This window comes from Stenotrophomonas maltophilia group sp. msm4, assembly GCF_032025605.1.
Lineage (GTDB): Bacteria > Pseudomonadota > Gammaproteobacteria > Xanthomonadales > Xanthomonadaceae > Stenotrophomonas > Stenotrophomonas sepilia.
The window spans coordinates 1,251,085-1,305,178 of the sequence record NZ_JAVSKK010000001.1 but is presented as its reverse complement, the minus strand read 5'-3'; the positions used below and the strand labels follow the sequence as shown (position 1 = coordinate 1,305,178).

Sequence of the window (54,094 nt, the reverse complement as noted above, 5' to 3'; positions counted from 1 at the left end):
TCGCGCCTGTGCCGGGTCACTGATGTCGCAGGGTACCAGCACGGCTTTGCGCCCGGCCTGTTCGATCTGCTGCTGCACATGGCGGGCGTCGTCCTGCTCGCCATCGAGGAATGCGATGGCAACGTCGGCGCCTTCGCGCGCGAAAGCGATCGCCACCGCCGCGCCGATACCGCTGTCACCGCCGGTGATCAATGCCTTCTTGCCCTGCAGCAGGCCATGCCCGCGATAACTGTCCTCGCCGTGGTCCGGCCGGGGCTGCATCTGCGCAGTCTTGCCGGGGAAGGATTGCTGCTGGGCCGGGAAGGGCGGGCGTGGGTAGTCGGGCAGGGCCATCGTCACTCTCCGAAAAGAAACCGGCGCCAGTCTGCCTCCAGACGGGTAAACGGGTGGAGGGCGCAGTGTCGTTGCAGCGTGGACGCCTGCGCGCGCGGCTTCACACTGGATGCGCGATGGTGGTCATGATGCTGTTGGCCGGTTGCCGTGAATCCAGCCGCGTGTGCTGCACGATGATCGGCTGGTCGGATTCGACGAGGGTGGCGAAGCCCGTACCGAGCGGCACAGGTGCCGGATCCTGCAGGTCGTTGAAGCGCAGATGGCAGGTGCGCCGCGCCGGCACTGTAATCCGGTAGGGACCCACCGGATCGCGGTCCTCGAAGTAGAGGGTCAGCGTGACATGCGCGTCCTCGCTGCCGGCATTGAGGACACAGCAGGTTTCGTGACTCTGCATCTCCGGTGACGGGCCGTTGCTCCAGGCTGGAATGTAGCCCTCGGCGATAGCCCAGCGTCGATGCCCGATGCAGGGAGTGTTCGTTTCCATGACGCCGTTTTAGCTGGAGGGGTGTTGCCATCGTGTCCAGTCCCCGCACGGAATCCGTGATGACCATCGGCTACCACGCATCGCATGAGCAGTTCCCGCCCGCCACCTTGCTGGGCCTGGCGCTGCGCGCCGAACAGGCGGGATTCGAGGCCCTGATGTGCTCGGACCATTTCCACCCGTGGACGACCGCACAAGGGCAGTCGGGCCACAGCTGGGTGTGGGCCGGCGCGCTGGCGGTGCAGAGCGCGTTGACCCTGGGCATGGTGACCTGCCCGATGCTGCGCCAGCACCCGGCCTTGGTGGCACAGGCAGCGGCGACGCTGGAGCAGCTGGCGCCGGGCCGGATCTGGCTGGCGCTGGGTACCGGCGAGGCGCTGAATGAGCGCGTTACTGGACAGCCGTGGCCAGCCAAGCGCGAGCGGCAGAAGGCACTGCGCGCTGCGGCCGAGGTGATGCGGCGGCTGTGGGGAGGCGAGCGGGTCGACCACAGCGGTGGCTTCCAGGTGCGCCAGGCGCGACTGTACAGCCGACCGGCCCTTCCCCTGCCGCTGCTGGGTGCAGCCGTCACCGAGGAAACCGCACGCTGGATGGGGGGCTGGGCCGATGGCCTGATCACCATCAGCCAGCCACTGGCGCAGTTGCGGCGTGTGGTGGCGGCGTTCGAACAGGGCGGTGGCAGGGGCAAGCCGATGTACCTGCAGGCCAAGCTCTCCTACGCGCGTGCCGAACAGGCGGCACTGGAAGGCGCGATGGAGCAGTGGAGCGCCAATGTGCTGCCACCGGAACTGGCCGAAGGCCTGGACCAGCCCGAGCAGTTCGAGGCACAGGCCCGGTCGGTCAGTGCCGAGGAGCTGCGCCAGCACGTGCATGTCTCGGCGGATCTTGGCCAGCACCGGGCCTGGCTGCAGGAACTGCAGTCACTGGGCTTCGATCGCATCTACCTGCACAACGTGAACCGCGAGCAGGACCGCTTCATCGATGATTTCGCCGAACACGTGCTGCCCGCGCTGCGCACTCAGGCACCCTCGGCGGCCAGCCACGCGTAGCCGTGGCCCTGCAGGATGCAGCGGTTATCCTGCATGGTGGTGCCGTGGCCCACCAGCATACGCAGCGGGCCGTGCAGTGGCACCTCTACCTCAACCGGGTTGTCGCCGAAGTTGATCAGTGCAAGCGCCTGGTGGGGGGCCTCGCCGTAGCGGAGCATCAGCAGCGCAGGTGAAGGTGGGTCGAGCGTGTGTGGCCCCTGCTGCAGCACGGGATGGGCATTGCGTTGCTGCAGCAGCTCGCGCACACGCCGCAGCAGCGAGCCGGGCGTCGCGCGTTGCGCCTCGACATTCACTGTCCGGTAACCGTAAGCGCCGTCTGCCGGAGGCGCGCGCCACGCATGCCGTGGCTGATCGGTAAACCCCGCCCCTGGGCGGTCGTGCCAGTGCATCGGCATCCGCACGGCGTTGCGCTCGGGCAGTTCCAGGCAGTCGCCGAGGCCGATTTCCTCGCCATACCGGATCACCGGCACCTGACCCAGCGACAGCAGTGCGGCCCAGGCCATGGCCTGCCACGCGGTGTCGCCGTCCAGCATGGGCGCCAGCCGGCGGCGGATGCCGCGGCCATAGATGCGCATGCCAGGTTCGGGCGCGAAGCGCTCCATCACCGCTTCGCGTTCGTCGGGCCGCAGCTGCTCCAGGTCAAGCTCATCATTGTTGCGCAGCCAGGCGATGCGCGTGTGCGGCGGCGCCTGCGGTCCGTATTCGGCCATGACCCGGGCCACTTCACTGGCGTCGCCGCGCGCCAGGGCCAGGAAGAAATGATTGTTCAGATGGAAGTCGAGCAGGTGCGAAAGCCGCCGCCCCTGGCACAGGAAGTCACCGTAGCGGGACGCGCGGACATCCGCTTCGCCGATCAACGGCAGCCCTGGCTGCTGTGCGTCTGCCGTGGCGCGCATTTCCTCCAGCAGCCACAGCCCGTCGTCGCGCGGGTCCGCGTGGCGGGCGCGCTCGACCATGTACGGGACCGCATCCACGCGGAAGCCGGCCACGCCGCGCTGCATCCAGAACGTCATCACCCGCAGCAGTTCGTCGCGTACTGGCGCATGGGCCAGCTCCAGGTCTGGCTCGTGCCGGTAGAACATGTGCCGGTTGAACGCGCCGGCCTCGGCGTCCCATGTCCAGGCAGACGCCTCGATCGGCGGGAACATCGGCTGCAGGCCGTCGTCGGGCACGTGGTCGCTCCACAGGTACCAGCGGCGCCAGGCCGGGTCGCCGCGCTGCGCGGCGACGAACCATGGGTGGGCGCTGGCAGTGTGCTGCATCACCAGCTCGACGATGATGCCCATACCGCGTGCGTCGGCAGCATCGACCAGGCGCTGGAACGCGGTCTGGTCGCCCAGGCGTGGATCGATGCGGTAGTGATCGGTGACATCGTAGCCACCGTCACGGCCGGCATTGCAGTAGAACGGCAGCAGCCACACATGGCTGATGCCGAGCCACTGCAGGTAGTCCAGCTTTTCGGTGATGCCATCCAGGGTGCCCCAGCCGCGCCCATTGCTGTCGCGGAACAGGTAGGGGTCGACCTGGTAGATCGCGCGCAGCGGGCGCACCGCCATGGGGCTTCTCCGTCACTGGCCACGGGTGACCAGCCTGCTGTCGCCCGTGGCAGCGGTTGGTGAAACGGATGGCACCCTGTCGTGACATGGCATCCACGGATTCTGCATGCGCGGGCGCGCACAGTGAACGCTCATTCCCGGCGCCGAGGAGACTTCCTGCATGGCCCGACGCAAGACGCTTCGCATTGCCACGTTCAACGTCAACGGCATCGGCACACGCTTGCCGCAGCTGTTGGACTGGCTGCACAGGGAATCGCCGGATGTGGTTGCCCTGCAGGAACTGAAGGCGACCGACGCCGCGTTTCCGGCTGCGGCATTGGAAGAGGCGGGCTACGGCGCGCTCTGGCAGGGCGAGGCGCGGTGGAACGGCGTGGCGCTGCTGGCACGAGGGACCACGCCGGTCGAGAGCCGCCGCCGATTGCCGGGCGAGCCCAAGGACACCCAGAGCCGCTACCTGGAGGCGGCGGCGCACGGGGTCATCGTGGGTGCCCTCTACCTGCCCAACGGCAACCCGCAGCCCGGTCCCAGGTTCGACTACAAGCTGCGCTGGATGGAGCGCCTGATCCGGCATGCGCGCAGCCTGGTCGAGCTGCCGCATCCGGCGCTGCTGCTGGGTGATTTCAACGTGATTCCCACCGAAGCCGACGTCTACGACCCCAAGGCCTGGCGCCGCGATGCGCTGTTCCAGCCGGAGGTGCGCGAGGCCTTCGAACGACTGCTGGCGCAGGGCTGGACCGATGCGGTGCGGAAGGTGCACGGCGACGCCACGATCTATACCTTCTGGGATTATTTCCGCCAGCATGCCGAGCGCGACCGTGGGTTGCGCATCGATCATCTGCTGTTGAACCCCGTACTGGCGTCGCGACTGAAGGGCGCTGGCGTCGACCGCTGGGTACGCCTACAGGAAAAGGCCAGCGACCACGCGCCGGCGTGGGTGACGGTAAGCGCGTGATCAACGCGCGGCAGGGCCCGCATCCGGCATCTGCAATGGAGTAATCAAAGCAGGGTGGTCCATTCTGTGATGGATAAAGCGGAATTTGATAATGCGATTTGACATCGAAAACCCGCTGAGATTATAAGTGGCGCGCGGTGCAGCTATATTGAGCAAAATACTGATCTGCTGCACCGTATTCAGCAGTGTTCATCTCCATTAAATAAGGAAGTGACGAATGAACAATGTACTTGCCCTGCAGACCCTTGAAATCGAGTGCCTCGATGTCTCTGAAACCTGCACTGCCTGCCTGTCTCTGATCAGTTCGGATGCAGGCATCGAAGATGGCATGGATCAAGCCTGATCGATCCCGCGTCCTGTTGCCGGCGAGCGCTTTTTGACGGCACCGGGCAGCTGATCCAACGTGCGCCGCCGGCATCCCGTTGGCGGCGCATTTGTACCTGGCCAGCCGGATGTTTCCGGATCAACCCAGCTTGGGCCGGGATGACAGGGAGGTTGTTGGTGGTCGACACGACGGCACGGATGTATACGTTGTTAGACGATGTTCATTTCGAGAACATCGAACGCTATAGGCCGACGGATGAATATTCTTCCGTTGCTCGCAACCTGCTCCCTGCCGACTGGCAGTTGCAGCCACGTGGGTTCTGGACACACTGCCGGCCGCCGGGATGGAAGAGCCGCTCCCACGGCTGGAAGATCCACATATCGAGCATCCCGGAGAACGCCGAAGAGACCATCGCGGTAGCGTGCGAAGAGATCGCGGCCGCGGGTGCCATGTTCAAGTTCTGCTCCGATCCGCGCATGCTGGCAATGTCGCTGGGAAAGGGATGGTCGCGGTTCCAGCTTGGAAAGTTCATCACGCTCTATCCGGCAGGCGAGGCCCAGTTTCTCAGCCTGCTGGAACGGCTGCACGTACGTACGCAGCACCTCGGTGGACCACACATTCTTACTGATCGCCCGTACAAGGGGAGCAGTGTTGTCTACTATCGCTACGGTGCCCACTCGGAGGGCTTCCGACCCGACATCTATGGCAACAGGCAGCAGGGATTCCGGCTGGAGGATGGCTCTTGGCACGACGACGTGCGAGGTGCCCACTTCCGGCTCCCTCCAGGCTGCACGGACCCGGTGGTTCCGTTGGAGCGTCCTGCGGTCGATCCGCCGCCGGCGGAGATACTGCTCAACCAGCGCTACAGGGTGCTGGGCGCGCTCAAATTCAATGGTACAGGCGGCGTCTACCACGGCGTGGATATGGATACAGGCCAGCGAATCGTGATCCGCGAGGTGCGCGGCTTCGCCGGCTCAATGCAGGCACTTGCTCCGCATGTGCTCGTGGGCGGTATCCAGCGTGAGGCCCGGATTCTGCAGAAGCTGTCGGGCACTGGCTTGGTACCCGAGTTCGTGGCGCTGTTCAAGGAGTGGAACAATTGGTTTCTCGTCGAGGAACAGCTGGAGGCTTCGACGCTGTGGGACAGCGCAATGGACTTCTACTTCTCGGAGGAGCTGCAGACGGCCGCCGATGGCTTCAGGCGCATCCGGGAGAAGATTGTCAGCATTGCAGAGGCGCTCTCCGTCGTGCATTCACGTGGTGTCGTACTTCGCGACCTGACACGTAGTAACGTAATGTTCACCGCCGCCGGGAAGGTGAAGTTCATCGATCTCGAATTCGCGCATGAAATCGGTGTTGACGACCGCTGGGTGAAGGGGTGGACACCCGGATATGCATCGGCGGAACAGCGTGCGTCGCGGCGACCGACCGTGCAAGAGGATCACTATGCGCTGGGTGTGCTGATCCTGGATATGCTCACCTTCTGTGCCTCCGGTCTCGACCTGGCCCGTGGGCAGATCGTCGACGGAAAGTTGCCTCAGGTTCTGGCCGACCTAGGCCTGCCCGAGGCGCTGCGGGATATCGTGGTCGGGTTGACCGATCAGGATGCAGGCAGGCGCTGGGACATCGCCAAGACGTTGAAAGCGCTGGGCAACATTGAAGTGCCATCGCTACGGCGGGTGATGTTTCCGTCCCGCCAGGAGCTGCTGACCGCGCCGGTGCCGGCGCCCTCCGAGTGCCGGGCGCTCCAGGACATCCTTTCAGGGCTCGCGGCCTATCTGCACTCCGCTGTCGACACCGGGCGTGATGATCGTCTCTGGCCAGCCGGACCGCAGCTGTTCTTCACCAACCCGGTTTCGCTTCAGTTTGGCGCGACGGGAACCGCATGGTTCCTGCTACGGCATGAGGGGCACCTCGACCCGGCAATTCTTGACTGGATCCAGGACAGGGCGGTCAGTGAGCGGTGCCCGCCAGGGTTGTACTCCGGACTAGCCGGGGTCAGCCTGCTGCTGTTGCAGGCCGGGAGACGGGAAGCGGCGATGCGGGTGCGCGCGGGCGTCGCGCAGTCGGGCGACGCACTGGCAACTCCTAGCCTGTACTTTGGTGCGGCCGGACAGGGCCTGATGGACCTGCACTTCTGGCAGGCCACCGGTGATGGCGCTTACCTGTCATCGGCGATCAGCATCGGCGAAGGCCTGCTGGAAAGCTCCCGGCGTAGCCCGCAAGGTCGATTCTGGTCATCGCAGGGCAAGGTCTTCCTTGGGTTGGGTGATGGTCAATCCGGGATTGCACTGTTCCTTAGCTACCTTGGCGTGGCCAGCGGCGATGCCCGGTTCCTGGAGGCGGCGTCGCAGGCGCTGGATTACGATATTTCCCATGGCATCCGTGTGGCCGGACGGCTGTTCTGGAAGAATCTGGCGGATGCGCCCGCCAATGCGAGCAACTCACCGCACACACGGTTTGGTGCAGCGGGCATCGGTACCGCCTGCCTTCGCCACTTTGCTGCGACGGGTGAGGTGCGTTTCCGCGAGATTGCCCTGGAGTGTGCCTATTCGGTCCGATCAAGGGTGACCAACAAGTTGTGGCAGGAGAGCGGCAATGCCGGATTCGGTGAGTACATGCTGGACCTGGCTTGCGTCTTGGGGGATGAGCGTTACGCGAATGTGGCCTTCCATCACGCCGAGGCGATCGTACAGCACGCAGTTCCCATGCCCGTCGGGGTGGCGTTCGCGGGCCCGGCACATCACCGGGTCTGCAATGAGTACAGCGTTGGGGGCGCCGGCATCGGCATCTTCCTGGACCGGCTGCTGAAGCGCTCTCCACGATTGCTGATGCTGGATGGCCTGCTCGACCGACGGTCCGGTGCAGCGAGGCGACTTGCGTGAGCAGCGCGCGGTAGCGATCCGCGGGCGGTCCTAATCCTTCTGCGCGCGTGGCTCCCGACGCACGCGCGCGCGGGTTCGATACAGGCGGCTGTCCGCTTTCTGGATGGTGTCGGCCACCGGCTCGCCGGGCGTGTTGATGGCCGCACCCATCGAGAACGCGCTGGGCGAGAGCGCGGCGTGGTCCTGGTACCAATGCTCCAGTTCGCTCAACCGGCCGTCCGCAGGCGCGACCAGTACCACCATGAATTCGTCGCCGCCCAGACGCACCACCGTCTCCTCCTTGCCCAGCGGCGAGCGCAGGAAGGTGGCGAACTCGACCAGCACGGCGTCGCCACGCCGGTGGCCTTGGGTGTCGTTGATGTGCTTGAAGTGGTCCAGGTCGAACATCACGCAGGCCCAGCGCTCGTCAATCAGTTCATCCAGCCGGTGCAGGTAGCGCCGGTTGTAGCACTGGGTGAGCGGATCCTTGAAGGACATTTCGCGCAGCTGCTGCTCCTGCATCCGCAGCGCGGTGACGTCCTGTGCATGTCCCAGCACGTAGGGCGGGCTGGCCTCGCTGTCGAGCACGTTGTGGTACGCCCAGTAGTGGCGCGTACCGTCGGCGGCAATCAGCTCGATCACGCCAGCGTCGGTGTGGTTTGCCTGGATCCGAGCGAGGTAGGCCTTGAAGCCCTCGCGTTTTTCCGGCGGCATCAGGTCACACAGGCTGCGCCCGATCATCTGGCTTTCCTCGAAGCCCAGCGACTGCACCGCCGCGGGATTCACCGAGGTCAATGTGCCGTCCAGCGTGTGGGTGCAGATCAGGCCCAGGCTGTAGTGGAACAGTCGCCGGTAGCGGGTTTCGCTCGCTTCCAGCGCGTCCAGCGCGGCTCGTTCGTCCGTGATGTCCTGGATCGCCCCGACCAGGCGCGGATGGCCGTCGACCTGTTGCCGGCTGCCGACCACCCGGGTCCAGATCGCGCGCCCGTCGGCGGTGGTCATTGGCAGCTGCACCTCCCAGGACGTGCCTTCGTCGATGCAACGCTGCACTGCTGCCCGGATGATGTTGCGGCTGTCTTCGCGATAGAACGACAGCGCGGTGTCGAGCGTCGGTTCAAAGTTGCTGCGCACGCCGTGCAACTGCTTGGTCTCGCGGGTCCAGCGCACTTCGTTGGTGACCAGGTCCATCTCCCAGCCGCCCACCCGGGCGGCGCGGTTGGTGCGCTCCAGGAAGTCCTCACTGCGTTTGAGCTCACGATGCAGCGCCTTGGCCTGGCCCACCTGCGCCATCAGCGTGCTGCGCTGCTCCAGCACCTGGGTGGTGACCCGGGCAAGGTGCACCATCAGCTCGCGCTGGGACGGAGACAGCACGCCGGGCATCGGATCGAGCAGGCACAGTGTTCCGATACGCGCGCCGTGCGCCGAGCCCAGGGGGATGCCAGCGTAGTGGCGGATACGCGGCCCACCCGTCACCAGGGGGTTGGTGGAGAAACGTGGGTCCTGACGCGCATCGGGTATCTCGAACAGCTCGTCCTGGCGTATGGCATGGGTGCAGAAGGAAATTTCGCGGGCCGTTTCGCTGACGCTTTCAAGGCCGATGTGGCCTTGAACCACTGGCGGTCTTCGGCCACCACGCTGATCAGGCCCATGGTCATGCCGGTTGCGGCGCGGGCGGCGGCGACGATGGCATCGAACACCGGCTCCGGGGGCGTATCCAACAGGTGCAGTCGTTCGATCTCAAGCAGTCGTTCGGCTTCGTCCATGGTGCTTTTCAGGGCAGGGTGGCGAGGGCGCTTGCGGCGGCTGTCTGGGACTACGGTAGTCGGTACAGTGTTATGTATCGCTGTGACGGGGTGATGCCGGCGTGAGGTGGGTGCGTCGGTTCAGTGCTCGCGCAGCGATGCCTGCAATGCGGTCGCCAGCGCCGCGTCCCCGGACACCAGATCCTGCCAGCGCAACGCAATGCCCTTGCGTCGCCCCTTCTCCGCCAGCTTCAGGCCTTCAGGGTCCACAGTCAGGGTGTAGGGCTGGCCATCGATCTCCAGTTCGCGTCGCAACGGCTTGTCGAGAGGTGTCATCAACGTTTCCTTGCGGGGGCGGAGATGCGGCGTCGCCGCACCGATACGTGACGGTGGTCACGGACGTGCCATCGCCACGGGAAATCCACGGCTCGGGTGATGCCGATGCGAGGACCAACTTCCGGGTCGGACGGAGGCGGGGTGCCATCGCTGGCGATCACGATGCCATGGCTGCCGGTCACCAGATCGGCGCCGTCGAAGCTGCGGTCCAACCCGAAGGCCTGCGAGAGCTTGCCGGGGCCACTGGCCAGATCGTGGTCGCGGCGCGCGGCGGAACGCAGCTCGTGCATGCGCTCCAGGCCCGCCAGCGGCTCGACGGCCCGCAGCAGCACCGCCACGCCTTCACCGACCTCTCCGCAGACCACGTTGCTGCCCCAGTGCATGCCGTACGTGAAGTAGACATAGAGGTGGCCGGCCTCACCGAACATGCTGGCCGTGCGCGGCGTTGGCCCGCGATAGGAGTGCGCGGCGGGGTCGTCGCTGCCGGCATAGGCTTCAACCTCGACGATGCGGCCAGCGCGACCATCGTCGCGCACCAGCAGCTTGTTGAGCAGCTCCGGCGCAACGTCGGTCGATGGACGCCGGTAGAAGCGGCGCGGCAGGATCTGCAGGGAGGCGGGCAACCAATCCGGCACGGTGGTGGCAGGCTCGGGAGAAAGACCGTGGCACTGTGGCATCGATCAGGTGAAACGGGCGCAGACGCCGCGTCATTCCGGCGCAGGCGGTGCGGCCAATGCAGCGCGCCGGGCGGCATACACCTCCGGCGTCTGCGGCTTGATGAACAGTGCCACCAGCTCCGGATACTCGCGCTTCACCGCCGTTTCGATGCGGGTGATGCAGGCTTCGATCTGCGGGGTCCGCCGGTCATCCTCGAACTCGGCGCTGAGCATGGCCACCACCTGTTCCGGGCCCATCTGCATGGTGGTCACCCCGTTGGCGCGGCGCAGATCCGGATCGGTTTCGGCCACCGCCATGATCCGCTCGGCCACTGCGGGATGGGCAGGCTCTCCGACCAGCAGGCCCTTGGTCTCACGGGCCAGGAGGAAGGCGGTGGCGGCCAGCACGCCAGCGATGCACAGCGACGCAACGCCATCAAGCACCGGCATGTCCAGCACCTGCGCGGCCACCAGGCCGATCAGTGCGAAGCCCAGGCCCAGCAGGGCCGCGCTATCCTCCAGCAGCACGGTAAAGGTGGAAGGATCCTTGCTGCGGCGGAACGCTTCGAAGTAGCCAAGTCTGCCCTTGGTGCGCCGGAACTCACGCAGCGCCACCCACCAGGAAGCCCCCTCGAACAGGATGGAGATGCCCAGCACGCTGTAGCTCAACGCGTGGTTGGTGGCCGGCTCCGGCTGGCGGATGTGCTGGATACCTTCGTAGGCCGAAACGCCGGCGCCGGCAGCGAACACCAGCAGGGCGACGATGAAGCTCCAGAAGTACAGTTCGCGGCCATAGCCGAACGGATGCAGGGAATCCGGCGCCTTGCTGGCACGGCGCAGCCCGTACAGCAGCAGAAGTTCATTCAATGTGTCGACCAGCGAATGCACGCCTTCGCTGAGCATGGCCGAGCTGCCGGAGATGCCGGCTGCGATGAACTTGGCCACGGCAATGGCCAGATTGCCTGCAAGGGCCGCATAGATGACGAGACGGGAGCCAGTGGGAGCGGACATTTCGGTGGCGGGGTGGGGCGGATGCCTGATCTTCCCGATCAGCGCGTGCCCACTGCGTGCACGGTGCGATCAGCGCCCCTTGGGATTGAGATACAAGCGCGCACCATCCGATTCACGGTACCCCGTCCAGCGTCCGCCGCCCGACGCGCGGAAGCGCCCGAATACGGTGTTGCTGGTGTCAGTCAGCAGCAGCTGGTTGCCCGACAGCACCCAGCGGTTGGCCGAGAAGAAGCCATCCGGGCAGCTGGCAGGCACATAGGCACTGTAGCCGCCGAACCACTCGATGTTCTTCAGCTCGATGGTGCAGGTGCTGCCGTTCTCCTGGCCCAGTGTCCAGTTGCCGACCAGGTCGCTGTCGCGTGTATCGCGGTCATCGCGCCAGTCGTCGTTGTTGTCATGGACGCCGAAGTCCACGTCGATGCCTTTGCTTTCGCTGCGCGATTCGGATTGCGAGCTGCCACTGCTGGTGGTCTGCATGGTCATCGAGCCACTGTTCTGGATCTCGGTACTGCTCGAATGGGTGGTCTGGTCGGTGCGGGCGGTCTGCTGGCCGAAGCCGAACGAGGCCTCCTGGGCGAGGGCGGGCAGCGCCAGGCAGCACAGCGCGAGCAGGCAGGTACGGGGGAGCACGGCGGCCATTGCAGCATCCTCGGCAGGTTGGATCGCGCGAGTATCGAACCGGTAGGGCGGGAGGCGGTGTGAGGGCGCGCCCTGAGGCAAGCCAGCCAAGAACAGGTGCTGTCCGCTGAAGGGTCGTGCCGGCCGCTGGCCGGCTCCCCTTTGACGCCCAGAGACCGAAGGAATGCCGGCCCGCGGCCGGCATGACCCGCAGCCAGGCATGGCCTGGCGCTACTGATCCGGCTTCACCCTTGCCACCCGTTTCCGGTACTCATACACGTTGTCACCGCGGATACGCTTGTCCTCGGTGCCGGTGATCCGGCCGACCTGCTGGTCCGAGCCGGTGACCGGTTTGGCCTCGATCTCGGTCTCGTGTTCGAAGGAGTGCGATTTGTCGGTGTTGCGGTAATAGCGGTACAGCGCCCAGTACAGCGCGGTTGCGCCGGCCGGACCTGCCGCCAACAGCCAGAGGCCACTGTCGTCGCTCATGTCGATGCCACCAGGAAGGCAATTGCGAGGGCTTCAATGACGGTGCCGGTGGCCAGGGCCGCCAGCAGCATCTTCCATTGCTGCACGGGCACACTGCCCATGGTTTCGCCGGTACGGCCGTTCACTGCGATGTAGTGCAACATGCCGCCGTTCTTTCCGGGCTGGTGATACGAGTACAACCACACCGGCAGGTACATCGACACCCAGCGCGTTCCATGCACCTCCAGCTGTTCATGTTCCCAACGCACGCCACGGTTGTAGCGCCTCACCGACCCTTCCACCTGCGCGCGGGCGATCGACAGCAGCTGGTCTTCCAGCCGCGGCCGCAGCTTTTCCACATCCAGGTTGCGCTTCTCAGAGGTGAAGCCAGCCAGGTATGAGGCGTTCCATTTCACCGCGTTCTTGGTGTCGAACGGCAGGATGGTGTTGATGATGTTGTTGGTGTTGGCGCGGGTATCCAGATTGCCGCGCTCGGCCGAGGATTCCAGGGGCAGGTCATCAACCGTGAAATCCACCTGGCGTTCGACCTGGTAGACATCGGCGTCGTACAGGGTGCGCTTGTTCTTCTCGGTGCCGACCGTGTATTGCCGGGTCTGGATCTCGCCCTTGCCGGCCACGGCCGCGCTGACGTTGCTGTCCACGATCATGTAGGGCAGGAACACGCCCACCACGTTTTCCGGGGTGAACTGCTCCTTGAACGCTTTCAGCGCGAACATGCGGCGCTTGTCGACGAACTGGCGGATGCGCGCGACCGCATCGTCCTTCTTGATGTGGAAGGGCAGCACCGCATCGGGCACCGCACCATTGCTGATCTGTTCGTTGACGCCGAATACATGGCGGCACCAGTGGCAGCGCGCCGTCATCGTGCTTTCGGTATTGACCGTGACTTCAGCGCCGCAGCCCGTGCACTTGAACGTCATCAACGCCGAGGTGTCGGCGTCGATGTCACGCGCGCCGGAGGCGATGACCGTGCCACGCAGCTGGTCGATGGCCTCGCCCAGCCCGAATTCCTCCTCGACCCGCGCGCCATGCCATTCGTGACGGCAGTACAGGCAGATGAGGATATCGGTGCCGGCCTTGGGCCGGATGTCGGTGGCGCCGCACTTCGGGCAGCGGTTGAGGCCGTCCTCCAGCTCGCTGGCCGAGGTATCAATGGCCACAGGATCGGGCGCTTCCACTTCATCGCGGATGGCCTGTGGCAGTTTCGAGGTGTCCAGCGGGAAGCTGCCCGGCAGGGGAGGGACGTCCTGCGGCGAACCGGGCCCATCCAACGACGCCGCCGGCAAGAGCGGCGGCGTCGCGGGCGTGGATCCGGGCAGCGGCGGTGGGCCGTTTCTGGGATCGGACATGTGGGTTGTGCGTCCTGCTGTTACAGGCCCAGCGCCTTGGCTTTCAGGGCGTCATAGTCGCCCTGGGTGATCAGGCCCAGGTCCAGCATTTCCTTGGCCTTCTTCAGCTTGGCCACCGGATCGTCGGCAGCCGGCGTGACCGGCTGCTGCATGCCGCCGACACCGAACATGCCCGAGGCCATGCCGACACCGACCAGGCCGGCCGCACCGCCGTTCTCGCCGGCCGACTGGATGCCCTGGGCGACGCTCGCCTGCAGGTTGGAATTGCCGCGCGAGCCGGACAGCGCATCGGCGCGCTGGACGGTCTTCAGCAGTTCGCGGGTGTTGGCGTCGTACTCGATCGAGACAATGGCGGTCTTGACGATGGCCAGGCCGCGATCCGACTTCCACTGGTAGCCCTGCTCGACGGCGGCCGACAGGCTCTGTGCAAAGCCCAGCGAGTCCTGCTGCAGCCTGGTGATGCGGTTGCCCTTGCCCGGATCGTTCGTGTACAGGCTGAAGGCCGGCGCCAGCGAACCGACCACTTCATTGAACAGCTGGCTGGCGGCGGCGTTGTCCAGGTCGGTGAAGTCGAACACCTGGCCCGGCTGCAGGTAGCTGGCCGGCACGAAGTTCTTCACGAACAGGATCGGGTCGACGATCTTCAGCGTGTACGAGCCGCGCGTGACCGCGCCCACCTGGGTATTGAGGAAGCCGTCGTCCCAGTAGATTTCCGACTGGGTCCCGAAGCGGTTGTCCGGCAGCTCCTTCAGCGAGACGAAATAAGCCGCCTGCTGCGAACCGGGCTGGCCGCCGAACTTGAAGCGTTCCCAGCTCTGCTTGATGAAGGTGCTGACCAGACCGTCGCCGGCGAAGATCGATTGCGAGTTCAGGTCGTCCGAACGCCACTCGTAGCCGCCCGGTTCGGCGACGAACGCGGTGATCGCGCCGTCCTGGAACAGCAGCAGGCCGTAGCCCTCCGGCACGACGATCTTCGAGCCGTTGGTGATGATGTTGGACGAGCCGCTGGTGTTGGAGCCGCGGCCGGCGTTGGTGCCGCGCGGCACCGCCGCGAACAGGGCCGCCGTCGAGGGCAGGCCCGTGGGCACGGTGTAGAAGTCCTTCCACTGGTCGGCCAGCACACCACCGACCGCACCCTTCACCGCCTGTACCAGACCCATGTCCAACTCCCTGTGATTCGAGGGCAGGCACCATGCCTGCCGAGCTGGGCTGAATATAGCAGCGGGCAGGGACCGCTGTGGTGCCGGAAGATGAATCCAGGCCCTGCCGGGGCGCAGGACCGTGCCTGGCGCTGTCTCTACAACATGTACGGGATCTTGAAGGCGAGCGTGAAGTCCGGTGCATCCGGGGTCAGCCCGATGCCGAGCAGGGTCACCAGTGTGGTGTGCTGGTTGAGCGCGTAGGTCACGCCCAGATTCAGTGATGCCGCGTTGGCGTCGCTGCCGATCACTTTCATCCACTTCCCGCCTTGGAAACGGGTGGAAGCGCGGGCGCTGATGCGGTCGCTGAAGGACAGGCTGAGGCTGGTGCGCTCGTTGAACGCAAAGGCCACGCCAGCGCCGAAGTAGACCGCGCCGCCGAGCTTCACGTCACCCGGGTTGACCGTGTCGGGGTTGCTGTCGATATCACTGAAACCACGCGGGAACGAATGCACATAGCCGACGTTGGCGAACAGGATTGCCGGATCGGCGGTCTTGACCATCGACAGGCCCACATTGGCCTGCCACACGCCATTGCCGGTGGGCTGTTCCCTGGGTACTGCGAAGCGGATGTAGTCATCGTCGTCGCGCTCGATCACCTTCCAGTCCAGACCGTAGGGTGCGCGCCCGGTAGGGGCGGTGACTCCGGCGGTGAGCACCGTTTCCGGGCGCCAGCCGCGTTCGCCGAACAAGCGGTAGTTCGCACTCAAACCGATATCGCCCAGCCCGTTGCCATTGGTTTCTTCCTGCGCGATCGCGGCCGCCGCGCCGCCGGCGCCGCCCTTCTGGTAGACGGTGCGCCGCGCCAGGTAAGGCACGTCCAGGTTGAGCGTCAGGTTCGGGCTGACACCCCAACGTGCGGCCAGGTTGTAGGTGAGCGAATCGGATTCAACGTTCTCGATGGCGATGTTGCCGAGGAAGATCGCGTCCAGCGCCAGGAAACCATTGAGGGTGAGCTGCTTGCGGTCGTAGCGGGCGTAGGTGAGGCTGTTCTCGACGGTGAAGCGGCGCGAGAACAGCGCCGACTGCTGTTGTTTCACATCATCCACGCTGCGCCGCGATTCCTGCTTCGCCTGCTGTGCCTCGGCCGCCGTGCTGGCGTAGCCCTCGCTACCCTGCGACGTCTGTAGCGTCGAGCCATGCTCGACTGCTGCGCCCGTTGCCGCCGCCGTTGCCGGCCCGGTGGGTCCCGTGCGTCCACTCAATCGCGCCTGCATGGCCTGCACCTGCATGTCCAGTTCGCGCAGCCGCCGCACTTCCTGTGCGTAGTTGGATTTGAGCTGCTCCAGCTGGTTGGCAAGTGCCTGCACGTCGCCGCCATCGTCCGCCGCTGGCGGTGCGGCAAAGGCGGTGCCCGCCAGCGCCGCCAGCGCCAACGGGGTGATCCTCATCAAGGTGTGCATGTTCGTGTCCTGCGTTGTGGAACGCTTCCCCCAACGCCGTGCCGTGGTGCTATCGGCCCGGCCCCATGCCGCGGTTCATCGCAATCGCCTGGGCCACGTTCTGGCTCAACGGCAGGTTGCCGCCCGCGGTATCCCGCACCAGTTCCAGCCGCAGCTGGTTGCTGGCGATCTGGCCGTCACCGGCCAGGGCGATGCCCTGGCCGACGCTGCCGTTACGTATCCATTGCTGGACCATGCCCTGGCCCTCCACCTGCAGCTGCAGGCGTGCCTGGTTGCCGTCCAGCACTGCGGAGGCCGAGACGCCTGCACCCTGCGCACTGAGCGAATGGGCACCGTCATCCGAAAGGCCCGGCACCGTGCCGTTGCGCACCACCAGCGTGGTCGCATTGCGGGCAACGTTGCCATCGCCGGCCACCTGCACGCTCTGCACCAGGCCATTGGCGTTGGCCAGGCCGGTGCTGTCGATATGGCGGCCCTGCGTGTCCGGCAGCGGCGAATCTGCGGCAGTCACGTGCACGCTGGGCTGGAAGCTCAGTTTCGGGCTGCCGCCGCCGCGGAAGTCCATGCCCAGAGTCAACGCACCCTGCAATACGTTTCCGTTGCCGGCCTGCCACTGCGAGACCATCGTCACCCCGAACCACGCGACGGTAGTGCCGCCCACGGTGTAGCGGCCGCGCATCAGGTTCAGTTCGGGATCCGGAATTTCCTTCAGGCCGCGTCCCGGCGCAGCATCCGCCGCCTGCAGGGGCAGGGCGGGGCTCGCCAGCAGCAGGAGCATCAACAGACGGCGGCGGAACATGGCGGAACCTCCTTCAGAACAGGTCGGCGTGGCTGAAGCCGAAATCGACCAGTTCGGCATCGGTGATCGGCCCCTGTCGCGCGTAGAGCGCGCGGGCACTGGGCCGTTCGCTGGGTTGCAGCAGGACTGTGTTGCGATCGAAATCACTGCCGATCACCACGAATACGGCACGCGATGGCCACGCAGCGAGGAATTCAGGCAGCGCCAGGCTGCGGTTGCCAAGGATGGGATCAGCCACCTCGACCACACCGCCGCGCACCTGCTTGAGCACCACGAAGTGGCGGAAGCCGCGCACGTCCATCAGCACAAGACCCGGAACCCGAAGCGTGCGCAGGCGTGCCTCATCGATGCGATAGCCGCGCCCGCGCATGCCCAGCGACTCCACGTAGCGCTTGATGTCGAGCAGCGAGAAGCCACGCTCGGCCACCAGCGCCGGGTCGGACACCCCCATCATCCCTTCGATCACCGTCGCCTCGTCGGTGTCCAGGTGGTAGGCATGGCGCAGGACGGTCGCCAGTGCGGCCGCTCCGCAGCTGTAATCGGTGTGCTGGCGTACCACGTTGCGGTAGCGCCGTTCCTGCATGCTCTCCACCTTCTGCTGCAGCAGCGCGCCATTGGGCAGTACGCCGGCGAAGCCGACGTCGCCCGCCCGCGCGGACGCGCCGCCCAGCAACAGCAGGCAGGCCAGCAGGCGTATCGAGAGACGGTGGCCGAACATCGCATTCTCCGGCAGCAAGGGGGAGCTCCTGTCCCAAGGGGGAGGAGGAACAGGAGCTCCCGGGGAACCCGGCCATTGGCGGACGGCCGGGGTGTTGCGCTTACTCGCCGCTGCCACCACCGCCGCCGGTGCTGGGCTGGGCGACTGCCAGGGCCAGGCTGTTGGCCTGCAGGTTGCCGGTGCCCGCGGCCACGTTCACGCCGATGTTGCCCGAGGCGCCGGAGAAGGCGCTGCCCGACAAGGCCGAGGTGTTGGTCGCGTTGACGTTCACCCAGCGCGTGGTGCTGACCGTGCCGCTGAGGCTGGCATACAGGTCTGCCACGCCCAGTTCGACGAACTGGTTGGTGCCACTCTCACGCGTATCGAAGCCCAGGCCGCCCACCCCCGGCCGGTTGGGGTTCATCGTGGCGTTCTGGATCTGGTTGTCCAGATCGATATGGCCGGTGCTGTTGCCACCCGGGTGCGGCAGCTCGCCACTCCAGGTATCCAGGTAGTAGTTGGCCATCTGGTAGGCGTTGCCGGTGCCGCGGTAGGTGCCCGCGCCATAGGCCAGGGTCAGGCCGCTGACGCCGCCACGCATGCCGACCTGCACGGTATCGGTGTAGGACTGTACGAAGCCGGCGTTGCTGACCGTGTTGCCGGTGGAGACCTGGTTGGAGCTGATGCTCGACTGCGCCACCGCGGTGGTCGCGACCGACGCCGCCAGCGCGTTCTTCTGCTCGTTGTTGTTGCCCGAAGCAATGTTGACGCCGATGTTGCCTGACGCACCGCCGAAGGCATTGCCACCGAGACCTGCGGCATTGGTGACGCCGGAGTTCATGGTCGCGTTGCCGAAGCCGGCCTGGTTGACGAACACCTCGGCGTCGGCCATGCCGAAGCTGAAGGACGCGTCGGCGGCGGACAATGACGCGGCATTGTCCTGGGCGTTGTTGTCGCCCGATACCACGTTGAAGCCGAGGTTGCCGGAGGCACCTGCGCCCACGCTGTCACCGATGGAGGCACTGTTGGTGACCAGGCTGTTGCTGGTGGCGTTGTTGCTGATCGACTGGCGGTTGTCGATCACGGCGATGGCCGCCGAGTCGAGGTCGATGTCGCCGGTGATGTTCGGGTCGCCGGAGAAATTGATGTCGGTGCTCAGTCGCAGGTCCTTCTCCAGGTTCACGTCGACGCCGTGGTTGTTCTTTTCCTTGCGTTCGTCGGCCTGGATGGTGCTGTGCTTCTGCACATTGACGTTGACGGTGCGGTTGCTCACGTCGTTGTCGGTGTGGTTGTGCGTCTCGTTGCGGGTTTCGCTGACGGTGTGGGTGTGGTTGATGTTCGCGTTGGCGTTCTGGTTGTCCCAGCCATTGGCCGCAGCGGCGGTCGAGGCAGTGGCAATCGCCATGGCGAGCATGGTCCGTTTGACGGTCGCTTTCATGGTGCCCTCTTTCTCTCATCAGGTGGTGCATCGGTTGGGTGGTTGTCACGGGCGGTCCTGCACGACCAGGCCCAGCACATTGGCCGTGTCATTGCCGCTGCCCGCGATCTGATTGAGTTGCAGGACCCCGTCGAATCCCCGCAGCGCGGTGCTGGTGACACCGGCGCTGCGGGTGCCCGTCGCGACGCCGCGACCGGCGTCGTCCCGCCCCCCTGCCAACGCGGAACCCTCGGCGGCCAAGGCCGTATCGTCGGTTTCGCGTATGCCCTGTCGGGCCAGCGTCGCGCTGACGACGTTGAGCGTCGTGTTGGCGATGCCGCTGGCCTGGTTGATGGATGCGATGCCGCTGGCACCGGCCAGCGCCTTGCCATCGATGACGGCAGTGGCGTGCATCGGCGCACCCAGCACGCGGTTGCCACCGCGCAGTTGTCGGTTGCCGATCGAGACGTCGGCATGTTCGCCCGTGGCGATGCCGCGCAGGTTGGCCTGCAGATTGAGGTCGCCGGCCGCCTGGTTGACCGCGATGGCGCCGTTCGCGCCGGCCAGTGCATGGCCGTCGATGCGGGCAACCTCGAGGTAGGCGAGCATGCCGCTATAGTCATCGGCCTGCGCGATCAACGGCGTGGCAGGCAGGATCAGCAGCAGCCAGTGCGCCCGCCTCACTTGCCACCTGCCGGGGCCATGCCCTGCAGCGGGAACTGGCCGAGCGCGCCGCGCACGGTCTCGCTGATGCCGCGGGTACTGTTGCCGACCGCGCCGAGCGGCCCGCTCATGGCACCACCGAGACTGCTGCCGACCATGCCGTCACCGTTGCGGCCGAGCGTACCGCCCAATGCCTGCTGCGTCACACGTTCGACCGTGGTGCCTGCGGGTGCGGTGGCTGTGGCGGCGTGACCTGCCCCCATGCCTGCGTAGTCCTCATCGCTCAGCTCGTCCATCCCGTTTGCCGGGGCACCCGCACCGAGGGCCGCCGCGATCTCGCGCTGGGGTTTCGGGTCGGCGATCAGCGCCATGCCGGGCGGCGCCATGCGATAGGCCGGGCGTGCGGACACATCACGCAACAGGACGATTTCGCCCGGTTGAGCCTTCACGCCCTGGCGCGCACCGGAGGCAGAGGCGCTCGCGCCAACCGACAGCAGGGCCACAGCCAGCGTTGCCAGCAGGCCGCGAATGGGGGTGATGCCGTCCATGCCGATCTCCCGTGGTGGGTGCGGCGGAAGCACGCATCAACCGTGCCAACCCTGCAAGGCTTGGCTGCCTTGGCGTCAGGCGCTGGCAGGCGCAGGGGGCTGCTGCCGCGCCGTTACAGCGGCGTCGGAAAAATGTTGGGATCGCGCTGTACCACGCGCCGCAGGGCAAGGCGGGCGCCCGACTGTCACACGGGTGTTACAGGTGCCGTCGCGGACTGTAACGATGCCGCTTCAGCCGGTGGTCTCTTGACGTGGCGCTCATTGCGCCGCCGTTTAGCGCAGCGCTAGGATCCGCCCATCAAAGGCCGCTGCGGTGGCCGTAGAGGGTCCCGGCGGAGGGCGGCACGCCGGCGATTGCCTGACAGTCCGCCGACGGTGTCCGGATGCTGGGGGAAGCATGGCGGCGGTCCCGGAGGCTTCTACATCACGTTGCGTGCTCTGGTTCGGCGAGCCGCTGGCGAACGAGCGCAGCGCGCTGGCGGCCGCAGGCTGGTACGTGCGCCGCATCCATCCCGACCCGGCGATGGCGATCGGGCTGCGCGGGCGTGATCGGCTGGTCGCTGTGCTGGATCTTCGCCATCTGGATACGTCCGCGCTGCAGTTGCTGGCGCCATGGATCGAACAGCACGTGCATCTGCCCTGGATTGCGGTGCTGCCACCCGGCGCGGGGCCCACGCCTGCAGCGTGGCTGCCCTTGCTGCAGCGCTGCATCTCGCGGTTCACGCTGCCTTTCGGCCTGCAGGACCTGGTGGCTGCGATGCGCCAGCAGTTCGACGCGGATGATCCTTCTGCCAGCGAGGTATGCGCCGGCCAGGGGCCGCGCACACTGATCGGCGAGAGTCCTGCGTTGCATGCGGTGCGCAGCGTGCTGCACAAGTTCGCGCCGGTCGAACTGCCGGTGCTGGTCACCGGCGAAACCGGCACTGGCAAGGAGCTGGCGGCTCACGCGCTGCATGCGTTGTCCGGCCGTGCGGGCAAGCCGTTCATCGCGGTCAACTGCGGTGCCATTCCGGCCAGCCTGGTGCAGTCGGAGCTGTTCGGCCACGAGCGCGGCTCGTTCACCGGCGCCGACAAGCGCCAGATCGGCGTATTCGAAGCCGCACACGGCGGCACCGTGTTCCTCGACGAGGTGGGCGACCTGCCGGCGGAGGCGCAGACCAGCCTGCTGCGCGTGCTGCAGGAAGGCACCTTCGAGCGTGTCGGCAGCAGCCAGCCGCTGCGTGTGGATGTGCGGGTACTCGCCGCCACCCACGTGGAGCTGGAACACGCGGTGGCGCAGGGTCGGTTCCGCAGCGATCTCTACTATCGGCTCAATGTGCTGCGCCTGCTGATGCCGCCCTTGCGCGAGCGTGGCGCCGATGTGCAACTGCTGGCCGAGCACTTCCTGCGCTGCTTCCGCCTGCGCCACAGCGTGCGTGCACGTGGCTTTGCGCCCGCTGCGCTGCAGGCGATGCGACGCTTCGGTTGGCCCGGCAACGTGCGTGAACTGCTCAACCGGGTGCAGCGGGCGGCGATCATGGCCGAAGGCGAGCTGATCAGCGAGCGTGACCTTGAACTGGGTGGGGCCGAGCATGCGCCGCCGGGCGCGATGCTGCAGGATGCCCGCGGCCAGGCCGAGCGCGATGTGCTGCTGCAGACCCTGCGCCAGACCGGCTACAACGTCTCCGAGTGCGCACGGCAGATGAAGATCTCGCGGGTGACCGTGTACCGGCTGTGCCGCAAGCATCGTCTGGAACTGCCGGCGCAGCGTTGAGTGCGGATCATGGTTCGCCCGAACGGTAGCGGATGCGGTACAGGTCCAACCCCGCACCGTCTGCGCGCCGCGCCGAATAGGTCAAAGTGTCAGGTTGCGAGCCATCCAGCATCGCACCGTAGCTGTCGCCGGAGGCTTCGTTCACCGGGGAGGGCAATGCATGGCCCGCGTCATAACGGCCTCCACGCTCGTAGGCAATGAACTGGCGGACCGGTGCAGTGGCGAAGTCCAGGGCGCGGGCAAACACCACCGTTTGGCCGTTGCCGAGGAACGTGGCATCGAACTCCTGTGCGGCGGTATTGATGCCACCCGGCAGCGGCCGCGCCAGCTGCGCCACGCCGCCGATCATCGTGGCGCTGTAGAGGTCATGGCCGCCGGCACCGCCCGCGCGATCGCTGGAGAACAACAGCGTACGACCGTCCGGCGAGAGCATCGGCGCGAACTCGTCGGCCGCGCTGTTCACCGCGGGGCCCAGATTCTCCGGTTCGCCGAATCGACCGTCACGTCCAATGCTGACCCGGTACAGATCGTCGCCGCCCTGGCCGCCTGCTCGATCCGAACAGAAATGCACCGTGCGGCCATCGGCAGAAAAGGCGGGATCGAAGTCTCGTCCCGGCGTGTTGAACGAGACCGGCGTCGCCGGCCGCCAGCGCTGCCCATCGTGGCGGGAGACCCAGATGTCATACCCGCCCGGACCGCCGGGACGGTTGCGGCTGAACCACAGCGCGGTGTTTCCGTCCGGGCTCAAGGTCAGTCGAATCTCGTCGTACTGCGTGGATGCAACGCCCGGCGCAAAGCGTTCGGCGGGGCCGACGATCTGCAGCACCCTTGAGGGAGTCGCGGGGGGCGACGCAGAAACCAGCAGCATCACGGCCAGCAGCGCTTTCATGCCTGCCGCTCGAAGTCGCTGACCCAGTTGGTTTCCCAGCTGCGCCCGCCATCGGTCGATGCCGCCTGTTCCCAGCGCGCCGAGCGCGGGGTAATGCGTGACCAGATCACCCGCGTCTGGATTGATCGACCGTCGTGCTGGTCTTCGCCGAAGAAGCGGCCGACGCCGGCCTCGAAACCACCGCGCAGCGGCGCGCCGATCCGGGTCGGCTCCCGGCCATCCAGCCACCAGCTCAGCCAATGCCGCTCAGCGGCGTTCCAGGCGCGGATACCCATGCCGCGCAGCGGTGCTCCCGGCACGTCCATGTGGTTGTCGCCCACGTTGCCGAATCCTCCCAGTACCGGCCAGTTGTGCAGGGTGCCGTTGAACGCGTCCCACGCATCACTGCCTGCCAGCCGAGCACGCAGGCGACGATGGCGCACGTTCCAATGGCCCACCAGGAAATCGAAATCGCGCGGTGCATCCGGCAGCTTCGGAAGCGGTGAGGGGACCGCCGCAGTGCGGCGGAACCAGTTGCGCCAGTTCACTTCCCAGTGCGCGCCGGCATCGTCGGAGAACGCCTGCTCCCACCATGGCTCCTCGCCATGGATGTCATGCCAGCGGAACCAGACGTCGATGGGGCGTCCCCTGAAGTGATCACGACCACGGAAGCTGCCGCCATCGCCTTCGAAGACGCCGCGCACGGGCGCTTCGATATGGGCAGGGTTGCGCCCATCGATCCACCAGATCGACCACGTGGAAGACACTGGATCAAAAGCACGCACGCCCAGGCCTCTGTACGGGCCCGAAGGCAGCGCCATGACGTTGTCATCGATGGTGCCGAGCCCGCCCAGGGTGAGCCAGACCGCGCTGGCGCCGGTGAAGGCTTCCCAGCGGGTGTCGCCCAGCAGGCGCTCCTTCAGGCGTTGGTGCCGGACCTGCCAGTTGCCCTGCAACCATTTCCAGTCGTCGCTGTGGCTGGACAGGGGCCGCCCCGAGGGTAGGGCGCTTGAGGCTGCCACTGCGGCCAAGGTGGCCAGGAACTGCCGTCGATCCATGTGCGTGACCCCTTGCCGGAAGTGCCTCCATCGTTGCGGATGCGAGGGGGATTGACCACGCAGATATCCGGGCTCAGGCTAAGCCACACTTATGGTGACCCAACGCCAGCTTCCATCGCTTGCCGCCATCCGCGCCTTCGAAGCGGCGGCGCGGCTGGGCAGTTTTGCCCGTGCCGCCGAAGAGCTCGACACCAGCGCGGCATCGGTGAGTTACCACGTGCGCCGGCTGGAGGCCCAGACCGGCACCTGCCTGTTCCTGCGCCATCCACAGCATGTGGAGCTGACGGCGACGGGTGCCAGCGTCGCGCAGGAGGCCACCCGGGCCTTCGACGCGCTTCGTGCCAGTTTCATGCGCGCCGCTGACATGGATGCGGCGCGACTGCGCCTGTCCGTATTGCCCACGCTGGGCACCAGTTGGTTGACACCGCGGCTGGGCAGTTTCCGCGGCCGCCATCGGAGCATCGTGCTGGAACTGGACCTGTCGGCAGAGCCGCAGGACCTGGCCGCCGGGCATTTTGATGCTGCCATCCGCAATGGGCATGGCGAGTGGCCCGGGCTGCAGGCCACGCCCCTGTTCCCCAGCATTTTCACCCCGTTGTGCGCGCCAGCGCTGCTGCCGGCGGCAGACGGGCTCGGGCGCCGGGCCTTGGAGGTTCCGCTGCTCGGCAGGCCCGACTGGTGGGCACTGTGGTTTTCCGCACATGGCGCGGTTCCGCCGCCGGCCGAGGAGAGCCTGGTCAGCCCCTTTGCGGTAGAGCATCTGGACGTCGGCGCGGCCATTGCCGGGCAGGGCATCGCCATTGCTTCGCCAATCCTGTTCCAGGCCGAACTGGACAGCGGGCGCCTGGTGCAGGCACATCCCGGTGTGGCCAGCGACGGGCGTGGTTTCTGGTTCGTGGCACCGACGGCGCGCAGCCGGAGCGCGAAGGTCATTGCATTCGGTGACTGGTTGGGCGAGCAGGCCGCGCAGGCTAGGCATGCGGCGCGACATCATCTGGCGAGCACGGTGGCGGCATGAACCAGAGCCCTGAACTGCTGCGACGCCTGCTGCGTGCCAAGGACCGGATGGACCATGCCAGCCACGAGGACTGGCCGGTGGCCCGCCTGGCCGAAGTGAGTGCCGTATCCGCGGCGCATTTCGCGCGTTCGTTCAAGCAGGCCTTCGGGCTGCCGCCGCACCGCTACCTGCTGAGCCGCCGCATCGAACGGGCCGTGGCGATGTTGCGTGACACCGATCTGCCGGTCACCGAGATCGCCGCGCAGACCGGCTGGAGCAGCCTGGGCACCTTCGGCCGCATCTTCCGTGACATCACCGGCGACAGCCCGGGCAACGTGCGCGAGCGTGAGCGGGCCGGCCAGGCGACGCCGGCCTGCGTGCCGGAGTGCCACGCACGTGCCGCGCAGCGACCGGACCTGAACATGGCAGTTTTGGAGAAGCGCCGGCGCGCGGCGGTTGCTAACGTGGATCCCACGTGAGGGAGGTCCCATGACAAACACTGTGAACACGGTCGGCCTCTATGTGCGCGACCAGGATGAAGCGCTCGCGTTCTACGTCGGCATGCTCGGTTTCGAAGTGCACACCGATGTGCGCAATGGCAGCTACCGTTGGCTGACGGTACGCAGCCCCGGCCAGGACGGATTCCAGCTGGGGCTGTTCGTTCCGGGCCCGCCCACACACGACGCGGCCACCGCGCAGGCACTGCAGCAGCTGGTGGCGAAAGGCGCAATGCCTCCGCTGGTGCTGGCCGTCGATGACTGCCGGGCACGCTATACGCAATGGCTGGCACGGGGCGTCGAGTTCACCCAGGAGCCGGTCGAACGCTATGGCGCCATCGATGCCGGATTCCGTGACCCGTCCGGCAATGGCTGGAAGATGATCGAAGCCCGATCCGAAGCGAGGCGCCGTCAATGAGCCGGGGTGGCTGGGCGCGGCCCGTGCATCGCTGGACCTCGATCGTCTTCACCCTGGCGGTGATCGCCAATTTCGCAGCTCGCGGGCTGGGGCAGGGCGAGCCGGCAGCGTGGATCACCTATTCGCCGCTGCCGCCATTGTTCCTGCAGCTGTTCACCGGCCTGTACCTGTTCGTGCTGCATTACACCGGGAAACGCCGCAGCGCCACGCTGGGCGCTGCAGGCTGAGGCCGCCTCAGGCTGCAGCGTCGGCGGCGTAGGCCGCCAGCAATGCCGGCAGCTGGTCCATGCGCTGGAAGATCACCTTCGCACCCGCAGCGCGCAGGGCCTCCGGCGTGCTGTGGTGCGGGCCGCCCTCGCTGAAGCCAAACACGGTGGCACCCGCCGCGACGCCGGCGGTCGCGCCGGTCACGGTGTCTTCAATGACCGCGCAGCGCTTCGGATCCACACCCAGCGCGGCAGCGGCCGCCAGGTAGACGTCCGGGTGCGGCTTGGTGTTCGGCATGTCCTGGCCGCTGTAGACGTGGTCGCCGAAGGCATCGAGGATGCCGACCTTGCCCAGCTGCAGTTTCACCTTGATCAGGTCGGCACCGGACGCGCAGGCAATGCGGCCACCGGTCGCTGCGGCGATCGCACGCACGGCCTCGGGCGCCCCCCGGATCGGCTCCAGATCCCGTTCCAGCGCCCGGTTGCGCTGCTGGCGGAACTCCTCCAGCCATTCCTCGGTGAACGGCTTGCCGGTGCGCTCTGCGATCAGCCCGGCCAGATGGGCCACGGATTGGCCCAGGAAGACCTCGCCGGCCTGCGCCGGGGTCAGCGGCCAGCCGCGTGCGGTCAGCATTTCCGAGAGCACGCGGGCGACCAGCGGCTCGGAATCGACCAGTACGCCGTCGCAGTCGAACAGCACGGCATCGAAGGGGAGACGGGACATCAACTACTCCGGGAACAGCCAAAGGGGCGAGGCGCCCGCCATTTTCCCATAGCGGGACGGGCAGGGCACGCTGGCCACAGGAACGCTAGACTGCCGGGCCACCCCACCCAGCGCTTGCACGGGAATACCCCTTGAACCGAGTGCGATCCCGGGCCCGGCACCATCGCCTCATCAGTGCCGGCATCGCCGGCGCGGTGACGCTGGCCGGCAGCTGCCTGCTCCCCGTCCTGCTTGTCGTTGCCACCGTCGCAGGCGCCGCAGTGCAGTTCCTGGTTGCCAGAGTGCTGGCGTCACGATGGCTGCGCGTGCAGGCATCGTGATTCCTCTGCCTGCCGATCAGCCCAGGTCACACCCTGCAGGCTGTGGCCAGGTGCTGGCCGGCAGCATGTTCTTCAGCGAGGTCGGTGCGTTGATCGCCACATAGCTGGCGCCCAGCAGCTCCTCCAGATCGGCAATCGTCACCAGATAGTTGTCCAGGCTGCCCAGGTTGGCCTCGTTGGGAATGATCCAGCTGATCGCCTTGGCGGTTCCGGTGTTCGGGTCACGGGTGATGATCGTCTTCCAGAAGAACTCCGGGGTCGGGATGCCATGGCTGGCCAGGAAGTAATCGTTGGCGGCGTCGCCGTAGACCACACCACCGTAGACGTCCACCGGTGCGATGTCGCGGTAGCACTCGGCCACGTTTTCGGCCTTCACCCAGATGCCCTGGTTGAAGCTGGACACCTGCGGCACGATGTTGGTCATGTAGTTGGCGCGGCGGATGTAGGTCGCGTCGTAGTCCATGTGGTTGGACGTGACCAGGTGGCCACGGTCGTAGCCGGATCTGATGCTGGCGTAGGACGCGGTGCTGGTCTGGCCCAGGCAACCGGCCGGCAGGTCCGGGTCCTTGTAGAAGCTGGACGGCCGTGCGGCCGAACCGGTATCGGCAGTAAGCGTGTACTCGTAGCGGGTGGCGCTGTGGATGCTGCAGTCGTAGGTCAGCACGAAGCCGCCCTTGTTGAGGGTGACCACCTGGGCCTGTGCAGCACCGGCAAAAGCACTGAGTACGAAAGCAAAGACAAAGCTTGCAAGGCGCATTTCGATTCTCCAGCAGAAGATTCAGGGCGCAGCCGCCCGTCACGACCTGGCCGGGGCGAGGTCATGCGGAGATGCTGCGGAGACGGATGCTGCGGATTGCGGTGGAGCCTGGCCGCGTTGTTGGGCCATCAGCCCTGCGGTGTCATAAGCGTCACAAGCTGGCGTCTTGTGGTCAATGACGAAAGGGCGAAGCTGTGATCATGCGCAAGCACTGGTGATATGTCAGATCACGCGGCGCGTGGATGACACGCGCGCGTGCTAGGCGCCCGGCAGGCCTGCCAGCTGCGCCCCTGGGCCTGCGGCGGCGGGCGCTACAGGAATGTTTCCTGTTCTTCGTCCGGCGCCAGGCATGCGGCCTTGCTTTGCTCGGTCGAGTGCGCAATGGCCGCCTCGTCGAAACCGGCGCGGCTCAACCACAAACGATTCCAGCGGACCAGTGCGTCGCCGTCGCGTGCCAGGCAGGCATAGCGGACGATCGATTCCAGGTTGTCGATGGTCGGGTACTGCTGGGCGATTTCGTCCAGCCCCTGGCGCATCAGCGGCCAATCTGGCTTCGCTGCGCGGAAGTGATCGGGCGAATATTCGGTGGCCGACCAGTACAGCCGTGCGTAGCGCATGGCCCGCTTCTTCTTCGGTGCACTGGCCATCGAGTGCCGCGCGAAGGCTTCCATCTTCTGCGCGCTGCCACCCCAGGCCGGCGTGAAGTACTCCATGGCAATGAGGTGCAGTGGTTCGTAGTCGGGGAAGGCCTTCGCTGCGCGATCAACGAGCGCCAGCATTTCGTCGTCATCCGCGCTTTCGCGCAGCGCGATCAGCACGTTCATCTCGTGCCAGAACGGGTCGCCGCCGGCAACATCCTCATGCGATTGCAGGTAGGCCCGCGAAACCGCGTTGTACTCATGGAACTGTGCCCAGTCGTCGGCGTTGACGGTGTTGGCGTAACCGTTGCCGCGGTAGCTCCAGGCCAGGTTGAGTGGAATCCGTGCGGTGATCAGGTGGGCCGCCGCAGACTTCGGCGCGTGCTGAACCCAGCGCGCCGCCCATGCAGACCAGTCGTTCCAGGCTTGAACCTCCTGCCGCGACGTGCCGATTGCACGCGACATGCAGATGTAGAAACGGCCGAGCCGGGATTGGCCGGCGGCGTTGAGCTCGCCCTTGCGGAAACGCGCGGCCATCGCATCAAGTGCCGCAAAGTCTTCGTTGGCCATCAGCCGCGCAATCTCCGCGCAGTCGTTGGCCGGTTCGGGGGCATCTTCCGCCAACACTGAAGGGGCGAACAGATAGGCGACGCTGGAGAGCGTGCCTGCGACGAGCATCCTGTGCATCGGGGGCGTCCTTGCTTTGATGGGAGACTGCGGAGGGCCCGCAGTGCCTTGAAGCATAGCAAGGCGCGCTTTGCGGCATGTTGCGTTGCAAGGTGCCAGCCACCATTCGCACTGGTACGGTCCGATCCGTTGCACCACCACCGACGGGGAGAGACAACGATGCGCAAGGTTCTGCTGCTGTTGATCCTGCTGACCGGGCTGGCGCCCACGGCCCTGGCGGCCACGGTCAAGACCACCCATCGCACCATCCCCAGCTGGGATGGCACGCCCCTCGGGGCCTTCGTCATCGAACCCCAGGATGCCGGCAGTGGCCGCTATCCGCTGCTGGTGATGCCCAGCAGCTGGGCAGTGCCCAGCGTGGAGTACGTGGGCGCGGCACAGTCGCTGGCGCAGCGCGGCTATGTGGTCATCAGCTACAGCTCGCGCGGCTTCTGGGAGTCCGGCGGCAGCATCGACATCGCCGGGCCCGCCACGGTCGAAGATGTCAGTGCCCTGATCGACTGGGCGCTGGCCAACACCCGGGCCGATCCGGCCAGCATTGGTGTCTCTGGCATCTCCTACGGGGCCGGCACCAGCCTGCTGGCGGCGGCACGCGATCCGCGCATCAAGGCCGTTGCCGCGCTGAGCGGCTGGGCCGACCTGCAGGCGTCGCTCTACAGCCATGACACGCCCAGCGCACAGGGCATCGCCCTGCTGGTGGCAGCCGGCCTGGCCACTGGCCGCCCCGGGGCGGAGCTGGCCACCATCAACGGCAATGTGCTGGTCGGCAACTACCAGGGGGCGGTGGACTCGCTGCTGCCGGTAGCGGCACAGCGCAGCCCGGCCAGCAGCCTTGATGAGATCAATGCCAACCAACCCGCGGTATTCCTCGCCAACGCCTTCAACGACAGCCTGTTCCCGCCGGGCCAGCTGGTCGACTTCTTTACCCGCCTGAAGGGACCCAAGCAGTTGCAGCTGCGCCATGGCGACCACGCCCTCAACGAAGCCTTCGGTGCGCTCGGCATTCCCAATGAAGTCTATGCCGCGGTGGGCGACTGGTTCGACCACTACCTCAAGGGCGTGGCCAATGGCATCGACCGCCAGCCGGCGGTGCAGTTGAAGTCGCAGAAGGGCAGCTGGAGACGTTATCCGGACTGGCAGGCCACCTCTACCGGCGCCGTAAGCTACGGGCTGACCGCGCCGACCGGGCTGCTGCTGCCCACCGGAGGGCTGGCCGAGAGCGGTGGCGGCACCGGTTGGAACTACCGGATCGGCAGCGGCCTGCTGACCGCCGCCAACTCCGGCGTGGTGATGGCGTCCGGCGCGCTGCAGATGTTCAACCTGCCGCCCGGCGCCTATGTGCCGTTCGTTGACCGCAACGCCGCAGGCGTCTGGCAAGGCCCGATCTACTGGAGTGCACGCCGCCTGGATGGCGCACCGGAAGTGCGGTTGACGGTGACGCCCACGCGCGCCGACACCACGCTGTATGCCTACCTCTATGCCGAGGATATGCTGGGCAACGGCCAGCTGATCAGCCACAAGCCGTACACCCTGCGCGGTGCCACGCCCGGCCAGCCGAGAACCATCGATCTTCGCCTGGAAGCCAGCAGCTGGAACCTCCCGACCGGCAGCCGGCTGACCTTGGTGGTCGATACCGTGGACCTGCGCTATGCGGGCATCAGCCAGCTAGGCGGTGCGGTGACCTTCAGCTCGCCAGCCAACGCGCCTTCGGTGCTGAAGGTGCCTTTGCATTGATGGGTCAGCGCAGGTCCGGTGGATTCATCGAAGCGTCGCGGACACAGGGATCACCGGCGTCCGGTGTCAGGCACGCCTCGATGTCCGGTGGAAACCGCGGAATCCTGCTGGTCTGCATCACCACCCAGCGCATGATCGTGTGCAGGTAGTTGAGTGGCAGCATCGTGAGCCACATGAAACCCGGGAGCTGCGCGTCTTCGGCGAAGATGCGCTCCTTGCCGGACGCGAAGCTCTCGCGCTTGCCGTCCAGCGGCATGCAGTAGTGCACCGCGTCCACGACGGCTGCCGGTCCTTCTTCCATGTAGCGCCGCAGGAACTCCCAGTGGGCATGCGCGTTCTCGATGCGGGAGGTCGCGATGCAGAACGCGAACGTCTCCCGTACTGTCACGCCATCCGCGTCTAGGATCAGTCCGCGGACATCCCAGTTGTACCATCCGAAGGTTCCGGTTCCGCGGCCAAGCGTGAAATACACCCGGTCCCAGGGCGCGCTGAGGGTGGTGCCATCCAGCCGGAACACGTGTATCTGCCGATGCTTGCGATCAAGCGCGATCGGATAGTAGGTCCAACGGAACAGCTCGAGGCAAGCTACCCATATGCTCGCTGCAGTGAAGACGGCCAGCATCGCCATGCCTATGAATATCGCCTCCCACAGGCCGTTTTGGTTCGGTAGCCTGTTCACGACCAGCAACCAGAGCAGCATCAGCATGCCGCCCAGCCCGAAGGCAATGCCGATCGCGCCCAGCAGGGCTGCAAAGCCACGTGCGGCGAACCAGCGATCCACCGAAACCAGGCAGTTCGAATTCATCTTCACCACGCACAGCTGCGCCAGCGGCGCGACATCCAGTCGCTTCTTCCGCAGCAGGCGGTGCTCACGATCAAACGCATTCAGCGGGCGGTTGTTGGGAAATTTGCGCGTGTATCCGGTGTAATCCATGGGCGATCCCTGCGCGATTCCAGCGCCCGTTGGATTCTAGCGGGATTATCCTGGGGGAGATCAGCGACGAACGTCGAACTGGTCGCTCTACATCAGCGCCCGGACTTCAGCTTCGCGGGCAGGGCTGAAGTCGCCGGGAATGGCGTGCTTCAACGCGCCCGCAGCCAGTCCGAAGCGCACGGTGCTTTCTGCGTCCAGCCCGGACAGCAATCCGTGCACGATGCCGGCGGCAAAGGCATCGCCACCGCCGATGCGATCAACGATGCCGGGCAGCGGCCTCGGAGGAGCCTGCGCGCGGGTTCCATCGCGTCCCAGCAGCAGCGCACCGAGCACGTGATGGTCGGCGCTGATTACCTGGCTGTTTCTGAAGAACTACCAGCGCTAAGCTTGATCTGGCGCGACGCACACCTGCGTTGAAGCGCGCAATGCATCACGAAACGGTGAATGGCCCTCCTGCCCCGCCGAGCGCAAAGAGGTTTCCTGCTACCTTCGGCCGTGGAGCCGGCACTGGCTCCTGAACTCATTCCATGGAGGAAACCTAGATGTCGCTAGCATCAGTTCTGCTTGTTCTCGCGTCAGCTCAGAGTCTCGCGGTCATGCCGGCAGGCCAGGCATTTTCGGAGAAGGAATCGGATATCGCTGCCAAGGCCTACATGAGTGCGAACGGCGTGTCACTCGACACCGCCAAGCGCAGGCTGGAAGTTGAATCCGAGCTACCTTCGGTCATCGCCGAACTGAAACGGCGATACAGTGATCGGCTCGCATTTGTTTCGATCGAAAACATGCCCGATCAACACCTCGTTGTTGGACTGAAGGGAAACATGATGGAGGCGGTCCGGCACTTCAGAGTGAGTGACTCATCCATCAGGGTCGAGTTCGAGGAGGGGTATCCGTACACGGAGAAGGAGTTCTCCGAAACCATGCATAGAGTCGTTCCACTTGTGGTCGAACTCATACCTGATGCAGTGAGTGTGGACGGCCGCCCCGAGCTGGGCATGATTGACGTTTCGGTTCGTGGAGCCGATGCAAAATCGTATGAAGCGGCCAAGCGCAAGATTGAAGAGGCTGCGAAGCTGAAGGTCAACATCATCCTTGGGAGGGATCCCTTCCGCAATTCGGCGTACACCGCCGGTGGGGCGATCCTGACTGCCAATGGCAGGATGTGCACAAGCGGCCTTGCGGTTCGGCACAAGCTGACCAAGGTAAAAGGGCTCCTTACGGCAGCGCACTGCGATGATCAGTTGCTTTACAGCAATTACGGTCATGAGGTTGGTGGCCCGCAGGTCATGATGCCACTGACATTCCAGGACGCGCTCTTCGACGGTAGTCACGATGTTCAATGGCACTCGCTTCCTGCTGGAAATACACCGCTCCAGGAAGTGTTCGCAGAATTGAAGGGTGAGTACCAGACGAAGGCATTGATACTGATCCATGCGGACCTTCCACTGCATGGCCTCCTTTGCTTCCGAGGGGCTCGCACCGGCTTCAGTTGCGGAACCGTCACATCGGTGCAGCACGCCCCGTTGGGCGTATGTGGCGCTGCAGTCTGTGCACCCACTTGGGGAAGAGTGGAAGGCTCCGAACTTGCATGCGCGTCCGGTGACAGCGGCGCCGCCGTCTTCAACAAGAGCGGCTCAGGCTACGGGATCGTAAAATCCGCTGAGAATCCCAGTGATTCAATCGAGAAGGGAAGCTGCAAGGCATTGACCGTCATGCCCTTCGGCAAGGTTGCCGATCTGAATCTCGACCCGGTATGAGGCACCGGGACCGAGGAAGCCTTCAGTAGGCGCCGCAGGGAATTGCTGCGGGCAGGAGAGGTGGCGCGCTCTGCCGTGGGCGAGAGCAGGGCACCACGGCGGCGGACTATGCCGATCGTGCGCGACACTACCGGGTTGCCGATCGCGCGTGTCACCAGGGTGGGGTGATCCCCGTCCGGCGTGGCCATCTTCGGCAGCGCTGACACGCCGATGCCGGCCTCGACCATGCCCAATGAGTCGACAGGTGGGCCACTTCGTAGTGCCAGCTGAGCTTGAGGCTCTCACGCGCCAACGCACCATTCAGCAGCGTGCGGTTGCCGCTTGTGCGGTGCACGGTGATCAACTGGCTCTTGGCCAGATCCGCCCATTCCACCTTGCGCTTGCGTGCCAGGGAATGATTGTGCCGGGTCGAACAGGCCTTCGCGCCGGGCCAGCCGGGCCAGCCCGGCCAGCATCATCATGCCGATCAGGAACAGATAGACATCGCGGCCCTCGGCCACCGCGTGCAAGGTCGTGCCGAACGGCACCGTTCCCAGCAGTGGAAGCAGAAGAGCAGCCCCCAGTGCCCACACGTACTCCGGAATGCGGAATGGCCGGAACAGCAGGCCGAGGGTCGCCACGGTCACGGCCGCCCAGATGAGGAAAGAGGAACAGGAAGCGAGCATCGGGCGGGGTGTCACACCTCCCCGCATAAGGTGGGAGCCATTCAGGGCGTTGCGGTGGACTCAACGATGTTCGACTACCAGGGCTGGACCTTCAACGCCAATGGCCGAACCTGGGTGGCCCGGGTGGAACTGGATGGCGACGGCGGCGGCACCATCAACCGTTACCGGTTGACCCTCGGGCCCGCCCAGTCCGGGCTGTGCATCAAGGTGGCCTCGCAGGAGGAAGCCGCCAAGAGGCTCGAAACCGAGGTGGAGAAACTGCTCGGCCCAGAGTGGTAAAGAGGGGAGTGGTAAAGAGGGCTTCACTGCGGCAGAAGCGTTGTGAGGTTGCCAGCGCCACTCCGCAATCTCAGTCCATGCGACGGCCGACCGTATTCTTACGGCCATGCATTCGCCCTCCAGCGCTCCCGATTTCATGATGGCCCGCCGGCCCTCGGGCTGGGTGCAGAGCGGCGAGCGTTGGGATCTGTGGTGGAACGGCCGTTCGGTGGCCAGTATCGTGCCGCATGCCGCGCTCGGGTTCCGTCTGTACCTGGACGCACGCAAGATGTCACAGGTCAAGGTCGTGTCCGCCACCAGCACCCGTCAGGCCAAGCGCTACGCCGAGCGCTGGTGTGCTGCACGGCTCTGCCCGCAGTTGCCTCTGCGCGATGCGGTGGCGCGATTGGTGGATGCCGGTACTCCACCGCCTCCGGCGCTCACGCGGGAACAGCGGCAGCAGGCCCGGCGCCTGGCCGAAGCCGGGGCAGGGGAGATGGGGCGGATCAAGGAAGCGCTGGCGCCACGGCCGCGCATGACGGCCGCCAGGCCCGAGGTGCAGGGGCGAGGTGGAGCCTGGTCTGTACCAGGCCAGGTTCCATCCTCCCCGCGCCGAAACGGGAACACATCCCCAGCCAGGGCTACGCCGAAAGCTCCTCACGTACGATCCTCGCCCCCGCGCTGAGTGCGCGCAGCTTGCCCCTGGCCACGTCGCGCGCCAACGGCGCCATGCCACAGTTGGTGCTCGGGTAGAGCTTGTCGGCGTCCACGAACTGCAGCGCCCTGCGCAGCGTGTTGGCCACATCCTCCGCCGATTCCACCGTGTTGGAGGCCACGTCGATGGCGCCCACCATCACTTTCTTGCCACGCACCAGCTCGATCAGGTCGATCGGTACGTGCGAGTTGTGGCATTCCAGCGAGATGATGTCGAGGTTGGAGGTCTGCAGCTTGGGGAACGACTCTTCATACTGGCGCCATTCCGATCCCAGCGTCTGCTTCCAGTCGGTGTTGGCCTTGATGCCGTAGCCGTAGCAGATGTGCACGGCGGTCTCGCACTTCAGCCCTTCGATCGCACGCTCCAGCGCGGCCACGCCCCAATCGTTCACTTCGTCGAAGAACACATTGAAGGCCGGCTCATCGAACTGGATGATGTCAACGCCGGCGGCCTCCAGCTCCTTCGCTTCCTCGTTGAGGATCTTCGCGAACTCCCAGGCCAGCTTTTCGCGGCTCTTGTAGTGCGCGTCGTACAGCGTGTCGATCATCGTCATCGGGCCGGGCAGCGCCCACTTGATCGGCTGCGTGGTCTGCCGGCGCAGGAACTTCGCATCCTCCACGAACACCGGCTTCGGACGGCTCACTGCGCCGACCACGGTCGGCACGCTGGCATCGTAGCGGTTGCGGATGCGCACGGTTTCGCGCTTCTCGAAGTCGACGCCGCTGAGATGCTCGATGAAGGTGGTGACGAAGTGCTGCCGGGTCTGCTCGCCGTCACTGACGATATCAATGCCGGCATGCTGCTGTTCCTGCAGGGACAGGCGCAGGGCGTCCTGCTTGCCCTCGATCAGGCTTTCGTCCTGCAGCTTCCAGGGTGACCAGAGCTTCTCGGGCTCGGCCAGCCAGGAGGGTTTGGGCAGGCTGCCTGCGGTGGAGGTGGGGAGCAGCGTCTTCGTCGGCATCGTGTGGTGTGTCCTGGGGGCGAATGGGAAATCGATGGATCAGCGGGCGGCCCACTGCTCAAGCACGGCGCGGTACGGCTTGATGAAGTGTTCTTCGGTGAACCGGCCCTGCTTGACGGCCAGCTGGCTGCGCTCTTCGCGGTCGTAGACGATGCGGGTGGAGGAGTAATCCTGGTGCTTCAGGCTGGGCTGGTAGACCTTGCCGGCCACGGAGTTGGCGTTGTAGATCTCCGGGCGGTAGATCTTCTGGAAAGCTTCCATCGTGCTGATGGTGCCGATCAGTTCCAGGTTCGAGTAGTCTCCCAGCAGGTCGCCCTGGAAGTAGAAGGCAAGCGGCGCCACGCTGCCCGGTGGCATGAAGTAGCGCACCTGCAGGCCCATCTTGTCGAAATACTGGTCAGTGGGGGAGGACTCGCCCTGGCGGTATTCCACGCCCAGGATCGGATGGTGGTTTTCGGTGCGGTGGTAGGTCCTGCTGCTGGAAACACTGATGCAGATCACCGGCCCCTTGCTGAAGTTGGCGCGGTAGGCGTCCGAGCGCAGGAAGTGCTGGAACAGCTTGCCATGCAGGTCGCCAAAGCCCTCCGGAAGGCCGAAGGTGTCCTTGCCTTCGTTGCTGGCCGGAAGAACCACGCTGAAGTCGTAGTCACGGACATAGGACGAGAAGTTGTTGCCGACGATGCCTTCGGTGCGTGCGCCGGTGTGCGTGTCGACGATGGTCGGGCGCAGCACTTCTATCAAGGGAAAGGGGTCGCTGCCCGCGTTGCCATCGATGTGCATCTCCACCGAGATGATGTCCAGCTCGACCGCGTAGCGATCGGCGCTTGGGTTGTCCCAATGCGCCAGATCATTGAGGCGGTTGTTGATCATGCGGATGGTGTTGCGCAGGTTTTCCTGCCGGGACGCGCCGCGCGCCAGGTTGGCGAAGTTGGTGGTGATGCGCGTGCCTTCGGCCGGCTGGTAGTCCTCGTTGAACGGGATGCGCGTGATGCTGAAGGTGAAAGCGTCGTTCGTCATGGGCGGCGTTCCGTTTGCAGGGTGACATCCAGATGCAGGTCGGCGGCATCTGGCATTCAAAGGGCTTCGATGGCCTCAGCGGCGGCGACTGGCGCGCGGCGATTGGACAGCGCAAGCAGCGGCATTGCGCGCTGCACCGCCAGTCGTGCGCGCTGGATCAGCGCTTCGTTGTGCACGCGCCCCTCGGCGAAATCGCGGTCGGTGGCATACACGCCCAGGGGCAGGGTGCGGGCCTGGAAGAAGCTGAAAAGCGGCCGCAGCTGGTGATCGATCACCAGTGCATGGCGGTCACTGCCGCCGGTCGCGGCCAGCAGGATGGGGGTATCGACCAGCGCGTCCTGGTCGATGAAGTCGAAGAAGTGCTTGAACAGCCCTGTGTAGGAGCCGCGATAGACCGGCGTGCTCACCACGAGCACATCGGCCCGTTCGACGGCCACCAGCTGGCGCTCGACAACCTCCGGGAGCTGCGAACGCCACAGCGCACCGGCCAGCTGCGGCGCCAGTTCGCCGAGTTCGATCAGCTGTTGTTCGCTGCGCATGTTGTCGCCGATCAGGCCCAGCAGGTGCTCGGCGAGGGTGGCGGCCCGGGAGGGGCGCTGCAGTCCACCGGAGACGGCGACGATTCGGAGGGGGCGTTGGGATGAAGGCATGACCCGATCCTAGCCATGCCTTTCCATGACGTAAAATGGTATTACTTCACCTATCCATGAGTGAGATTCATCTTTATGTTGGAGCGGATCCACCTCAGCATCGTGCAGCAGGTCGAGCAGCAGGGCTCGCTCACCGCAGCGGCCGGCGTGCTCAACCTGACCCAGTCGGCGCTCAGCCACAGCATGAAGAAGCTGGAGCAGCAGCTGGGTACCGATGTCTGGCTGCGCGAAGGCCGCAGCCTGCGGCTGACCCAGGCCGGGCAATATCTGCTGGCAGTCGCCAACCGGGTGCTGCCGCAGCTGGACCTGGCCGAGGAGCGCCTGCGCCAGTTTGCCCAGGGCGAGCGCGGCGCGCTGCGCATCGGCATGGAATGCCACCCCTGCTACCAGTGGCTGCTGAAGATCGTCTCGCCGTATCTGGCCGCGTGGCCGGATGTGGATGTGGACGTCAAGCAGAAATTCCAGTTCGGCGGTATCGGCGCCTTGTTCGGCTACGAGATCGACCTGCTGGTCACCCCCGACCCGCTGCTGAAGCCAGGCCTGAAGTTCATCCCGGTGTTCGACTACGAGCAGGTGCTGGTGGTGGCCAGCAACCACGCCCTGGCCAAGGTGGACCACGTAAAGCCGCGCCAGCTCAGCCAGGAAGTGCTGATCAGCTACCCGGTGCCGTTCGAGCGCCTGGACATCTACAACCAGTTCCTGCTGCCGGCCGGCATCACCCCGCGGCGCCACAAGGCCATTGAAACCACCGACATCATGATGCAGATGGTGGCCAGCGGCCGCGGCGTGGCCGCCATGCCGCGCTGGCTGGTGGAGGAGTACGCCGCGCGCATGGACGTGGTGCCCGTACGCCTGGGTGCCAAGGGCATCCCCAAGCAGATCTATCTGGGTGCGCGCGAGGCCGATACCAGCATCGATTACCTGCAGGCCTTCATCGAGCTGGCCCGCAACAGCTCGCCGCTTGCCGGCAACGCAGACGGAGCCCGTTGATGCCCGTACCTGGATCACTGCGGGCGGAAGCCTTCATCAACACCTTTTCATTGGAGGTCAGCGCGAAGGCCATGCCCGCGCTGCGCGCCGAGGCTGACCGCATACCGCGCGGCACGATCATCTCCATTCCCTGGCTGGCCAGCGAGGATGACGACGCACGCCTGGCCGCCGCACGCACGGTGCGCGCGCTCGGCTTCGAGCCGATGCCGCATCTGTCTGCGCGCCGTATCGGCTCGCGCGCGGTACTCGGGCGGTTCCTTGAGCGCGCGGCCAGCGAGGCTGGTGTCGAGCAGTGCCTGGTGATCGCCGGTGACCTCGCCACGCCTGCTGGACCGTTTGCAGACAGCATTTCGATCATCGAGGCCGGACTTCTGGAACGGTGCGGCATCAAGGTCGTTGCTATCGGCGGGCACCCGGAAGGGCATCCTGTAATGAGCAGTGACGAACGCTGGCAGGCGCTGGAGGGAAAATGCCAGGCCATCGAAGCACGTGGCATGGCCCCCTTGGTCGTCACCCAGTTCGCCTTCGATGCCGATACCGTGCTGGCCTGGCTGGATGGACTGCGCGCCCGTGGCATCAGCGTTCCGGTGCTGGTCGGTGTGCCGGGGCCGGCAAGCATCCCCCGGCTGCTGCGCTACGCCGCGATGTGCGGCGTGGGCGCCAGTGCATCGATGTTGGCCCGGTATGGCATCTCGATCGGCCGGCTGCTGGGAACGGCGGGGCCGGAGGTGTTCGTTGACCGCCTGGTGAAGGGGCTGACCAGCGCCCATGGCCCGGTCAGCCCGCATTTCTTCCCGTTCGGTGGCGTTGCGCCGTCGCTGGAGTGGATGGCGCGGTACCGGCGGCGCATTTCCAGTGCCCGCAGCGTAATCCCCGAAGGCTGACAGCTGTCACTGGCTGCAACCCGGGCGGAAGCGAATAGTGAGCGCCAAGGCGAGCGCATCTCGCCACCACTCACCAAGGGGACCGCTCATGAACATGCTCCAGCATCTCGCCTCGCAGACGCCGATCTGGGTCTGGCTGCTCCTGGCCTTCCTGGTCACCCGTGGCATCGCCGCCATGAAGCCGGCCGAGACCTCGCTGCAGAAGCTGGCGATCGTACCCGCCTTGTTCGCCGTCTGGGGTGCGTGGTCGGTCAGCCATCGCTTCGGCGCGTCGCTGAGCGCCTGGAGCGAATGGCTGGCCGGCATCGCCACGGGCGCCGCGCTTGCCTGGCTGCTGCTGAATCGGTTGAAGCTGACGCTGGACCGCAGTACCGGCAAGCTCTGGCGCAACGCGGATTTCAGCCTGCTGCCGCTGCTGCTGGTCACTTTCCTGGTGAAGTACTGGTTCGAAGTCGCATTTGCGGTGTCGCCGTCGCTGTCCGCCAATGCTGGCTTCAATGCCGCCTACCTGCTGCTGGCAGGCGGATTCACCGGCATCTTCGTTGGCAAGTACGGCCGATACCTGGCCTCGCTGCGGATGGATGCGGCAGGCAAGGGGCTGGAAACCGCAGGCTGATCGCCCGGGTAGTGCCGGCCGCTGGCCGGCTTCCCCATGCAGGGTTGTGCGGGGCTGACGCAGGCGTCACCATGCCCACCACTGGCCAACACCGGAAACGCTGACGTCATGAAGACCACATCCTGGTTCTGGATCAACGTGGCCAGTCACTTCGGTATTGTCGCCGCCCTGGCCTGGCTGCCCGCACGGTGGACGGGCCAGCTTGTAGAGGGTTTGGCCGGCACTCAGCCGGCTACTGGCGATGCCCAGCATGTGGCCCTCATTGGTTCCATTTTTGGCTTCTGCGTGACCGCACTGATCTTCATGGGGGCGCTGACAGTCACCGGCGAACTCCTGGGTTTCTCCAGGCCCTATGCGCGGCGGCCGGAGCCCCGGAACGAAGCGCAGGTCGTGCACCGGAAGGTGTTGCTGGTTGCATTCGCCACGCTCTCGTGGGTGGCCGTGGGATCGCTTGCAGGTATTGCGTCGATCTTCGCGGCTTCGTCATGAAGGGCGGCCCTGCCAGCGTCTGGCGCGCCGGAACGCATAGGCGCGTGAACCGCGCAGTTGCTCACGCCTCCCCGCGCCACTGGCTCATCAGCATCTGCAGGAATCGCTCCGCCGTGGGCGAGAGCAGGGCGCCGCGGCGGCGGACGATGCCGATCGTGCGTGACACCACCGGGTTGCCGATCGCGCGCGTCACCAGGGTGGGGTGATCCCCGTCCGGCGTGGCCATCTTCGGTAGCACCGACACGCCGATGCCCGCCTCGACCATGCCCAGTGACGTCGACAGGTGGGTCACTTCGTAGTGCCAGCTCAACTTGAGGTTCTCGCGCGCCAGCGCACCATCCAGCAGCGTGCGGTTGCCGCTGGTGCGGTGCACGGTGATGAGCTGGTGCTCGGCCAGATCGGCCCATTCCACCTTGCGCTTGCGTGCCAGAGGATGATCGCGCCGGCATGCCAGCACGAATGGATCTTCAGCGAGCACGTCGAAATCGAGATTCGGATCGTTGGCACCCATGAAGTTGATGCCGAACTCCACTTCGCCACGTTCCACTGCCTGCAGACCCTCCGTGGCCGGGATATCCAGGATGCGGAAGCGCACGTTCGGGTGCGCTTCGTGGAAACGCGCCATCACGCTGGGCAGGAAGTAGAACGCCGCCGTCGGCAGGCACGCGATGGTCACGGTAGCGCCGCGGGTGTCTTCGCGGCCACGCAGTGAGAACAGCGAGCCATCGAACTCCTCCAGCATGCGACGCACCAGCGGCAGCAGGTTCTCGCCGACGGCGGTAGTGCTGACGCTGCGCGTGGTGCGCTCCAGCAGCGGCGACCCCACCGCCTGCTCCAGTTTCTGGATGCGGCGGCTGAGTGCTGGCTGGGAGACGTGCAGGATTTCTGCGGCGCGGTGGAAGCTGCGGGTCTCCGAGACCAGCAGGAAGGCGCGTAGATCCAGGATTTCGCAATTGATGCTCATGGGGTATCAATCATCCAAAAATCAGCAATTCACAGATCAATTGGGGTCATGCCAGTATCGAATCACAGAGGGGTCATTCATCCCCTATACGCATCAATCTAGCACACGTATGTCCAACGATCTGCTCAGCATTCCCTGCGTACTCATGCGCGGCGGCACCTCCAAAGGCCCGTTCTTCCTGGCCAGCGACCTTCCGATGGACATCGCTGAACGCGATCGCCTGCTGCTGGAAGTGATGGGCTCGGGCCATCCGTTGCAGATCGACGGCATCGGCGGTGGCAACGCGCTGACCAGCAAGGTGGCGATCATCGACCGCTCCAGCCGTCCGGACGCCGATGTCGACTACCTGTTCGCCCAGGTGCGGGTAGAGCAGCAGGTGGTGGATACCTCGCCGAACTGCGGCAACATGCTGGCGGCCGTAGGCCCGTATGCCATCGAGCGTGGGCTGGTGCAGGCGCAGGATCCGCAGACCGAGGTGCGCATCCACAACGTCAACACCGGCAAGCTGATCATCGCCACGGTGGAAACGCCCGGCGGCAACGTGGTGTACCGCGGTGACACGCGCATTGCCGGCGCGCCGGGCTCGGCCTCGCCGGTCAGGCTCGCTTTCCTTGATGCGGCAGGCGCCCGCACCGGCAAGCTGCTGCCCAGCGGCCACGCGCAGGAGACCATCGATGGCGTGCCGGTCAGTCTGGTGGACTGCGCGATGCCGATGATGCTGGTGCGTGCCGAAGACCTGGGCGTGCGCGGCGATGCCCCGCCCGCCGAACTGAACGCGGACGCGGTATTCATGCGCCGGCTGGAAGCGCTGCGCATCGAGGCGGGCGCCCGCATGGGCATCGCTGACGCCGGCAACAAGGTCATTCCGAAGCCGGTGCTGCTGTCGGCGCCGCAACATGGGGGCGATCTGCAGGTGCGCTATTTCATGCCGCATCAATGCCACACCGCGCTGGCCATTACCGGCGCGGTCGGCCTGGCCACCGCCGCTGTTACGCCGGGCACGCTGGCCCACACTTTGGTCGGATGCCTGTCCGTTCCCGGCAGCATTACCCTCGAACATCCGAGCGGGGCCCTGGAGGTGGGCCTCAGTCGCAGCTCGCAGGACGCGCCGGTCGTTGCCAGCGTCGTGCGCACCGCACGCCGGCTGTTCGAAGGACGCGTGTTTGCCACCACGCCAGCACTTGCCGTGGCCGGTTCCACCCAAGCCCGCCAATGGACGTCAGCGGCATGATCTGAACCCGGACGGGCCGGCGCAGGTGCGCATGCCCGCCATTACAACGTAGATGCTTCACTCCTGGGAGGGATGATGTACAAGCAGTTCTTGATGGCCGCGCTGTGCGCGGCTGGTCTGGCCGCGGCCGGATGCAGCAACAGCGGGCGCACCGAAGGCGCATCCGCCGGCGGTGGTGACCATGCACCGGTACGCATCAGCGTCGGCTCCTACAACCTCAACAACCTGCCGTTCTTCATTGCCGACGCCAAGGGCTACTTCAAGGACGTCGGCCTGCAGGTGAAGACCGAGAACTTCGCCCAGGGCGGCTCCAAGGTATTGCAGGCGCTGGTGGCCAATTCCACCGATGTGGCCGTCGGCTTCTACGACCACACCATCCAGATGCAGGCCAAGGGCAAGGACGTGGTGGCCTTCGTGCTGCTCTCGCGCAACTCCGGCCTGGTGATGGCCGGCCGCGAGGATGCCAGCTTCGATCCGGCACGCCCGGAAACCATCAAGGGCCAGAAGGTCGGGATCACCGCGCCGGGCTCATCGTCGGACTTCTTCGTCCGTCACTTCCTTGCTCAGCACGATATCCCGGTCGACAGTGTCTCGCTGATCGGCGTCGGCTCGGGCGCGGCTGCGGTGGCCGCGCTGGAGCAGGGCAAGATCGACCTGCTGGTCAACTACGACCCGGCCGCCACCCTGATCACCGAGCGCAAGGTCGGGAAGATCCTCCTCGACGCGCGCAGCGATGACGGCGCCCGCCAGGTCTATGGCGGCCTGTACCCGACCTCGGTGATGTACGCCAACCAGAGCTTCCTGGACAAGCGCCCCGAAGCGGCCGAGAAGATCGCCCGCGCCGAGCAGATGGCGTTGAAGTTCATCGCCGACAACAGTGCTGAAGACATCGTTGCGGCGCTGCCGGACAGCTACGTCTCCGGCGACCGCGCCACCTATGCGCGCGCGGTGGAGAACGCCCGCGCGATCTTCACCCGCGACGGTCATTTCACGCCGGCTGATCTGGAAACGCCGTTGAAGGTGCTGCGCGAGTTCAATACGGATGTGGCCAAGGCCAACATCGATCTGTCCCGCACCTACACCAATGCCTTCGTCGAGCGTGCCAACGCCGCGGCGCCGGCTGCCCAACCGTAAGCGGAGGTAACCCCATGGCCCTCAATGCCACCGTGCGCCAGCTCAATGGCGCACCGCAGCTGGAGCCTGCACAGACCATGGTCGCCATCAACAAGGTGACCATGTCCTTCGGCGAATTCACCGCCGTCCGTGATGTCGACATCCAGGTGGGGGACGGCGAGTTCCTTGCCATCGTCGGGCCGACCGGCTGCGGCAAGAGCACCATCCTCAATTCCGTGGCGGGCCTGCTGAAGCCGTCGTCCGGGCAGGTCAGCATCGATGGCCGTGCGGTCAGCGGCGTCCAGGAGTCGGTCGGCTACCTGTTCCAGCAGGACGCGCTGCTGCCGTGGAAGACGGCTTACCAGAACGTTGAGCTCGGCCTGCGCTTCCGCGGTGTGCCCGAAGCCGAACGCAAGGCCAAGGCCAACGCGTGGCTGGCCAAGGTCGGCCTGGCCGGTTTCGAGCACCGCTATCCGCACCAGTTGTCCGGTGGCCAGCGCAAGCGCGTGCAGATGGCGCAGGCGCTGATCGTCGAGCCGAAGGTGATCCTGATGGACGAACCTTTCTCGGCGCTGGACATCCACACCCGGCACCTGATGCAGAACGAACTGCTGCGCCTGTGGCAGGAGGACCGGCGCTCGGTGATCCTGATCACCCACGATCTGGAAGAAGCGATCGCCCTGGGCGACCGCGTGGTGGTGCTGTCATCCGGTCCGGCCAGCCGCGTGGTGCGCAGCTTCGACGTGGATCTGGAACGCCCGCGCAACGTGGCCGAGATCAAGCTGGATGACCGTTTCACCGACCTGTACCGCGACATCTGGGCCTGCCTGCGCGGCGAAGTGGAGAAGAGCTATGCACGCCAAGACTGACAAGTTCATCCAACTGGCCCTGGTTGTGGCCGTGTTCGGCGGCTGGGAGGGCGGCATCGCGCTGGGCGTGATCGATCCGTTCTTCTTCCCCTCGCCAACGGCGATCGTGCAGCAGGCCTGGACCTGGCTGTCCGATACGTCGTTCTACCAGCACGTCTACATCACCCTGACCGAAACCGCGCTGGGCTACATCATCGGCACCGGCCTCGGCGTGGCCGGCGGTGTCTGGTTGGGCCTGAGCCGCCGCTCGGCGCGCATCCTCGATCCCTTCATCAAAGGCTTCAACGCAATTCCGCGCGTGGTGCTGGCCCCGATTTTCGTGTTGTGGCTGGGGCTGGGCCTGTGGTCGAAGGTGGCGCTGGCGGTCACCCTGGTGTTCTTCACCACGTTCTTCAATGCCATGCAGGGCGTACGCGAGGTGAATCCGGTGGTACTGGCCAATGCCCGCATCCTGGGCGCAAGCCGCAGCGACCTGCTACGCCATGTCTACTTCCCGGCAGCAGCCAGCTGGATCCTGTCCTCGCTGCGCACCTCGGTGGGCTTCGCCGTGGTCGGCGCGATCATCGGTGAGTACCTCGGCGCCTCGGCGGGCCTGGGTTACCTGATTGCGCAGGCAGAAGGCAACTTCAACGCCGTCGGTGTGTTTGCCGGCATCATCATCCTTGCCGCCTTCGTGCTGGTCATCGACGCGCTGCTGGACGTGGTCGAGAACAAGCTGATCACCTGGCGTCCCAACGCCCAGGCCCAGGCCACCAGCTGACCGGGCCGGGCTGAGCCCGCCTGCCGCGCCGCCGGGCCGATCCGGCGGCGCGCGCTTCCTCCCCCGATCTTCCCCCGCACCACCGCAACAGGCCAGCGCCGGGCCAGGGGCCGGCTGGCCGGAGAGAGAGTCCATGAACCATTCCACCGTGCTGCCGCTGGCAGCGCTGTCGGTCGCGCTCGGCCTGCTGTTGGCCAGTGGCCATGCCGGCGCCCAGTCCACGTCTTCGCTGCCCGCGCCGCTGAGCCAGGCTGAGCTGTCACGCCTGGTGCAGCAGCAGGCACTGCAGATCCAGCAACTGGAAGCACGCCTCCGCGCCGTGGAGGGCGGGCACAGCACCGCCGGTGCGGCGGCCGCAACGCAGGCCCCCGCGCTGGACACCCGCGTCGCCGCACTGGAATCCAGCCAGGCCAAGGCGCCCAAGGTCACCTGGTCCAAGGGCGCACCGGAGTTCAGCAGTGCCGATGGCAGCGTGGTGTTCCGTCCGCGCGGACGCCTGTTCGTCGACGCATCCAGCACCGATGGATCGTCAGTGAGTGACCGCAACATCTCCGGTACCGAGATCCGCTCGGTGCGGCTGGGCGCCGAAGGCCGCTACGGCATCCTCGGCTGGGCGGTGGAAGGTGACTTCGCCGACAACGCGGTGGCGTGGAAGTCGGTCTACGCCACCGTTGACCACCGCCTGTTCGGGCTGCCGGCCGACCTGACCGTGGGCAACCGCCTCAACGACCGGGGTATCGACGGCTCCAGCAGCACGTCCAACACGCCGTTCCAGGATCGCAACGTGGTCGGCACGCTGATGCTGCCGCAGCGCGGCCTGTTCGGTGTCGGCCTGACCGAGCGCGTGTACGGCAAGAACTGGCATGCCAGCCTGTCGGTGGCCGGCAACGATCTCAACAACGCCGGCACCGACAACGACAGCCAGACCTGGGCCACGCGCGTGCATTGGAACCCGGTGGCCAACGACGCAGTCACGGTGCACCTGGGGGCCTGGGCCTTCCACGAGGAGATTGCCGCAAGCGCCAGCGGCGTCGTCCGCAGTTCGGCCATCGCCGGGCACTTCAACGACCTGGTCAAGATCGCGCCGGGCACACTGCTGGGCGCCGAGCGCAGCACGTCCCATGGCGCGGAACTGGCAGGCTTCTTCGGGCCGGCCTGGGCGACCGGCGAATGGGGTACGCGCAACCTGCGCGGGGCCGACGCCAGCGGGCGCTACGATCTGGATCACCAGGCCTGGGCGATCTCGGCGGGTTGGTTCCTGGCCGGTGCAAGGCCGGCCTATTCGGGCAAGGCCGGCACCTGGGGCCGGGTGAAAGTGGCCGATCCTGTCACCCGCGGCGGCGCCGGGGCATGGGAACTGAAAGGGCGCTACGAAGACGTGGACTATGCCGAGCTGCCCAGTGGCGGTACCGGCCACGCGTGGACGCTGGGTGCGAACTGGTATCTCAACGACTTCAGCCGCGTGATGTTCGAGGCGATCCGTTGGCAGACCCGCAACCGCAGTGGCAACGGCCAGGGCAGGGATGAAGGCACCACCTTCAACACCCGCCTGCAGGTGGCCTTCTAGCAGCGCATGCCGCTTGCGCGCCGATCAGAGCAGCAGCAGTGCTCCGATCAACGCCGGCGGCATCACCAGCGCGCCGACGCGCAGGAAGTCGAGCGCGCTGACATGCTCGCCCTCGCGGCGCAGCGCCACCAGCCACAGCATTGTCGCCAGCGAACCGGTGACCGACAGGTTGGGCCCCAGATCCACGCCGACCAGCAATGCGGCACGGGTCTGCGCCGGCAGGTCGGCCATCTGCCCCAGCGAACCGGCGGCCAGGCCGACCGGCAGATTGTTGGCCACGTTGCTCAGCAGCGCAGCCGCGCCACCGGCCAGCCAGCTGGCCTGGCGGGGAGATGCCTGCGCCAGAGCCTGCAGCGCGCTGGCCGCGCTCTGGATGACACCGGTCTGCGCCACCGCTTCCACCAGCACGAACAGTCCCGCCACCAGCGGCAGCACGCCCCAGGACACGTGTCGCAGCAGTGGCAGCGGGCTGCGCCTCTGGCGGATCGCCACCACGGCCACACTCAGCGTGCCCGCACAGAACGTGGTCAGGCCCAATGGCCCGTTCAAGGCGGACGTGACCAGCAACACGGTGCCGGTGAACAGCACGCCCAGTGCGCTCAGCCGGCCGCCGTCGGTCAACGGGCGATGCGCCGGCGCGGCCACCAGCGGCTGGGCGATCTCGCGCCGGTGCACCCAGCGCAGGACCAGATAGGTGGCACCGATCGCCGCCGCCGACGGGAGCGCGAACTGCGCCAGCCACTGCAGCAGCGGCGGCAGGTGCTGGCCGTACACCACCAGGTTGGCCGGATTGGAAATGGGCAGCACGAAGCTGGCCGCATTGGCGATGAAGGCACAGACAAACAGGTAGGGCAGGGGGTTGGCGCGCGCCGCCTTGCAGGCGGCGTAGACCGCCGGCGTCAGCACTACGGCCGTTGCATCGTTGGACAGGAACACCGTCACCAGCGTGCCGACCAGGAACACCAGGTCGAACAGGCGTCGCCCGGATCCGCCCGCATGCCGCACCGCGTACAACGCCAGCCAATCGAACAGGCCTTCGCGCCGCGCCAGTTCGGCCAGCACCATCATGCCGACCAGGAACAGGTAGACGTCGCGGCCTTCGGCCACTGCGCCCCATGCGGTGTGCAGCGACACGGCGCCCAGCAGCGGCAACACGGCGGCAGCGCCCAGCGCCCACACATATTCGGGGATGCGGAAAGGACGGAACAGCAGGCCGAGGGTGGCAACGGCGACCGCTGCCCAGATCAGGAGGGGGGCTTGGGAGGCAAGCATGGAGTGGGGCTTCAGCGGCACCTGCACCGACCCCGGCGCAGGGGGGGGCCTGGCGCGCGATCAGCGGATGGGCGGCCGCTGCAATCATCGCAGGTTCCGGGTCGCCGCATCATACCGTGCGGCGCTGCATGGCGACCGCTGCGGACGACCGCGTTGCAGGTGGGCCGGGGTGGCGCCCAGCCCACGTTCAGCACGCAAGCGCGCCATCACTTCAGCCACTGCAGTGTGACTACGCATGTAGTCACACTGCACGCACACTCATTGGACGAGATTGCGATGCCAGGATCCTGCTGGTTGTCCTGCGCCCTGGCCCTGGTGTTCGGCATCGCCGGGCCCAGCCAAGCGGCGACGCGTGCCGAAGCCCTCGCCGCGATCGAGCGCAACGCGCGTGGCGCGCATTCCGACGCGGTCCTGGTGATGCACGACCGGGAGACGCTGCTTGAGTTGAAGCCCGCCGCCGGAGCCAGATCTCCGCGCGCGGACTGAAGCGCGCCGATCTCTACGACATCATACGGGGGCCGGTCGTCGGCTTTGCCGCCAACGGCTACCTGGGCCAATACCTGATGATCGTCCCGGAACAGCGGGTGGTCGCCGTGCGTCTGGTCCACCGGCGCGAGACCCGCAGCGCTCCACAGGACGACTATCCCTCCTTCTTCGCCGATGTCCTGCAGTTGGCGCGGACACTGCGATAGGCCCTGTCGCCATCATGTCCACGCGCGCTGAACATCTTCCTGGAGCGTTCTTCACTGGCGTGCCGCCTAAAGTGGGATGACATCTTGGCCGCACACCAACTTAGGCATGTTTGATTATCAGGACTGGACCTTCCACGCCAATGGCCGAACGGTAGTGGCGCGGGTAGCGCTGGACGGCGACGGTGGCGGCACCATCAACCGCTACCAGCTGGTGCCGGGGCCGGCGCAGTCGGGGCTGTGCATCAAGGTCGCCTCCCAGGACGAGGCCGCGCAGAAACTGGAGGCCGAAGTGACCAAGCTGCTCGGGCCGGAGTGGTAGCTACTACGCCATGCCGGGCAGGGATCCGCATGGTGACGTCGGGATGACCGGGCCCGGGCAACGGGCATCGCGCCGGATGCCCGTTGCGTGAGGCCGCTTACCTGGGCATCAGCACGGTGTCGACCACGTGGATGGCGCCGTTGGACTGGCCGACATCTGCAATGCTGATGCCTGCCTTTCCACCCTTTGCGTCGATGACCCAGAGCTTGCCATCGTGGAGCGCCACGGTGAGAGGCTCACCCTGCACGGTCTTCAGGGTGGCCTTGCCGCCGTGCTTGCGGGCATCGGCCAGAAGCTGGGCCGAACTGTAGCTGCCCGGGACGACGTGGTAGGTCAGGATCCGGGTCAGCTGTGCCTTGTTTTCAGGCTTCACCAGTGTATCGACAGTGCCTGCAGGCAGCTTTTCGAAGGCCGCATTGGTGGGCGCGAAAACAGTGAAGGGCCCGGCGCCGTTGAGGGTGTCGACCAGGCCGGCTGCTTTGACCGCTGCAACCAGCGTGGTGTGATCCTTGGAATTGACGGCGTTCTCGACGATGGTCCTGGTGGGGTACATTTCTGCCCCGCCCACGATGACGGTGTTGGCGGCGAAAACCGAGGAGCCGGACGAAACGAGTACGGCGAAGCCGACTGCGGCGGCGATGCGCTGAAGAGCGTTCACGGTGCGTTCCTTTCTGGATGACCCGCAAGTGCGGGCATCTTTCCTACGTCGGGTGAGCGTGACCGGATGCAGCAACGGCCGAGTCATTGGCGCGCTGCCGGTTTTGCTGCGCTGCATGGTGACAACGGCGAACCTCGGTGATTACTCTCCGCTGCAACGCCATGGTAGCGCTACCAGTCGGACGGGGATCCAAGGTCCGGGAGGCTGCCTTCTTTGCCGCGTGTTTGTCCTGGCAGGCTTGAAAAGCAAGTGTAAGTCGCGGCGTGCCCGAGCACCCGTGCTGTTCGGTTTGGAATGCGGGCCACGCCCGTGCGTGCCCCTGGGAGGGGGCGGTACATCCATTCGATCGTATGTCAGAGGGGACTTTCATGAGCACCTGCAGTTTCCGTGGCACCCCGGGCCCGAGGTCCGGTTCATGAGCCGCGCGTTGGCGAAGTTCCGGTCCCGGGCCATGTTCACCTTCGTGGGTGGTGCCCTGGTCATCAATCCCGCCTTTGCGCAGGACGCCGCACCGGCGACCGGGCCGCAGCCGCAGAGCCAGTCGCAACCCACCCAGCTTGATGCAGTGCAGGTCACGGGCATACGCAACAGCCTGAGCCAGGCCATGGACATCAAGCGCGACTCGGCGGGCGTGGTCGACGCGATCAGTGCCGAGGACATCGGCAAGTTCCCCGATACCAATCTTGCCGAGTCGTTGCAGCGCATCACCGGCATCTCCATCGAGCGCCGTGACGGCGAGGGCGCGCAGGTGACCGCGCGTGGCTTCGGCCCCCAGTTCAACATGGTCACGCTCAACGGTCGGCAGATGCCGGGTGCCGATGCATTCGGTGCCTCTGGACAGGTCGCCATCGGCGGTGTCGACGGCGGCACCCGCGCCTTCAATTTCGCGCAGCTGGCTGCCGAGGCCATCAATGGTATCGAGGTCTACAAGACCAGCCAGGCGCAGGTGCCCAGCGGTGGCATCGGTGCGACGATCAACATCCTGACCTCGCGTCCGCTCGATCACGCCGGCATCGTTGCCAGCGCCGGGGCGAAGCTGGTGTCCGACCAGAGCCAGCCGTTCGACAATGACCTGACACCGGAGCTGTCGGGCATCTTCAGTTACAGCAATCCGGAAAAGACCTTTGGCGTCAGCCTCAGCGCGAGCCAGCAGAAGCGCAAGGGTGGCTCGGTGCAGGCCACGGAGAACTACTGGAACGTGCAGCCGTGGACAGGGGCGATGCCGGGCAACCCGACCGTGGTCAATGCTCCGGCCGTCGGCCAGCTTTACGCGCGGCCCAATGACCTGCGCTACGCGTTCTCCGAATTCGAGCGCGAACGCGTCAACGGCCAGGCCGTGCTGCAGTTCGCACCGACGGACAGCCTGACCCTGACCGTGGATTACACCTACTCGACCAACGAGATCACCGAGAATCGTGGCGAGCAGGGCATGTGGCTGCAGAACAGCAACTACACCAACGTCGAGTTCGACACCAGTGGCGCCGTCGCGACACCGGTATACATCCGCGAAATCGCCGGCACCAAGGATTTCGGCCTGGAGCAGCAGCGCAGCATGCAGGAGTACAAGCTGGGTTCGCTGGGCTTCAACGCCGTCTGGAATGTCAGCGACCGCTTCAAGCTCAGCTTTGATGCGCACAACTCGAAGAACGAGAGCCGACCGAATGATCCGCTGACCGGCGGTGGTTCGATCTTCATGAGCATCGCCGGCACCAACAACTGTACCCGTGGCCCGCATTGCGGTGGCTCCTGGGTGCAGGAGCTGAACTTCAACAATGGCCTGCCGGTTGGCACCCAGGTCTGGTATCCCAGCACCGCCGATGCGGTCGCCGGGACCAATGGCGTGGTCAATCCGGGCTTCCAGGAAGGCGAGATTGGCACGCAGGTGCTGCGCGTCAACGCGCAGACCCAGATCAGCGAGATCAAGCAGGCGCGCGTCGATGGCGAATGGAACTTCGACCACGGGCGCTTCCAGTTCGGCGTGGACACCAACAAGTCCACCACCCACCGCATCCAGGCCGCCGAGGCCTACTCGACCCTGGGCGACTGGGGCGTGGCCAACGTGGACCGGGATACCGCCGCAGGCCTGATGGACCTGCTGCAGCCGGTCAGCATCGTCGGCCTGTTCGACGACTACAGTGCCAACAGCTGGCCCGCCTGGCGCGGCAATGCCGGGCAGCTCGCGCAATGGGCATCGCGCGAGTACGGCGTCGGCTTGGGTGTGAACCCGCAACGCGCGGCCGACAACTTCGTGGAAGAGAAGACCAAGGCGGCGTACTTCCAGGTGGAGCTGGACGGGGAGCTGGGTGGCATGCGCACCAACACCCGCCTGGGCGTGCGCTATGAAACCACTGACGTGGTGTCGACCTCGGTCATTGCCGTCCCCGAGTCCATCGAGTGGCAGGCCAACAACGATTTCCGCATCGTGCTGTCCGATGAGCAGCAGCCCTTCACGGAGAAGGCGCGGTACAGCTACATCCTGCCCAACCTTGATTTCAGCATCGACTTCACCGAGGAACTGAAGGGCCGCGTTTCGTTCGGCAAGAGCATCGCCCGCGCGCCGTACGGCAATCTCTATGCAGGACCCGGGGCCCAGCAGCCGTTCGGCTCGGTGCTGATCGATCCCTCGTCGCGCGCCAGCGGCAATTCGCAGAACCCGAGCCTGAAGCCGTTGGAATCGGACAACCTCGACCTGGGGCTGGAGTGGTACTTCGCCGACGCCAGCTATGTGTCATTGACCTACTGGAACAAGTCGGTCAGCAACTTCATCGGCAACACCGTCGTGCAGGAAAGCCTGTACGGCCTCACCGACCCGACCTCCGGGCCGGATGCGCGGGCGGCGTTGGACTTCCTGACCAGCGGCGCCTGCGTCGCCCAGGTCGGGCCGGCCAATGCGGCCGCCTGCTCGGCCAACGACACCTCGCTGTTCACCGCGCTGGCATTGCTGCGAAACAATCCTGCCGGCCTCGGCGCCTACAACGGCACTGATGCGCAGGTGCTGGCCACCGAAGCGGCCTACGATCTGTATGGGCAGCCCAACGATCCGCTGTACCAGTTCAACGTCAATCGCCCGATCAACCAGAACAAATCCAAGCTGCATGGCTGGGAGCTGGGCGGCCAGTACTTCTTCGGTGACACCGGCTTCGGCGTGCTGGCCAACTACACCGTGGTCAAAGGCGATGTCGGCTACAACAATGGCGGCGATCCGGGCGTCGACCAGTTCTCGCTCACCGGCCTGAGCGACACTGCCAACGCTATGCTGATGTACGAGAAGTACGGGTGGTCGGTGCGCCTGGCATGGAACTGGCGCGACCAGTACCTGATCCTGGCCAACCAGGGCTCCAGCCGCAATCCCTACTATGTGGAGCCGTACGAGCAGTGGGATCTCAGCGTCAACTACGCGCTGGATGACCACTGGTCCTTCAGCCTGGAGGCGATCAACCTGACCGGCGAGGATGTGCGGTGGCGCTCGCGCACGTCGCAGATGATCGTCAAGCTGGCTGACCAAAGCCCGCGCTACATGCTGGGCGTCCGCTACAAGTTCTGAGCCTGGCTGCCGATGCGTCCGGCAC

Annotated in this window: 54 protein-coding genes and 5 pseudogenes (1 of these 59 cut by a window edge); 27 read left to right on the top strand and 32 right to left on the bottom strand. The window is 65.9% G+C overall.

Annotation, left to right across the window (positions count from 1 at the left end):
* Together ROV93_RS06230 and ROV93_RS06225 are read right to left on the bottom strand one after the other, a co-directional pair.
* Window positions 1–333: the 5' portion of a glucose 1-dehydrogenase gene (locus ROV93_RS06230; RefSeq protein WP_019659796.1), read on the bottom strand. Its footprint begins 534 nt before the window's first position; the window shows 333 of its 867 coding nt (coding positions 1–333); it begins with the start codon at window positions 331–333; its stop codon lies beyond the left edge, outside the window.
* A 100-nt stretch (window positions 334–433) separates the two neighbouring features.
* Entirely contained in the window at window positions 434–817 is a 384-nt protein-coding gene (locus tag ROV93_RS06225; protein ID WP_072167125.1) for a sensory rhodopsin transducer, read from the bottom strand.
* Window positions 818–876: 59 nt separating this feature from the next.
* Between ROV93_RS06225 and ROV93_RS06220 the strand changes: the two genes are divergently transcribed.
* A complete protein-coding gene (locus tag ROV93_RS06220) occupies window positions 877–1,863 on the top strand; it encodes a TIGR03885 family FMN-dependent LLM class oxidoreductase (RefSeq protein ID WP_180890315.1) in 987 nt (328 codons plus the stop codon).
* Here the strand turns inward: ROV93_RS06220 and ROV93_RS06215 are convergent.
* Window positions 1,833–3,419, bottom strand: coding sequence for an alpha-amylase family glycosyl hydrolase (locus ROV93_RS06215; RefSeq protein ID WP_072167123.1), 1,587 nt, complete (start codon window positions 3,417–3,419; stop codon window positions 1,833–1,835). The genes ROV93_RS06220 and ROV93_RS06215 overlap by 31 nt on opposite strands.
* Before the next feature lie 160 nt (window positions 3,420–3,579).
* On the opposite strand from ROV93_RS06215, the gene xth reads away from it, so the two are divergent.
* From xth to ROV93_RS06200, 3 genes are all read left to right on the top strand, one after another.
* Complete coding sequence (xth, locus tag ROV93_RS06210; RefSeq protein ID WP_072167122.1) at window positions 3,580–4,371, top strand: exodeoxyribonuclease III; 792 nt, start codon at window positions 3,580–3,582, stop codon at window positions 4,369–4,371.
* A gap of 217 nt (window positions 4,372–4,588) precedes the next feature.
* Window positions 4,589–4,714, top strand: coding sequence for a hypothetical protein (locus ROV93_RS06205; protein WP_255299118.1), 126 nt, complete (start codon window positions 4,589–4,591; stop codon window positions 4,712–4,714).
* A gap of 158 nt (window positions 4,715–4,872) precedes the next feature.
* A complete protein-coding gene (locus ROV93_RS06200; protein WP_176698767.1) occupies window positions 4,873–7,581 on the top strand; it encodes a lanthionine synthetase LanC family protein in 2,709 nt (902 codons plus the stop codon).
* Window positions 7,582–7,611: 30 nt separating this feature from the next.
* Here the strand turns inward: ROV93_RS06200 and ROV93_RS06195 are convergent.
* From ROV93_RS06195 to ROV93_RS06130, 14 genes and pseudogenes are all read right to left on the bottom strand, one after another.
* A pseudogene (locus tag ROV93_RS06195) lies at window positions 7,612–9,323 on the bottom strand (diguanylate cyclase).
* A gap of 120 nt (window positions 9,324–9,443) precedes the next feature.
* Window positions 9,444–9,638, bottom strand: coding sequence for a hypothetical protein (locus ROV93_RS06190; RefSeq protein WP_061480303.1), 195 nt, complete (start codon window positions 9,636–9,638; stop codon window positions 9,444–9,446).
* Window positions 9,638–10,273 carry a DNA-3-methyladenine glycosylase gene (locus ROV93_RS06185; RefSeq protein ID WP_111007801.1) on the bottom strand — a complete coding sequence of 212 codons (636 nt, stop codon included), beginning with the start codon at window positions 10,271–10,273 and terminating at the stop codon, window positions 9,638–9,640. The genes ROV93_RS06190 and ROV93_RS06185 overlap by 1 nt, the downstream gene beginning before the upstream one ends.
* 72 nt (window positions 10,274–10,345) lie before the next feature.
* Window positions 10,346–11,305: a cation diffusion facilitator family transporter gene (locus ROV93_RS06180; RefSeq protein WP_072167118.1), complete on the bottom strand. Its 960-nt coding sequence runs from the start codon at window positions 11,303–11,305 to the stop codon at window positions 10,346–10,348.
* Between the two features lie 69 nt (window positions 11,306–11,374).
* Window positions 11,375–11,944, bottom strand: coding sequence for an AprI/Inh family metalloprotease inhibitor (locus ROV93_RS06175; RefSeq protein ID WP_072167117.1), 570 nt, complete (start codon window positions 11,942–11,944; stop codon window positions 11,375–11,377).
* Between the two features lie 210 nt (window positions 11,945–12,154).
* The gene (locus ROV93_RS06170; protein ID WP_005416661.1) at window positions 12,155–12,412 is read right to left on the bottom strand and encodes a hypothetical protein; all 258 of its coding nucleotides are present in this window, start codon (window positions 12,410–12,412) and stop codon (window positions 12,155–12,157) included.
* A complete protein-coding gene (locus tag ROV93_RS06165; RefSeq protein ID WP_072167116.1) occupies window positions 12,409–13,761 on the bottom strand; it encodes a hypothetical protein in 1,353 nt (450 codons plus the stop codon). Before ROV93_RS06165 ends, ROV93_RS06170 begins: the two co-directional genes overlap by 4 nt.
* Before the next feature lie 20 nt (window positions 13,762–13,781).
* Entirely contained in the window at window positions 13,782–14,921 is a 1,140-nt protein-coding gene (locus ROV93_RS06160) for an SPFH domain-containing protein (protein ID WP_072167115.1), read from the bottom strand.
* 137 nt (window positions 14,922–15,058) lie between these two features.
* The gene (locus ROV93_RS06155) at window positions 15,059–16,363 is read right to left on the bottom strand and encodes a transporter (protein ID WP_072167114.1); all 1,305 of its coding nucleotides are present in this window, start codon (window positions 16,361–16,363) and stop codon (window positions 15,059–15,061) included.
* A gap of 49 nt (window positions 16,364–16,412) precedes the next feature.
* Window positions 16,413–17,162: a hypothetical protein gene (locus ROV93_RS06150; RefSeq protein WP_072167113.1), complete on the bottom strand. Its 750-nt coding sequence runs from the start codon at window positions 17,160–17,162 to the stop codon at window positions 16,413–16,415.
* Window positions 17,163–17,175: 13 nt separating this feature from the next.
* A complete protein-coding gene (locus tag ROV93_RS06145) occupies window positions 17,176–17,880 on the bottom strand; it encodes a C39 family peptidase (RefSeq protein WP_072167149.1) in 705 nt (234 codons plus the stop codon).
* A 100-nt stretch (window positions 17,881–17,980) separates the two neighbouring features.
* On the bottom strand, window positions 17,981–19,297 hold the full coding sequence (locus ROV93_RS06140; protein ID WP_072167112.1) for an adhesin: 1,317 nt from the start codon (window positions 19,295–19,297) through the stop codon (window positions 17,981–17,983).
* Between the two features lie 45 nt (window positions 19,298–19,342).
* Window positions 19,343–19,960, bottom strand: coding sequence for a hypothetical protein (locus ROV93_RS06135; protein WP_072167111.1), 618 nt, complete (start codon window positions 19,958–19,960; stop codon window positions 19,343–19,345).
* Window positions 19,957–20,487, bottom strand: a complete 531-nt coding sequence (locus ROV93_RS06130) for a hypothetical protein (protein WP_072167110.1) — start codon at window positions 20,485–20,487, stop codon at window positions 19,957–19,959. The genes ROV93_RS06135 and ROV93_RS06130 overlap by 4 nt, the downstream gene beginning before the upstream one ends.
* Window positions 20,488–20,884: 397 nt before the next feature.
* On the opposite strand from ROV93_RS06130, the gene ROV93_RS06125 reads away from it, so the two are divergent.
* Window positions 20,885–22,240: a sigma-54 dependent transcriptional regulator gene (locus ROV93_RS06125; protein WP_072167109.1), complete on the top strand. Its 1,356-nt coding sequence runs from the start codon at window positions 20,885–20,887 to the stop codon at window positions 22,238–22,240.
* Window positions 22,241–22,247: 7 nt separating this feature from the next.
* Here ROV93_RS06125 and ROV93_RS06120 read toward each other — a convergent pair whose 3' ends face one another.
* Both ROV93_RS06120 and ROV93_RS06115 read right to left on the bottom strand, forming a co-directional pair.
* The gene (locus ROV93_RS06120) at window positions 22,248–23,129 is read right to left on the bottom strand and encodes a PD40 domain-containing protein (protein WP_180890332.1); all 882 of its coding nucleotides are present in this window, start codon (window positions 23,127–23,129) and stop codon (window positions 22,248–22,250) included.
* The gene (locus ROV93_RS06115) at window positions 23,126–24,166 is read right to left on the bottom strand and encodes a hypothetical protein (RefSeq protein WP_072167107.1); all 1,041 of its coding nucleotides are present in this window, start codon (window positions 24,164–24,166) and stop codon (window positions 23,126–23,128) included. Before ROV93_RS06115 ends, ROV93_RS06120 begins: the two co-directional genes overlap by 4 nt.
* A gap of 91 nt (window positions 24,167–24,257) precedes the next feature.
* On the opposite strand from ROV93_RS06115, the gene ROV93_RS06110 reads away from it, so the two are divergent.
* The 4 genes from ROV93_RS06110 to ROV93_RS06095 are packed head-to-tail and all read left to right on the top strand — an operon-like array spanning window position 24,258 to window position 26,305.
* The gene (locus ROV93_RS06110) at window positions 24,258–25,184 is read left to right on the top strand and encodes a LysR substrate-binding domain-containing protein (protein WP_072167106.1); all 927 of its coding nucleotides are present in this window, start codon (window positions 24,258–24,260) and stop codon (window positions 25,182–25,184) included.
* Window positions 25,181–25,642, top strand: a complete 462-nt coding sequence (locus ROV93_RS06105) for an AraC family transcriptional regulator (RefSeq protein WP_065177773.1) — start codon at window positions 25,181–25,183, stop codon at window positions 25,640–25,642. Before ROV93_RS06110 ends, ROV93_RS06105 begins: the two co-directional genes overlap by 4 nt.
* Before the next feature lie 10 nt (window positions 25,643–25,652).
* The gene (locus tag ROV93_RS06100; protein WP_005416636.1) at window positions 25,653–26,078 is read left to right on the top strand and encodes a VOC family protein; all 426 of its coding nucleotides are present in this window, start codon (window positions 25,653–25,655) and stop codon (window positions 26,076–26,078) included.
* Window positions 26,075–26,305 carry a hypothetical protein gene (locus ROV93_RS06095; protein WP_061478310.1) on the top strand — a complete coding sequence of 77 codons (231 nt, stop codon included), beginning with the start codon at window positions 26,075–26,077 and terminating at the stop codon, window positions 26,303–26,305. The genes ROV93_RS06100 and ROV93_RS06095 overlap by 4 nt, the downstream gene beginning before the upstream one ends.
* Window positions 26,306–26,312: 7 nt before the next feature.
* Here ROV93_RS06095 and ROV93_RS06090 read toward each other — a convergent pair whose 3' ends face one another.
* A complete protein-coding gene (locus tag ROV93_RS06090; protein ID WP_072167105.1) occupies window positions 26,313–27,008 on the bottom strand; it encodes an HAD family phosphatase in 696 nt (231 codons plus the stop codon).
* 131 nt (window positions 27,009–27,139) lie between these two features.
* Between ROV93_RS06090 and ROV93_RS06085 the strand changes: the two genes are divergently transcribed.
* Complete coding sequence (locus tag ROV93_RS06085; protein ID WP_141653556.1) at window positions 27,140–27,328, top strand: hypothetical protein; 189 nt, start codon at window positions 27,140–27,142, stop codon at window positions 27,326–27,328.
* Between the two features lie 16 nt (window positions 27,329–27,344).
* Here ROV93_RS06085 and ROV93_RS06080 read toward each other — a convergent pair whose 3' ends face one another.
* Together ROV93_RS06080 and ROV93_RS06075 are read right to left on the bottom strand one after the other, a co-directional pair.
* Window positions 27,345–28,085, bottom strand: a complete 741-nt coding sequence (locus ROV93_RS06080; RefSeq protein ID WP_072167103.1) for a DNA/RNA non-specific endonuclease — start codon at window positions 28,083–28,085, stop codon at window positions 27,345–27,347.
* Between the two features lie 311 nt (window positions 28,086–28,396).
* The gene (locus ROV93_RS06075) at window positions 28,397–29,410 is read right to left on the bottom strand and encodes a DUF4034 domain-containing protein (protein WP_072167102.1); all 1,014 of its coding nucleotides are present in this window, start codon (window positions 29,408–29,410) and stop codon (window positions 28,397–28,399) included.
* A 159-nt stretch (window positions 29,411–29,569) separates the two neighbouring features.
* Between ROV93_RS06075 and ROV93_RS06070 the strand changes: the two genes are divergently transcribed.
* The gene (locus ROV93_RS06070) at window positions 29,570–31,144 is read left to right on the top strand and encodes an alpha/beta fold hydrolase (protein ID WP_072167101.1); all 1,575 of its coding nucleotides are present in this window, start codon (window positions 29,570–29,572) and stop codon (window positions 31,142–31,144) included.
* A 4-nt stretch (window positions 31,145–31,148) separates the two neighbouring features.
* Here the strand turns inward: ROV93_RS06070 and ROV93_RS06065 are convergent, their stop codons facing one another.
* A complete protein-coding gene (locus tag ROV93_RS06065) occupies window positions 31,149–32,078 on the bottom strand; it encodes a DUF6708 domain-containing protein (protein WP_070489131.1) in 930 nt (309 codons plus the stop codon).
* Window positions 32,079–32,165: 87 nt separating this feature from the next.
* Window positions 32,166–32,435 (bottom strand): annotated as a pseudogene (locus tag ROV93_RS06060) (PfkB family carbohydrate kinase); the annotation flags it as partial.
* Window positions 32,436–32,620: 185 nt separating this feature from the next.
* Between ROV93_RS06060 and ROV93_RS06055 the strand changes: the two are divergent.
* Window positions 32,621–33,835 carry a hypothetical protein gene (locus ROV93_RS06055; protein WP_070489134.1) on the top strand — a complete coding sequence of 405 codons (1,215 nt, stop codon included), beginning with the start codon at window positions 32,621–32,623 and terminating at the stop codon, window positions 33,833–33,835.
* 65 nt (window positions 33,836–33,900) lie between these two features.
* Here the strand turns inward: ROV93_RS06055 and ROV93_RS06050 are convergent.
* Together ROV93_RS06050 and ROV93_RS06045 are read right to left on the bottom strand one after the other, a co-directional pair.
* A pseudogene (locus tag ROV93_RS06050) lies at window positions 33,901–34,253 on the bottom strand (LysR substrate-binding domain-containing protein); the annotation flags it as partial.
* Window positions 34,243–34,500: pseudogene (locus ROV93_RS06045) on the bottom strand (arsenic transporter); the annotation flags it as partial. The pseudogenes ROV93_RS06050 and ROV93_RS06045, both read right to left, overlap by 11 nt.
* A 66-nt stretch (window positions 34,501–34,566) precedes the next feature.
* Between ROV93_RS06045 and ROV93_RS06040 the strand changes: the two are divergent.
* Both ROV93_RS06040 and ROV93_RS06035 read left to right on the top strand, forming a co-directional pair.
* Window positions 34,567–34,779, top strand: a complete 213-nt coding sequence (locus tag ROV93_RS06040) for a hypothetical protein (protein WP_072167099.1) — start codon at window positions 34,567–34,569, stop codon at window positions 34,777–34,779.
* 106 nt (window positions 34,780–34,885) lie between these two features.
* Window positions 34,886–35,443 (top strand): hypothetical protein, encoded by a 558-nt coding sequence (locus tag ROV93_RS06035; protein ID WP_255299115.1) that lies wholly within the window; start codon window positions 34,886–34,888, stop codon window positions 35,441–35,443.
* On the opposite strand, the gene ROV93_RS06030 is transcribed toward ROV93_RS06035, so the two are convergent.
* From ROV93_RS06030 to msuE, 3 genes are read right to left on the bottom strand one after another with little or no spacing between them, the layout of a single operon-like run.
* On the bottom strand, window positions 35,400–36,434 hold the full coding sequence (locus ROV93_RS06030) for a methionine synthase (RefSeq protein ID WP_072167097.1): 1,035 nt from the start codon (window positions 36,432–36,434) through the stop codon (window positions 35,400–35,402). The two genes, ROV93_RS06035 and ROV93_RS06030, sit on opposite strands and share 44 nt — an antisense overlap.
* 39 nt (window positions 36,435–36,473) lie before the next feature.
* Window positions 36,474–37,451 (bottom strand): DUF1852 domain-containing protein, encoded by a 978-nt coding sequence (locus tag ROV93_RS06025; protein ID WP_072167096.1) that lies wholly within the window; start codon window positions 37,449–37,451, stop codon window positions 36,474–36,476.
* Window positions 37,452–37,507: 56 nt separating this feature from the next.
* The gene (gene msuE / locus ROV93_RS06020; RefSeq protein ID WP_072167095.1) at window positions 37,508–38,101 is read right to left on the bottom strand and encodes an FMN reductase; all 594 of its coding nucleotides are present in this window, start codon (window positions 38,099–38,101) and stop codon (window positions 37,508–37,510) included.
* 75 nt (window positions 38,102–38,176) lie between these two features.
* Between msuE and ROV93_RS06015 the strand changes: the two genes are divergently transcribed.
* From ROV93_RS06015 to ROV93_RS06000, 4 genes are all read left to right on the top strand, one after another.
* The gene (locus tag ROV93_RS06015; RefSeq protein ID WP_072167094.1) at window positions 38,177–39,091 is read left to right on the top strand and encodes a LysR family transcriptional regulator; all 915 of its coding nucleotides are present in this window, start codon (window positions 38,177–38,179) and stop codon (window positions 39,089–39,091) included.
* The gene (locus ROV93_RS06010; protein WP_072167093.1) at window positions 39,091–39,975 is read left to right on the top strand and encodes a methylenetetrahydrofolate reductase; all 885 of its coding nucleotides are present in this window, start codon (window positions 39,091–39,093) and stop codon (window positions 39,973–39,975) included. Before ROV93_RS06015 ends, ROV93_RS06010 begins: the two co-directional genes overlap by 1 nt.
* Before the next feature lie 88 nt (window positions 39,976–40,063).
* Window positions 40,064–40,591 (top strand): DUF6622 family protein, encoded by a 528-nt coding sequence (locus tag ROV93_RS06005; protein WP_180890322.1) that lies wholly within the window; start codon window positions 40,064–40,066, stop codon window positions 40,589–40,591.
* Window positions 40,592–40,699: 108 nt separating this feature from the next.
* Window positions 40,700–41,080: a hypothetical protein gene (locus tag ROV93_RS06000; protein ID WP_072167091.1), complete on the top strand. Its 381-nt coding sequence runs from the start codon at window positions 40,700–40,702 to the stop codon at window positions 41,078–41,080.
* A 61-nt stretch (window positions 41,081–41,141) separates the two neighbouring features.
* Here ROV93_RS06000 and ROV93_RS05995 read toward each other — a convergent pair whose 3' ends face one another.
* Window positions 41,142–42,044, bottom strand: coding sequence for a LysR family transcriptional regulator (locus tag ROV93_RS05995; protein ID WP_010485668.1), 903 nt, complete (start codon window positions 42,042–42,044; stop codon window positions 41,142–41,144).
* A 109-nt stretch (window positions 42,045–42,153) separates the two neighbouring features.
* Here ROV93_RS05995 and ROV93_RS05990 point away from each other — a divergent pair, with 109 nt between their 5' ends.
* From ROV93_RS05990 to ROV93_RS05970, 5 genes are all read left to right on the top strand, one after another.
* The gene (locus ROV93_RS05990; protein ID WP_088497594.1) at window positions 42,154–43,275 is read left to right on the top strand and encodes a 4-oxalomesaconate tautomerase; all 1,122 of its coding nucleotides are present in this window, start codon (window positions 42,154–42,156) and stop codon (window positions 43,273–43,275) included.
* Between the two features lie 75 nt (window positions 43,276–43,350).
* Complete coding sequence (locus ROV93_RS05985; protein ID WP_072167148.1) at window positions 43,351–44,409, top strand: ABC transporter substrate-binding protein; 1,059 nt, start codon at window positions 43,351–43,353, stop codon at window positions 44,407–44,409.
* Between the two features lie 14 nt (window positions 44,410–44,423).
* A complete protein-coding gene (locus ROV93_RS05980) occupies window positions 44,424–45,257 on the top strand; it encodes an ABC transporter ATP-binding protein (RefSeq protein ID WP_049467258.1) in 834 nt (277 codons plus the stop codon).
* Window positions 45,241–46,017, top strand: coding sequence for an ABC transporter permease (locus tag ROV93_RS05975; protein ID WP_005409726.1), 777 nt, complete (start codon window positions 45,241–45,243; stop codon window positions 46,015–46,017). The genes ROV93_RS05980 and ROV93_RS05975 overlap by 17 nt, the downstream gene beginning before the upstream one ends.
* Window positions 46,018–46,150: 133 nt before the next feature.
* On the top strand, window positions 46,151–47,584 hold the full coding sequence (locus ROV93_RS05970) for a porin (protein WP_072167089.1): 1,434 nt from the start codon (window positions 46,151–46,153) through the stop codon (window positions 47,582–47,584).
* Between the two features lie 24 nt (window positions 47,585–47,608).
* On the opposite strand, the gene ROV93_RS05965 is transcribed toward ROV93_RS05970, so the two are convergent.
* The gene (locus ROV93_RS05965; RefSeq protein ID WP_072167088.1) at window positions 47,609–48,856 is read right to left on the bottom strand and encodes an arsenic transporter; all 1,248 of its coding nucleotides are present in this window, start codon (window positions 48,854–48,856) and stop codon (window positions 47,609–47,611) included.
* Between the two features lie 294 nt (window positions 48,857–49,150).
* On the opposite strand from ROV93_RS05965, the gene ROV93_RS05960 reads away from it, so the two are divergent.
* The 3 genes and pseudogenes from ROV93_RS05960 to ROV93_RS05950 all read left to right on the top strand — a co-directional run bounded on the left by ROV93_RS05960 (window position 49,151) and on the right by ROV93_RS05950 (window position 49,867).
* On the top strand, window positions 49,151–49,342 hold the full coding sequence (locus tag ROV93_RS05960; protein WP_072167087.1) for a hypothetical protein: 192 nt from the start codon (window positions 49,151–49,153) through the stop codon (window positions 49,340–49,342).
* Window positions 49,318–49,548 (top strand): annotated as a pseudogene (locus tag ROV93_RS05955) (penicillin-binding protein); the annotation flags it as partial. The gene ROV93_RS05960 and the pseudogene ROV93_RS05955, both read left to right, overlap by 25 nt.
* Window positions 49,549–49,654: 106 nt before the next feature.
* Window positions 49,655–49,867 (top strand): hypothetical protein, encoded by a 213-nt coding sequence (locus ROV93_RS05950; RefSeq protein WP_049411161.1) that lies wholly within the window; start codon window positions 49,655–49,657, stop codon window positions 49,865–49,867.
* A 97-nt stretch (window positions 49,868–49,964) separates the two neighbouring features.
* Here the strand turns inward: ROV93_RS05950 and ROV93_RS05945 are convergent, their stop codons facing one another.
* A complete protein-coding gene (locus ROV93_RS05945; protein ID WP_180890326.1) occupies window positions 49,965–50,525 on the bottom strand; it encodes a fasciclin domain-containing protein in 561 nt (186 codons plus the stop codon).
* 415 nt (window positions 50,526–50,940) lie between these two features.
* On the opposite strand from ROV93_RS05945, the gene ROV93_RS05940 reads away from it, so the two are divergent.
* Window positions 50,941–54,069 carry a TonB-dependent receptor gene (locus ROV93_RS05940; RefSeq protein WP_072167085.1) on the top strand — a complete coding sequence of 1,043 codons (3,129 nt, stop codon included), beginning with the start codon at window positions 50,941–50,943 and terminating at the stop codon, window positions 54,067–54,069.
* Window positions 54,070–54,094 lie beyond the last annotated feature (25 nt).

What these genes read in the sequence shown, in the direction of transcription:
- ROV93_RS06225 (WP_072167125.1), bottom strand. Translation starts at nt 817, where the DNA reads ATGGAAACGAACACTCCCTGCATCGGGCATCGACGCTGGGCTATCGCC.
- ROV93_RS06220 (WP_180890315.1), top strand. Translation starts at nt 877, where the DNA reads ATGACCATCGGCTACCACGCATCGCATGAGCAGTTCCCGCCCGCCACC.
- ROV93_RS06215 (WP_072167123.1), bottom strand. Translation starts at nt 3,419, where the DNA reads ATGGCGGTGCGCCCGCTGCGCGCGATCTACCAGGTCGACCCCTACCTG.
- xth (WP_072167122.1), top strand. Translation starts at nt 3,580, where the DNA reads ATGGCCCGACGCAAGACGCTTCGCATTGCCACGTTCAACGTCAACGGC.
- ROV93_RS06205 (WP_255299118.1), top strand. Translation starts at nt 4,589, where the DNA reads ATGAACAATGTACTTGCCCTGCAGACCCTTGAAATCGAGTGCCTCGAT.
- ROV93_RS06190 (WP_061480303.1), bottom strand. Translation starts at nt 9,638, where the DNA reads ATGACACCTCTCGACAAGCCGTTGCGACGCGAACTGGAGATCGATGGC.
- ROV93_RS06180 (WP_072167118.1), bottom strand. Translation starts at nt 11,305, where the DNA reads ATGTCCGCTCCCACTGGCTCCCGTCTCGTCATCTATGCGGCCCTTGCA.
- ROV93_RS06175 (WP_072167117.1), bottom strand. Translation starts at nt 11,944, where the DNA reads ATGGCCGCCGTGCTCCCCCGTACCTGCCTGCTCGCGCTGTGCTGCCTG.
- ROV93_RS06170 (WP_005416661.1), bottom strand. Translation starts at nt 12,412, where the DNA reads ATGAGCGACGACAGTGGCCTCTGGCTGTTGGCGGCAGGTCCGGCCGGC.
- ROV93_RS06165 (WP_072167116.1), bottom strand. Translation starts at nt 13,761, where the DNA reads ATGTCCGATCCCAGAAACGGCCCACCGCCGCTGCCCGGATCCACGCCC.
- ROV93_RS06160 (WP_072167115.1), bottom strand. Translation starts at nt 14,921, where the DNA reads ATGGGTCTGGTACAGGCGGTGAAGGGTGCGGTCGGTGGTGTGCTGGCC.
- ROV93_RS06155 (WP_072167114.1), bottom strand. Translation starts at nt 16,363, where the DNA reads ATGCACACCTTGATGAGGATCACCCCGTTGGCGCTGGCGGCGCTGGCG.
- ROV93_RS06150 (WP_072167113.1), bottom strand. Translation starts at nt 17,162, where the DNA reads ATGTTCCGCCGCCGTCTGTTGATGCTCCTGCTGCTGGCGAGCCCCGCC.
- ROV93_RS06145 (WP_072167149.1), bottom strand. Translation starts at nt 17,880, where the DNA reads ATGTTCGGCCACCGTCTCTCGATACGCCTGCTGGCCTGCCTGCTGTTG.
- ROV93_RS06140 (WP_072167112.1), bottom strand. Translation starts at nt 19,297, where the DNA reads ATGAAAGCGACCGTCAAACGGACCATGCTCGCCATGGCGATTGCCACT.
- ROV93_RS06130 (WP_072167110.1), bottom strand. Translation starts at nt 20,487, where the DNA reads ATGGACGGCATCACCCCCATTCGCGGCCTGCTGGCAACGCTGGCTGTG.
- ROV93_RS06125 (WP_072167109.1), top strand. Translation starts at nt 20,885, where the DNA reads ATGGCGGCGGTCCCGGAGGCTTCTACATCACGTTGCGTGCTCTGGTTC.
- ROV93_RS06120 (WP_180890332.1), bottom strand. Translation starts at nt 23,129, where the DNA reads ATGAAAGCGCTGCTGGCCGTGATGCTGCTGGTTTCTGCGTCGCCCCCC.
- ROV93_RS06115 (WP_072167107.1), bottom strand. Translation starts at nt 24,166, where the DNA reads ATGGATCGACGGCAGTTCCTGGCCACCTTGGCCGCAGTGGCAGCCTCA.
- ROV93_RS06110 (WP_072167106.1), top strand. Translation starts at nt 24,258, where the DNA reads ATGGTGACCCAACGCCAGCTTCCATCGCTTGCCGCCATCCGCGCCTTC.
- ROV93_RS06105 (WP_065177773.1), top strand. Translation starts at nt 25,181, where the DNA reads ATGAACCAGAGCCCTGAACTGCTGCGACGCCTGCTGCGTGCCAAGGAC.
- ROV93_RS06100 (WP_005416636.1), top strand. Translation starts at nt 25,653, where the DNA reads ATGACAAACACTGTGAACACGGTCGGCCTCTATGTGCGCGACCAGGAT.
- ROV93_RS06095 (WP_061478310.1), top strand. Translation starts at nt 26,075, where the DNA reads ATGAGCCGGGGTGGCTGGGCGCGGCCCGTGCATCGCTGGACCTCGATC.
- ROV93_RS06090 (WP_072167105.1), bottom strand. Translation starts at nt 27,008, where the DNA reads ATGTCCCGTCTCCCCTTCGATGCCGTGCTGTTCGACTGCGACGGCGTA.
- ROV93_RS06080 (WP_072167103.1), bottom strand. Translation starts at nt 28,085, where the DNA reads ATGCGCCTTGCAAGCTTTGTCTTTGCTTTCGTACTCAGTGCTTTTGCC.
- ROV93_RS06075 (WP_072167102.1), bottom strand. Translation starts at nt 29,410, where the DNA reads ATGCACAGGATGCTCGTCGCAGGCACGCTCTCCAGCGTCGCCTATCTG.
- ROV93_RS06070 (WP_072167101.1), top strand. Translation starts at nt 29,570, where the DNA reads ATGCGCAAGGTTCTGCTGCTGTTGATCCTGCTGACCGGGCTGGCGCCC.
- ROV93_RS06065 (WP_070489131.1), bottom strand. Translation starts at nt 32,078, where the DNA reads ATGGATTACACCGGATACACGCGCAAATTTCCCAACAACCGCCCGCTG.
- ROV93_RS06055 (WP_070489134.1), top strand. Translation starts at nt 32,621, where the DNA reads ATGTCGCTAGCATCAGTTCTGCTTGTTCTCGCGTCAGCTCAGAGTCTC.
- ROV93_RS06040 (WP_072167099.1), top strand. Translation starts at nt 34,567, where the DNA reads ATGTTCGACTACCAGGGCTGGACCTTCAACGCCAATGGCCGAACCTGG.
- ROV93_RS06035 (WP_255299115.1), top strand. Translation starts at nt 34,886, where the DNA reads ATGCATTCGCCCTCCAGCGCTCCCGATTTCATGATGGCCCGCCGGCCC.
- ROV93_RS06030 (WP_072167097.1), bottom strand. Translation starts at nt 36,434, where the DNA reads ATGCCGACGAAGACGCTGCTCCCCACCTCCACCGCAGGCAGCCTGCCC.
- ROV93_RS06025 (WP_072167096.1), bottom strand. Translation starts at nt 37,451, where the DNA reads ATGACGAACGACGCTTTCACCTTCAGCATCACGCGCATCCCGTTCAAC.
- msuE (WP_072167095.1), bottom strand. Translation starts at nt 38,101, where the DNA reads ATGCCTTCATCCCAACGCCCCCTCCGAATCGTCGCCGTCTCCGGTGGA.
- ROV93_RS06015 (WP_072167094.1), top strand. Translation starts at nt 38,177, where the DNA reads ATGTTGGAGCGGATCCACCTCAGCATCGTGCAGCAGGTCGAGCAGCAG.
- ROV93_RS06010 (WP_072167093.1), top strand. Translation starts at nt 39,091, where the DNA reads ATGCCCGTACCTGGATCACTGCGGGCGGAAGCCTTCATCAACACCTTT.
- ROV93_RS06005 (WP_180890322.1), top strand. Translation starts at nt 40,064, where the DNA reads ATGAACATGCTCCAGCATCTCGCCTCGCAGACGCCGATCTGGGTCTGG.
- ROV93_RS06000 (WP_072167091.1), top strand. Translation starts at nt 40,700, where the DNA reads ATGAAGACCACATCCTGGTTCTGGATCAACGTGGCCAGTCACTTCGGT.
- ROV93_RS05995 (WP_010485668.1), bottom strand. Translation starts at nt 42,044, where the DNA reads ATGAGCATCAATTGCGAAATCCTGGATCTACGCGCCTTCCTGCTGGTC.
- ROV93_RS05990 (WP_088497594.1), top strand. Translation starts at nt 42,154, where the DNA reads ATGTCCAACGATCTGCTCAGCATTCCCTGCGTACTCATGCGCGGCGGC.
- ROV93_RS05985 (WP_072167148.1), top strand. Translation starts at nt 43,351, where the DNA reads ATGTACAAGCAGTTCTTGATGGCCGCGCTGTGCGCGGCTGGTCTGGCC.
- ROV93_RS05980 (WP_049467258.1), top strand. Translation starts at nt 44,424, where the DNA reads ATGGCCCTCAATGCCACCGTGCGCCAGCTCAATGGCGCACCGCAGCTG.
- ROV93_RS05975 (WP_005409726.1), top strand. Translation starts at nt 45,241, where the DNA reads ATGCACGCCAAGACTGACAAGTTCATCCAACTGGCCCTGGTTGTGGCC.
- ROV93_RS05970 (WP_072167089.1), top strand. Translation starts at nt 46,151, where the DNA reads ATGAACCATTCCACCGTGCTGCCGCTGGCAGCGCTGTCGGTCGCGCTC.
- ROV93_RS05965 (WP_072167088.1), bottom strand. Translation starts at nt 48,856, where the DNA reads ATGCTTGCCTCCCAAGCCCCCCTCCTGATCTGGGCAGCGGTCGCCGTT.
- ROV93_RS05950 (WP_049411161.1), top strand. Translation starts at nt 49,655, where the DNA reads ATGTTTGATTATCAGGACTGGACCTTCCACGCCAATGGCCGAACGGTA.
- ROV93_RS05940 (WP_072167085.1), top strand. Translation starts at nt 50,941, where the DNA reads ATGAGCCGCGCGTTGGCGAAGTTCCGGTCCCGGGCCATGTTCACCTTC.